The 57,671-nt window shown below is 53.8% G+C and carries 45 protein-coding genes (2 of these 45 running past the window's edge); 29 read left to right on the forward strand and 16 right to left on the reverse strand.

The features are described 5' to 3' along the window. Positions 1-501, forward strand: the 3' portion of a protein-coding gene (locus IMCC3135_RS12185; RefSeq protein ID WP_088917859.1) for a hypothetical protein. Its footprint begins 213 nt before the window's first position; 501 of the gene's 714 nt are visible here — the last part of the coding sequence; its start codon lies off the left edge, out of view; the stop codon is at positions 499-501. A 171-nt stretch (positions 502-672) separates the two neighbouring features. Beyond that, a complete protein-coding gene (locus IMCC3135_RS12190) occupies positions 673-1,656 on the forward strand; it encodes a hybrid sensor histidine kinase/response regulator (protein WP_088917860.1) in 984 nt (327 codons plus the stop codon). Positions 1,657-1,696: 40 nt separating this feature from the next. Here IMCC3135_RS12190 and mbfA read toward each other — a convergent pair whose 3' ends face one another. The 4 genes from mbfA to modA are packed head-to-tail and all read right to left on the reverse strand — an operon-like array spanning position 1,697 to position 5,245. Beyond that, entirely contained in the window at positions 1,697-2,680 is a 984-nt protein-coding gene (gene mbfA / locus IMCC3135_RS12195) for an iron exporter MbfA (protein ID WP_088917861.1), read from the reverse strand. A gap of 31 nt (positions 2,681-2,711) precedes the next feature. Next, complete coding sequence (locus tag IMCC3135_RS12200; protein ID WP_088917862.1) at positions 2,712-3,812, reverse strand: ABC transporter ATP-binding protein; 1,101 nt, start codon at positions 3,810-3,812, stop codon at positions 2,712-2,714. Continuing rightward, on the reverse strand, positions 3,809-4,456 hold the full coding sequence (modB, locus tag IMCC3135_RS12205) for a molybdate ABC transporter permease subunit (protein WP_088917863.1): 648 nt from the start codon (positions 4,454-4,456) through the stop codon (positions 3,809-3,811). The genes IMCC3135_RS12200 and modB overlap by 4 nt, the downstream gene beginning before the upstream one ends. A 21-nt stretch (positions 4,457-4,477) precedes the next feature. Further along, positions 4,478-5,245, reverse strand: coding sequence for a molybdate ABC transporter substrate-binding protein (gene modA, locus IMCC3135_RS12210; RefSeq protein WP_157735940.1), 768 nt, complete (start codon positions 5,243-5,245; stop codon positions 4,478-4,480). Positions 5,246-5,347: 102 nt separating this feature from the next. Here modA and IMCC3135_RS12215 point away from each other — a divergent pair, with 102 nt between their 5' ends. The 5 genes from IMCC3135_RS12215 (at position 5,348) to IMCC3135_RS12235 (ending at position 8,936) form a co-directional block, all read left to right on the forward strand. Further along, entirely contained in the window at positions 5,348-5,719 is a 372-nt protein-coding gene (locus IMCC3135_RS12215) for a diacylglycerol kinase (protein WP_088917865.1), read from the forward strand. A gap of 18 nt (positions 5,720-5,737) precedes the next feature. After that, positions 5,738-6,454 carry an ABC transporter permease gene (locus IMCC3135_RS12220; RefSeq protein ID WP_088917866.1) on the forward strand — a complete coding sequence of 239 codons (717 nt, stop codon included), beginning with the start codon at positions 5,738-5,740 and terminating at the stop codon, positions 6,452-6,454. Continuing rightward, positions 6,447-7,214 carry an energy-coupling factor ABC transporter ATP-binding protein gene (locus tag IMCC3135_RS12225; RefSeq protein WP_157735941.1) on the forward strand — a complete coding sequence of 256 codons (768 nt, stop codon included), beginning with the start codon at positions 6,447-6,449 and terminating at the stop codon, positions 7,212-7,214. The genes IMCC3135_RS12220 and IMCC3135_RS12225 overlap by 8 nt, the downstream gene beginning before the upstream one ends. Positions 7,215-7,226: 12 nt before the next feature. Further along, positions 7,227-8,222, forward strand: coding sequence for a branched-chain amino acid aminotransferase (locus IMCC3135_RS12230; protein ID WP_088917868.1), 996 nt, complete (start codon positions 7,227-7,229; stop codon positions 8,220-8,222). A gap of 159 nt (positions 8,223-8,381) precedes the next feature. Beyond that, positions 8,382-8,936, forward strand: coding sequence for a queuosine precursor transporter (locus tag IMCC3135_RS12235; RefSeq protein WP_205738014.1), 555 nt, complete (start codon positions 8,382-8,384; stop codon positions 8,934-8,936). Positions 8,937-8,979: 43 nt separating this feature from the next. Here IMCC3135_RS12235 and IMCC3135_RS12240 read toward each other — a convergent pair whose 3' ends face one another. The 3 genes from IMCC3135_RS12240 to IMCC3135_RS12250 are packed head-to-tail and all read right to left on the reverse strand — an operon-like array spanning position 8,980 to position 11,932. After that, positions 8,980-9,666, reverse strand: coding sequence for a response regulator transcription factor (locus IMCC3135_RS12240; RefSeq protein ID WP_088917870.1), 687 nt, complete (start codon positions 9,664-9,666; stop codon positions 8,980-8,982). Beyond that, positions 9,663-11,465: an ATP-binding response regulator gene (locus IMCC3135_RS12245; protein WP_169727452.1), complete on the reverse strand. Its 1,803-nt coding sequence runs from the start codon at positions 11,463-11,465 to the stop codon at positions 9,663-9,665. Before IMCC3135_RS12245 ends, IMCC3135_RS12240 begins: the two co-directional genes overlap by 4 nt. Then, the gene (locus IMCC3135_RS12250) at positions 11,462-11,932 is read right to left on the reverse strand and encodes a putative pterin-binding protein (protein ID WP_157735942.1); all 471 of its coding nucleotides are present in this window, start codon (positions 11,930-11,932) and stop codon (positions 11,462-11,464) included. The genes IMCC3135_RS12245 and IMCC3135_RS12250 overlap by 4 nt, the downstream gene beginning before the upstream one ends. 171 nt (positions 11,933-12,103) lie before the next feature. On the opposite strand from IMCC3135_RS12250, the gene IMCC3135_RS12255 reads away from it, so the two are divergent. Beyond that, on the forward strand, positions 12,104-12,586 hold the full coding sequence (locus IMCC3135_RS12255; protein ID WP_088917873.1) for an ureidoglycolate lyase: 483 nt from the start codon (positions 12,104-12,106) through the stop codon (positions 12,584-12,586). Between the two features lie 13 nt (positions 12,587-12,599). Here IMCC3135_RS12255 and IMCC3135_RS12260 read toward each other — a convergent pair whose 3' ends face one another. Next, positions 12,600-13,295, reverse strand: coding sequence for a lysophospholipid acyltransferase family protein (locus IMCC3135_RS12260; RefSeq protein WP_088917874.1), 696 nt, complete (start codon positions 13,293-13,295; stop codon positions 12,600-12,602). Between the two features lie 102 nt (positions 13,296-13,397). On the opposite strand from IMCC3135_RS12260, the gene IMCC3135_RS12265 reads away from it, so the two are divergent. Then, positions 13,398-14,714 (forward strand): cytochrome P450, encoded by a 1,317-nt coding sequence (locus tag IMCC3135_RS12265; RefSeq protein WP_088917875.1) that lies wholly within the window; start codon positions 13,398-13,400, stop codon positions 14,712-14,714. 44 nt (positions 14,715-14,758) lie between these two features. Continuing rightward, positions 14,759-16,771: a non-ribosomal peptide synthetase gene (locus IMCC3135_RS12270; RefSeq protein ID WP_088917876.1), complete on the forward strand. Its 2,013-nt coding sequence runs from the start codon at positions 14,759-14,761 to the stop codon at positions 16,769-16,771. On the opposite strand, the gene IMCC3135_RS12275 is transcribed toward IMCC3135_RS12270, so the two are convergent. Next, the gene (locus tag IMCC3135_RS12275) at positions 16,701-17,642 is read right to left on the reverse strand and encodes an alpha/beta hydrolase (protein ID WP_088917877.1); all 942 of its coding nucleotides are present in this window, start codon (positions 17,640-17,642) and stop codon (positions 16,701-16,703) included. The genes IMCC3135_RS12270 and IMCC3135_RS12275 overlap by 71 nt on opposite strands. Positions 17,643-17,739: 97 nt before the next feature. Here IMCC3135_RS12275 and IMCC3135_RS12280 point away from each other — a divergent pair, with 97 nt between their 5' ends. From IMCC3135_RS12280 to IMCC3135_RS12290, 3 genes are all read left to right on the forward strand, one after another. Next, a complete protein-coding gene (locus tag IMCC3135_RS12280) occupies positions 17,740-18,771 on the forward strand; it encodes a GlxA family transcriptional regulator (protein ID WP_088917878.1) in 1,032 nt (343 codons plus the stop codon). 135 nt (positions 18,772-18,906) lie between these two features. Continuing rightward, a complete protein-coding gene (locus IMCC3135_RS12285; protein WP_205738015.1) occupies positions 18,907-21,348 on the forward strand; it encodes a GcvT family protein in 2,442 nt (813 codons plus the stop codon). A gap of 6 nt (positions 21,349-21,354) precedes the next feature. Next, a complete protein-coding gene (locus tag IMCC3135_RS12290; RefSeq protein ID WP_088917880.1) occupies positions 21,355-22,350 on the forward strand; it encodes an aldo/keto reductase in 996 nt (331 codons plus the stop codon). An 8-nt stretch (positions 22,351-22,358) separates the two neighbouring features. On the opposite strand, the gene IMCC3135_RS12295 is transcribed toward IMCC3135_RS12290, so the two are convergent. From IMCC3135_RS12295 to IMCC3135_RS12305, 3 genes are all read right to left on the reverse strand, one after another. Then, on the reverse strand, positions 22,359-24,359 hold the full coding sequence (locus tag IMCC3135_RS12295) for an Lnb N-terminal periplasmic domain-containing protein (protein WP_088917881.1): 2,001 nt from the start codon (positions 24,357-24,359) through the stop codon (positions 22,359-22,361). Positions 24,360-24,549: 190 nt separating this feature from the next. Next, positions 24,550-25,056 carry a DUF3015 family protein gene (locus tag IMCC3135_RS12300; protein WP_088917882.1) on the reverse strand — a complete coding sequence of 169 codons (507 nt, stop codon included), beginning with the start codon at positions 25,054-25,056 and terminating at the stop codon, positions 24,550-24,552. 12 nt (positions 25,057-25,068) lie between these two features. Continuing rightward, positions 25,069-25,566: a DUF3015 family protein gene (locus IMCC3135_RS12305; RefSeq protein ID WP_088917883.1), complete on the reverse strand. Its 498-nt coding sequence runs from the start codon at positions 25,564-25,566 to the stop codon at positions 25,069-25,071. 426 nt (positions 25,567-25,992) lie between these two features. Between IMCC3135_RS12305 and IMCC3135_RS12315 the strand changes: the two genes are divergently transcribed. Next, the gene (locus IMCC3135_RS12315; RefSeq protein WP_088917885.1) at positions 25,993-26,895 is read left to right on the forward strand and encodes a DMT family transporter; all 903 of its coding nucleotides are present in this window, start codon (positions 25,993-25,995) and stop codon (positions 26,893-26,895) included. A gap of 73 nt (positions 26,896-26,968) precedes the next feature. Here the strand turns inward: IMCC3135_RS12315 and IMCC3135_RS12320 are convergent, their stop codons facing one another. Continuing rightward, on the reverse strand, positions 26,969-28,642 hold the full coding sequence (locus tag IMCC3135_RS12320) for a thiamine pyrophosphate-binding protein (protein ID WP_088917886.1): 1,674 nt from the start codon (positions 28,640-28,642) through the stop codon (positions 26,969-26,971). Positions 28,643-28,834: 192 nt separating this feature from the next. On the opposite strand from IMCC3135_RS12320, the gene IMCC3135_RS12330 reads away from it, so the two are divergent. Together IMCC3135_RS12330 and IMCC3135_RS12335 are read left to right on the forward strand one after the other, a co-directional pair. Then, on the forward strand, positions 28,835-29,788 hold the full coding sequence (locus IMCC3135_RS12330) for a TAXI family TRAP transporter solute-binding subunit (protein WP_088917888.1): 954 nt from the start codon (positions 28,835-28,837) through the stop codon (positions 29,786-29,788). Between the two features lie 54 nt (positions 29,789-29,842). Then, positions 29,843-31,639 (forward strand): TRAP transporter permease, encoded by a 1,797-nt coding sequence (locus IMCC3135_RS12335; RefSeq protein WP_088917889.1) that lies wholly within the window; start codon positions 29,843-29,845, stop codon positions 31,637-31,639. Positions 31,640-31,669: 30 nt separating this feature from the next. Here IMCC3135_RS12335 and IMCC3135_RS12340 read toward each other — a convergent pair whose 3' ends face one another. Continuing rightward, positions 31,670-32,437, reverse strand: coding sequence for a FadR/GntR family transcriptional regulator (locus tag IMCC3135_RS12340; protein ID WP_088917890.1), 768 nt, complete (start codon positions 32,435-32,437; stop codon positions 31,670-31,672). Between the two features lie 469 nt (positions 32,438-32,906). Here IMCC3135_RS12340 and dld point away from each other — a divergent pair, with 469 nt between their 5' ends. From dld to IMCC3135_RS12380, 8 genes are all read left to right on the forward strand, one after another. Continuing rightward, positions 32,907-34,589: a D-lactate dehydrogenase gene (gene dld, locus IMCC3135_RS12345; RefSeq protein ID WP_088917891.1), complete on the forward strand. Its 1,683-nt coding sequence runs from the start codon at positions 32,907-32,909 to the stop codon at positions 34,587-34,589. Positions 34,590-34,657: 68 nt separating this feature from the next. Beyond that, complete coding sequence (locus IMCC3135_RS12350; protein WP_335589293.1) at positions 34,658-35,434, forward strand: (Fe-S)-binding protein; 777 nt, start codon at positions 34,658-34,660, stop codon at positions 35,432-35,434. Next, positions 35,431-36,855, forward strand: coding sequence for a LutB/LldF family L-lactate oxidation iron-sulfur protein (locus IMCC3135_RS12355; RefSeq protein WP_088917893.1), 1,425 nt, complete (start codon positions 35,431-35,433; stop codon positions 36,853-36,855). Before IMCC3135_RS12350 ends, IMCC3135_RS12355 begins: the two co-directional genes overlap by 4 nt. After that, a complete protein-coding gene (locus IMCC3135_RS12360; protein ID WP_088917894.1) occupies positions 36,852-37,505 on the forward strand; it encodes a LutC/YkgG family protein in 654 nt (217 codons plus the stop codon). The genes IMCC3135_RS12355 and IMCC3135_RS12360 overlap by 4 nt, the downstream gene beginning before the upstream one ends. Positions 37,506-37,637: 132 nt before the next feature. Then, positions 37,638-38,990 carry a DUF945 family protein gene (locus IMCC3135_RS12365; RefSeq protein ID WP_088917895.1) on the forward strand — a complete coding sequence of 451 codons (1,353 nt, stop codon included), beginning with the start codon at positions 37,638-37,640 and terminating at the stop codon, positions 38,988-38,990. A gap of 793 nt (positions 38,991-39,783) precedes the next feature. Further along, positions 39,784-41,160 (forward strand): DEAD/DEAH box helicase, encoded by a 1,377-nt coding sequence (locus tag IMCC3135_RS12370; protein WP_088917896.1) that lies wholly within the window; start codon positions 39,784-39,786, stop codon positions 41,158-41,160. Next, positions 41,157-41,495 (forward strand): zinc ribbon domain-containing protein YjdM, encoded by a 339-nt coding sequence (locus IMCC3135_RS12375; protein WP_088917897.1) that lies wholly within the window; start codon positions 41,157-41,159, stop codon positions 41,493-41,495. Before IMCC3135_RS12370 ends, IMCC3135_RS12375 begins: the two co-directional genes overlap by 4 nt. A 2-nt stretch (positions 41,496-41,497) precedes the next feature. Further along, positions 41,498-42,343 carry a PA4780 family RIO1-like protein kinase gene (locus IMCC3135_RS12380; RefSeq protein ID WP_088917898.1) on the forward strand — a complete coding sequence of 282 codons (846 nt, stop codon included), beginning with the start codon at positions 41,498-41,500 and terminating at the stop codon, positions 42,341-42,343. A gap of 73 nt (positions 42,344-42,416) precedes the next feature. Here the strand turns inward: IMCC3135_RS12380 and IMCC3135_RS12385 are convergent, their stop codons facing one another. Beyond that, positions 42,417-43,127 (reverse strand): GntR family transcriptional regulator, encoded by a 711-nt coding sequence (locus tag IMCC3135_RS12385; RefSeq protein WP_205738016.1) that lies wholly within the window; start codon positions 43,125-43,127, stop codon positions 42,417-42,419. A 96-nt stretch (positions 43,128-43,223) separates the two neighbouring features. Here IMCC3135_RS12385 and IMCC3135_RS12390 point away from each other — a divergent pair, with 96 nt between their 5' ends. The 4 genes from IMCC3135_RS12390 to IMCC3135_RS12405 all read left to right on the forward strand — a co-directional run bounded on the left by IMCC3135_RS12390 (position 43,224) and on the right by IMCC3135_RS12405 (position 46,389). Further along, positions 43,224-44,381, forward strand: coding sequence for an LLM class flavin-dependent oxidoreductase (locus IMCC3135_RS12390; protein ID WP_088917900.1), 1,158 nt, complete (start codon positions 43,224-43,226; stop codon positions 44,379-44,381). Further along, entirely contained in the window at positions 44,381-44,935 is a 555-nt protein-coding gene (locus IMCC3135_RS12395; RefSeq protein WP_157735944.1) for a flavin reductase family protein, read from the forward strand. Before IMCC3135_RS12390 ends, IMCC3135_RS12395 begins: the two co-directional genes overlap by 1 nt. Before the next feature lie 102 nt (positions 44,936-45,037). Beyond that, entirely contained in the window at positions 45,038-45,892 is an 855-nt protein-coding gene (locus IMCC3135_RS12400; RefSeq protein WP_088917902.1) for a crotonase/enoyl-CoA hydratase family protein, read from the forward strand. Continuing rightward, positions 45,892-46,389 (forward strand): GNAT family N-acetyltransferase, encoded by a 498-nt coding sequence (locus IMCC3135_RS12405; protein WP_088917903.1) that lies wholly within the window; start codon positions 45,892-45,894, stop codon positions 46,387-46,389. Before IMCC3135_RS12400 ends, IMCC3135_RS12405 begins: the two co-directional genes overlap by 1 nt. Before the next feature lie 136 nt (positions 46,390-46,525). On the opposite strand, the gene IMCC3135_RS12410 is transcribed toward IMCC3135_RS12405, so the two are convergent. Then, positions 46,526-47,890 carry an alpha/beta hydrolase family protein gene (locus IMCC3135_RS12410; protein WP_088917904.1) on the reverse strand — a complete coding sequence of 455 codons (1,365 nt, stop codon included), beginning with the start codon at positions 47,888-47,890 and terminating at the stop codon, positions 46,526-46,528. A gap of 186 nt (positions 47,891-48,076) precedes the next feature. Here IMCC3135_RS12410 and IMCC3135_RS12415 point away from each other — a divergent pair, with 186 nt between their 5' ends. Continuing rightward, positions 48,077-57,671, forward strand: partial view of a cadherin-like domain-containing protein gene (locus IMCC3135_RS12415; protein WP_088917905.1) — the 5' portion only. 443 nt of this gene lie beyond the right edge of the window; only the first 9,595 of its 10,038 coding nucleotides appear in the window; its start codon is at positions 48,077-48,079; its stop codon lies off the right edge, out of view.

Raw genomic sequence — 57,671 nt, forward strand, 5'->3', positions numbered from 1 at the left:
GGAAAAGCTGATGATTTTGACGCTCAGTCAGATCCTTCAGTACGAGTGTTGGCGCTCCGACTCAGAAAATCGCTGGAAGCCGCTTACGCGAATGAGCCAGAATGCCACGCTCGTATCGTCATGAACGTGGGATCCTATGTTCCGAAATTCTACAAGCCGACTGACTTTCTATCGGGTGGCGATGAGGAACAAGGATCTGCAGTGAGTGCAACGAATAGTGTCAGTGGACTGGAAGCCAACAGATTGCCAATGCAATCGAATGCGGCTAACAGACGTCTTGTCGACATTCATGAGCGTACTGTTGATTCGCGCTATACAAGTGAGTCGCGACCTGCTGCAACGAAAATCAACTCATCAAACCTGAATGTTGCAAGGATGGAATCCAGCTCCATACTCGATTCCGTCGCTGCGCCGGAAAAATGGCTTGTGATTACTATTGTCAGTCTGGCCGCTGTGGCCTGGCAAGCGTCAATCAGTGCGGTTGGTGTACTGCCCTGGTAACAGGTCCTGATTTTCCAGAATTCATTGATCCCTGGTTGTGCAGGACTGCAGAACACCTGATGGGAGTTGATGGATGTTGTCAGACTGGCTAGAGTTATTGGTCAGACAAGTCAGTAATGGGCATCCGAAAGCTTGACTGACAATTACACTGCCTTGATATACATTTAAATCATGCAAGCAAAAATAGCGTCTTTATCCAAACAGGCAGTAGCCGCTTCGCGAACCAATTTGACGTTGGTTCTGGCACTGTTCATGGGGCTCTGTGCTTTGGGGCTGCACTTGTGGGTGCCGAACTACAGTTTGTTGAATATTCCTGTGGAGAATGTTCTCCACGGCCTGTCACTCGTTGCGGTTGGCCTGGTGATAACAGGAAAGTATCAGGGAGCTGAGAAAGTCAGTCGCGAGGAAGCTGCCAGAGCACGACAACTGCAAGCCATGCTTTCCATGTTCATGGTGGTGAAGCACGAGCTCCACAATGATATGCAGGTCGTCATGGGCAATGCTGAGCTGGCAGCCATGATGGTCGAAACCGGCACAGGTGAGGCTGTGGAAAAGCCGGTTCGTAATATCAACGAGGCCGCAGCGCTGGCCATTGAGCGCATTGAGCAGCTGTCCGTCTTTTCAGCATCCATGAAAACGAGTCCCGCCGCCATTGATATCAATGCGCTCATGCGCGAGACAGCTGCAAGGCTGACCTCGGAGGTACCCGCCATTGTGATGTTGCGTCTTGAGCTGGAGCCGCTCTCATCTCGAATCCTGGTTGATCGAAACCTGCTGAGCCTGAGTTTGTCCTATCTGATTCGCCTGGCCGTAAAAACCTTGTCGCACGGTGGCGAAATTGTTGTCAGGACACGCAGTGCCAGTATCTGGACCGGTCAGGAGCACATTTCAGCGACGACCGAAATTTTTCTGGTCCGTGGTCTGGGGCGATCTGGTAATGGCAGTAATGCTGCCACGCTTGACAGGCAGCAGGCCAAATACGTCCGTATTCTGGAAGAGGCCCGCAGCACGACTCAGGCCTTGGTAGAGCGCAGTGGGGCCTCTGTCCTGGTAAGACCTATCGAGACCAACAGTGAATCATTGATCAAGATAGGATTCGTTAGTGCGGTGGTGAAGGGCAATCTCAAAGAGCCAGTCATCATTGACGAGTTCTGAATTGATGAGTTCTGACTTGCTTTGCGAATAAACAGATTATTCAGGCAACCCCAATCAGAATGCCGGCTGCCAGTACCAGCGAACCGCCAAGAATGACTTGAAACATGGCTCGTCCCCAAGGCGTTTCCATGAACTTGTGCTGGATCCAGGTGATTGCCCACAGCTCGACAAATACAACTCCGATGGCCACCGTGGTGGCTGTTTTGAAGTCCGGTATCAAATAGGGCAACGCGTGTCCAAGACCGCCAACGGTTGTCATGATGCCAGAGGCCAGACCACGTTTCAGCGGTGAACCACGCCCGGTCAGCACACCATCGTCATGGGCCGCCTCTGTAAAGCCCATGGAGATTCCGGCACCGATGGATGCCGAGAGTCCAATCAGAAAGGTATTCCAGGTGTTGCCAGTTGCAAAGGCGGCAGCGAAGATGGGCGCCAGTGTCGAAATGGAGCCGTCCATCAAACCGGCGAGCCCGGGCTGCACATAAGTCAGCAGAAATTGCCTTTTCTCGGTTTCTTCTTCAGTTTGACGAACGTCCTCAGGCACATTTTTTCTACCCAGATTGATCGCCAGATCCATATGGCGTGACTCTGCATTGGCCAGATCTCCCAGTAAGCGACGGGTATCGGCATCCTGAGTTTGTGAGGCTGCGACGCGATAGAAGCGTGCCGACTGATCTTCCATCTGTTCGGCCATCGCACGGGTCTTGTCCAGTGGCAGAGGTCGGACCAGCCAGTCGGGTTTGCGCTCGTAATAGCCTTTGACATGCTCACGTCGTATCAGTGGAATGACATCGCCAAAACGCCGCTTATGCAGCTCGATGAGTCCGGCCCGGTGTCTGCTTTCCTCATCGGCCATGCCGTCGAAAATGGCTGCCGAATCCGGATAGGATTCACGCAATCCATCGGCGTAGGAGCGATAGATACGCATATCATCTTCTTCCGAGGAAATGGCCAGCGCCAGAACTTCCTGCTCGTTCAGAGTATTGAATGAACGGCGGCTACTCGGTAAAAAGCGTGTCAGCATGATAATTCCACCATAGAAGTTTTATCTGAAATCAGGACTGAGCGGTATCAGCAGCAATGGCATGAATACCAATCTCTCTGATGGTAACGCTCAACGGCATGCCCGGTTTGACGCCATATTCGCTGGCGTTGTGGAAGGGTATGCGGAATCGCAAGGCTTTGGCAATCGTATCCAGGTGCAAGCGGATCGATAACTCATCTCCCAGTCCCACCGCATCGCTGACCTGGCCATGCAGGTGATTGGGGCTGTTCTCAGTGCTACCGGGATGCCTGATGGAAACCGAGCTTGGTGCAATAAGCAGTGTTACCTGAGTGCCAACAGGAAAACCATTGGCTTGACCGATCAGCTGTTGTTTCGATTGCAGGTCGTAGACAGTGTGTGTGGCGGTCTGCTTGATGACTCGGGCACTGAGCAGATTCTGATGGCCCAGCAACTTGGCGATTTCCTTGCTTCGTGGGGCGCTGATAACCTCCTGAACTTTCCCCTGTTGCAACGTGCGTCCGCGATGGATGAGGCACAGGCTATCAGCCAGCTGCTGCACTTCACTGATGTCGTGAGTTACCAGCAGAATGGGCACATGCAGGTCTGTGCGTAGTTGTGCCAGTTCCCGATAGAGCTTGCGACGCGTTTGCTGGTCGACGGCTGAAAAGGGTTCATCCAGTAGCAGGGCTGCCGGCTCACGGGCCAGTGCTCTGGCCAGGGCCACACGTTGGCGCTGACCACCCGAGAGCTCGTGCGGTTTGCGATCCTCAAGCCCTGACATATTGGTGCGGGCAAGCCATTCCATCGCCTGTTGTCGACGTTGGGCGGCAGGCCGATTCTGTACAGCGAGCATGACGTTGTCGAGCGTACTCTTGTGCGGGAACAGCGCGTAGTGCTGAAATACCATACCCACCTTGCGTTTCTGCGGTGACAGATGGATATTGCTTGAGGTATCCAGCCAGGTCTGTTGGTTGCAACTGACGCGTGCAGTGTCAACTGACTGAAGGCCGGCGATCGTCCTCAGTACGGTGCTTTTACCGCTGCCCGACGGGCCGACCAGCGCCAGCATCTCGCCCGGTTGGCATACCAGATTGACATCCAGAGCGATGGGCGAGGTTTGTGACAGGCGGACTTCAAGTGCATGATTCATGGAGTCGGACTGCTTTTACGGACCACCAGCAAGGCGAGTAGGGAAAACGCCACCAATATCAGACTGTACCAGCCAGCGGTCTGCATATCGAAGGCCTGCACGCTGTCATAGATGGCAATGGATACGGTGCGTGTTACGCCGTCGATATTGCCGCCAACCAGCAAAACGACCCCGAATTCTCCCAGTGTGTGGGCAAAGACGAGTGTGCCACTGGCCAGCATGCCTTGCCAGGTGAGTGGCAATTCTATATGCCACCAGGTTCTGGACGGAGACAGGCCACTGACCCAGGCGGCTTCGCGTACCTCCAGCGGCAATGTACTGTAAGCCAATTGTATGGGTTGTACGGCAAAGGGCAGGTTGACCACAATGGAGGCCACTACCAGGCCCGGGAAGGTAAAGACCAGGGGCGCTCCGAACAATTTGACGGCTGCCGCACCGCTTATCGTCTCCGGACTGAACAGGACCAGCAGGTAGTAGCCAATGACGGTTGGTGGCAGTACCAGTGGCAAAAACAGAATGGCTTCTATCCAGGGTTTCGAACGCACTCGGGTAAATGCCAGCCAGCGGCCCAGCAGAAGCCCGATGGGCAGCAGCAGCAGCATGGTCCACAGAGCCAGTTTGAAGGAAACAAGGAACGGTGACATGGGGAAGTGTGAGTGCCCTGTTTAACTTATCGGAGTCAGGCCGTAACGGCTGAGTATGCTTGCCGCTGATTCACCCTGCAGCCATTCGTACAAGGTCTGTGCGCCAGTTCTTGCCGGATTCAACAGAACCATCTGGTGGATAACCGGTTCATAGCTGCCAGGCTCAAGCGGCATTTTCTGCAACTCAGGTGGCAACTGCATGACGAGCGTATCGGGAACCAGGGCGTAATCGACGGCACCTGTCAGTGCGAATTGCAGGGTCTGTGCTGCATTTTCTGCACTTAGCAGATAACCTGCTGGCAAGGGCCAGAGGCCTGCGCTGTCGAGCGCCTGTTTAGCTGCGATACCGTAGGGAGCATGGCGTGGATTGGGAATGGTGAGTTTGAAGGGCTCGGATTTCTCCAGTTTGCCGATCATCACTTGCAGACCGGACTGGGGGAGCGCTTTGCCAACGTTGGCTTGTGCCGGTGTTTGCGTGGCGGTGCGCCAGACTAACGAGATTGCGCCTGTGGCCAGCGTTACTCCGGCATCATGCGTCTTGCCCAGGGTTGCAAGCTGCTGGACCGTTGATTGATCGGCCGACAGGTAGAGCTCGAACGGCGCTCCGTGACGAATCTGTGTGGTGAGCAGGCCGGATGAGGCAAAGCTGGTGCGTGGCTCAATTTCACCTGTTTCTGACCGATAAGCCTGCATGAGCTCTGGCCAGAGCGTACGAAAACTTGAGGCCAGCGCTACCAGGGGCGGCTCGGAATGGCTCTCTGCCGTGGCCGGTACGCTAATTGTGCACAACAGCAATGCGAAACAGAGGCAGCCTAGCATGCCCTGTAACCGTCTTTGCGCGTTATGCTTTGCAGGTGGAGTTGCCTGAGCGTGGAGCAGGATAGTCATTGCATGCAAAAGAACACTGGTCTGAAGAGAATACGGCTTGCTGGAGTTTACGCCTTTAACGGTATTACGGCTGCCTTGCGTCATGAAGCGGCGTTCAGGCAGGAAGCCTTGCTGGCACTGTTTGTACTGCCCGTTGTGTTCTGGCTTGATATCAGTTCGGTTGAACGCGTCCTGTTAGTCGCTGTAACCATCCTGGTGCTGATCGTGGAGCTTCTCAACAGCGCTCTGGAGGCCGTTGTCGATCGAGTCGGCTCCGAACATCATGTGTTGTCCGGAAGAGCCAAGGATATGGGCTCGGGTGCCGTAATGGTTGCCTTGATTCTGTGGATATATGTCTGGGTGGAGATTGTAGTTCTGGGCGTCTGGCTGGCCTGAGAAAACGCAGACACTCCGATGCAAAGTTTCATGGATGCGCTGATGGAAGCGTTGGCGCTTGTTATCGCCTTTGATGGTGATCTGCAGGAAATCATCCTGCTGTCCATACAGGTCAGTTTCACAGCCGTCGTGCTCAGCGCCCTGGTCGGTTTGCCCGTCGGTGCCTGGCTGGCCATAACCGACTCGCGTCTGCGTCCGGTGTTGGTGATGCTGACCACAGCCATGATGGGCTTGCCGCCGGTTGTCGTCGGACTGGTGGTCTATCTGTTGTTGTCCAATGCCGGCGTACTGGGTCCCTTGCAGCTGTTGTATACACCGACCGCAATGATCATCGCTCAGTCCATTCTGGTAACGCCCATTGTTACCGCCTTGACGCGGGAGACCATCGCGAATCTGCATGATCAGTATGCAGACCAGCTCAATTTACTGGGAGTAAGCGGCATGCGACGCATGCGCACCCTGTTATGGGAGGGCCGTCATGGTTTACTGACGGCATTGCTCGCAGGGTTCGGACGGGCGATTGCCGAAGTAGGGGCTGTGATCATGGTGGGCGGCAACATCAATCATGTCACCCGAGTCATGACCACCACCATTGCGCTGGAGACCTCCAAGGGCAATCTGTCCCTGGCACTGGGTCTGGGTATCGTGCTGGTGGTGCTGGCCATGGTCGTCAATGCAGCCGTACTGGGTCTGGGCTCTTATATGCGCCGACAGGAAGGAGGCTTTCATGGATAAGGAGGCATTTTTCATGGATGAAGGCAGTCATAGCCAGGCGTTGCTGGGCGTGCACTCAGTCAGCGCGGAGGCATTGCGCATAGAGCGAGCCGGGCGTGTGCTGTTGTCGATTGATTCGATCGAATTTGGCGCAACTGGCTGCTGTGGCATCGTAGGCCCCAACGGTGCTGGCAAGTCATTACTGGTGCGCACTTTGTGCGGCCTGATGAGGCCGGATGAGGGGCGCGTCTATTGGGCAGGTTCAGCGCCGGATGCTGCCAGGCGTCATCAGGTTGGACTGTTGTTGCAACGTCCGGTATTGTTGCGGCGCAATGCGGTGCAGAATATTGTATATGCGTTGCGGGCGGCGGGTCTGTCCCGCAAAGCGTCTGTGGAGCAGGCTCAGCGAGCTTTGGAAGAATCAGGTCTGGCTGCCGTGCGCGAAGTTCCTTCGCATCGCTTGTCAGGCGGTGAGCAGCAACGCGTTGCACTGGCGCGTGCTCTGGCTCTCAAGCCTGATATGCTCTTTCTGGACGAGGCGACGGCGAATGTTGACCCTGCCTCGACGCTGGTCATCGAGCAGCAGCTACTGGGTGCCATGCGCGCTGGATTGAAAGTTGTCATGGTCAGTCACGACGTCGGGCAAGTCAGGCGCCTTGCCAATGAGGTTGTGTTGATGCACAAAGGCCAGATCGTTGAGCAGAGTTCCCGAACAACATTTTTTGAACAAACCAATAATCCGGTATCGCGTCGCTGGTTGGCCGGCGAGCTGCTGGTGTGATAAGGAGTAGTTATGGCAGGTGAATTTGGCACTCGTTTCATGGATCAGATGGCCGTTAGCCATTTTTCGGACGGGTGGAGCCAGGAAGAGATGGTCCCCGGGGACTCGATTACATTGCACCCCGGAGCACACGTTTTGCATTACGCCAGTACCTGTTTTGAAGGGTTGAAGGCGTTTCGTCAGGCTGATGGTGGTGTCGCCATTTTCCGCATGGACAAGAATGTTGCACGTTTTGCCCAAAGTAGCAGCCTGTTATACCTGCCCGAGATTGATACCGAGCAGACAAGCCGGATGATCAGCGACATCGTCGCGCACTACCGTGACGCCATTCCAGCGCCACCGGCATCGATGTATATCCGCCCGACCCATATAGGCACCGAGGCGGCTATCGGCAAAGCGGCTGCGCCGTCTGCCACATCCACGCAAATGATTTTGCTGTCGCCGGTTGGAGACTATTTTGCTGGCGGCGAGGCTTGTCTGAGACTATTGCTTGATGACAAGGGCGTTCGCTGCGGGCCGGACCATGGCATGGTCAAGGGTGGAGGCAACTATGCCAGTGCGCTCAAGCACATCATGCGTGCACGAGCCAGTGTCAAAGCCGATCAGGTGCTTTTTTGTCCCGGTGGTGATGTGCAGGAAACAGGGGCTGCCAATTTCATCCTGGTTGACGGTGACAGGATCATTACCAAATCCCTGGACGAGTCATTTTTGCACGGCGTTACCCGCGACTCCTTACTGACTCTGGCGCGCGACAAGGGGCTGGATGTGCAGGAGCGTGAGCTCACCATTGAGGAGCTGATCGAATGTGCCGCTCATCCAGAGTGTGAAGCGGGTCTGACCGGTACTGCCGCTGTTGTGGCCGCTGTGGGCACACTCATTCATGATGGTCAGGAATACAAGGTGGGCAGTGGTACGCCCGGACCTCGCATTCGTGCCATGCGCGATGAGCTGAACGCCATTCAATGGGGGCAGAGTGAAGACCGTCATAATTGGCTGACGCGGGTCTAGGTGGATTTCAGGGCTCTGATTTGAACAGGGGCGTCGTGATTATGTTCACGGCGACCCAGAATCGGGTTCCGATCCGGGCCCGGAACCGCTGAGATGCTTGCCTGGCACGATCTGGGCATCTCTATTGTGTTGTAAACTTTCGGTTTTGGGAGTATTCAATTGGCTTCACGTTTTCCCTGGTGGGCAGTAGTTGCCATGGCGATGGTAGTGGGAGCATCCAACTATCTGGTTGCCATACCCATCAACGACTGGCTGGTCTGGGGGGCTCTGACGTATCCATTGGCGTTTCTGGTCAATGATCTGGTCAACCGTTTCTACGGTGCAGCCCAGGCTCGCAAGGTTGTGTATGTCGGCTTTGCGGTCGGTGTTGCACTCTCTCTGTCGGTCGAATCCATCGATCAACGCATCGCCATTGCATCCGGCACGGCCTTTCTGGTTGCTCAATTATTGGATGTTGCGATTTTTAACAGATTCCGTGTAGCTCGCTGGTGGATTGCGCCCAGCGTCTCCTCTGGCATCAGCGCTATTGTGGACACGAGTCTGTTTTTCGGCATTGCGTTCGCAGGTACCGGTCTGCCATGGCAGCAGTGGGCCATTGGCGACCTGGGTGTCAAGTGGTCCATGGCCGCACTCTCGGTCCTGATCTATGGCTGGCTGGCCTCAAGGCTTGCTGCACCATCGGGTGAAGCTGCAGCGAGTGCTGCAAAACCCTGAGCTTGTTTTGAAGAAGGTGTCAGAGCCTTGATACTTCGATGTGTCAGAGCTTTGATTCTTCTTCGTTTGTCGCGTCCTCAAAACTGTTGATCAGACCACGTTGCTGGGCTTCACGTACACAGCTCGTACGATTCTTGACGCCCAGTAGCTTGAAAAGCTGGGAGGTGTGGTATTTGACCGTGGCTTCGGATATACCGACGATCTGAGAAATCTGTTTGTTGGAATTTCCATCGGCCATCAGCTGCAGCACTTGTAGTTGCTTGAGACCGGGCCGTAATGCACTGGCATTCTGGTTGCCCGAGCTGGGCATATCCCCGCGCCGCAGCTGATTGTCCAATGCCTCAAAACGTTCGGGAAAAAAGCTGCCACCATCAAGCACTTTGCGGATGCCACCGATCATCTCAGCCGCTGGCAGTGTCTTGGGAATGAATCCGGACGCGCCGTTTTCCATGGCTGTACGAATATACTTGTCATCATCCGATCCGCTGATAACGACAACTGGCACTCGCTTGTCACGGTTGCGTAAACCGACCAGAAGACCAATGCCGTCGATGCCTGGCATGAACAAGTCGGTCAGCACCAGTTCGAAGCGCTTGCCTGAATCAATAACGGACAAGGCATGTTGCGTCGAGTAGCAGGCCGTTATTCGAATGGTTGAATCAATCTCTGTCAGCATGACCTGCATGGCATCCGCCACCAGGCGATGATCCTCTACCATCAGTATGTTCATTTACATTCTCCAACCAGTGTGGTGATTGCGGCAATCAGCTCTTCCGCAATCACTGGTTTGTGTAACAGCGGAAATCCGCTCGCCGTTGCTTCGCGCAACCGCACCGGTGATGTATCCCCGGTAATGATCATTGCTGGCACGTCCATATTGACTTCTTCCCTGACTTGCTCGATTGCCTTGTCACCAGTCTTGTCATCGCGTAGTCGATAGTCGGCGATGATCAATTGTGGTACCCAATCATTACAAATGATGTACTCGCAGGCTTGCTCCGACGAGTCTGCCACGGTGACAATGCAGCCGTGTTGTACCAGTAATGTCCGCATACCATCCCGTACATCGTGCTCGTCGTCAATAACCAGAATGGATAGTCCCTGTAAAATAGTGCAATCTGTGATTGCTGTCATTTTCAAGGGATTTGGGGATTCGCTGACAAGCTCGGTGTTGGCCCGGGGCAGCCGGATTTCAAAGGTAGTGCCTTGCCCGACGGCTGAAATCAGACGCAGGTCAATGTCCAGTAACCGGGTTAGTCGTTTGACAATGGATAGGCCCAGGCCAAGACCTTTGCTACGGTCTCGCTCCGGATTCTTCAATTGATAGTATTCGTTGAATATGGCTTCCTGCTCATTCTGGGGAATGCCGGGCCCGGTGTCGCTGACACTGATGCAGATCTGATCACCTTCCTGGATTGCTCGTATGGAGACCATGCCTTCGTGGGTGTAGTTCAGGGCGTTTCCCACCAGGTTTGCCAGAATGCGCTCCAGCAATACCCGGTCGGAATGGACGTGCAAACTGCTGTATTGAATATCCAGTCCCAGTTCTCGCTGGTTGGCTTCGGGTAGAAAGCCCTGATGCAGGTAGTCGAAGACTGCATTCAGATTCAGATCGGACCAGCTGACATCAACAACCCCGGCATCCAGTTTTGACAGGTCCAGCATGCTATTCAACAGCTGATTAAGTGCTTCGGTAGAGCGATTGATATTGGCAAGAATGATCTGGCCCTGATCGGTGGGTACGTGTTTTTTCAGGGCATTCAAATACAGGCCGAGTGCATGTAGAGGTTGTCGAAGATCATGGCTTGCAGCGGCCATGAAGCGGTTCTGGGCACGTCGTTCGATATCACCGGTAGTCAGTTCATCCAGGGCGGTACTGAGTTGCGTCTGTGTCTGAAGGGCGCTGGCACGCAGGGAATCGGTGCGGCGCATGGTCGACAGAAAAAGCATGATAGCCATGGCAAGAGCAAGGATAAAGGAGATGCCGAATATCCAGAGCGCATCGTAGAGATCATCCATGCGCTGGGCGATGCTCTCCCGAACCAGAGACTTGCGCTCGAACATCTTGAGTCCGATGTCATAAACCTGATTCGACAGGGCGATAGCCTCCTGCTGGACATTCATGATCTGTGCTTTCTGTAGCTGATAGCTCGCCGACATGGTGCTTTCATGCGCTGTCAGGAAATCATTGGCATTACTCAGCAGCTCTATGGTTTTCTGACGACTAACCAGATTACCCATCCAGCTGGTACCGACATGACGGATGGAGCCGTACAGCACATCGAAGCGCTGGATATAAAGCTTGTGAAGTTCTGCTTGTTGTTCGGGGCTGGCCAGTTGGTAGTCGGTCAGGGAGTGTGCGAATGCAGAAAAATTGTGATCAAGCTGCTGGATGAAATTGAATTCCAGCACACCATCGTTCTGTAGTTGCTTGCGAGTCTGGTCAATCTGGATAATCAGGAAAAACATGATGGCTGCACAGGCCAGGGCGGCAATTCCCGGGATCCATGTGAGCCAGCGTCTGTTCACAGCAATTCCATTTTCACCAGTTGCCATACCGAGCGAGATTCGTTGATTTGCGTTCGCAACTCGGGAAATTCGCTGTAGGGCATGATGATGCGCAAAGGCCCGAGGTTTCTGACTGAAATGGGCTCGCCGTTATGGCGATAAGCAATAATGACCGGGTATTCATTGAAATCCAGATCCGCAACCGTGAATTTGTAATCGTCCAGTCCGACGGCCACAAATTGGTTCGAGGTGGAATCGATGCTTTTCAGCAGTGTGCTCAGACGTACACCGGTAAATTGCTGGGGCTCATCGTGCCAGGGGGTGAGGGTGGTGAACCGGGTTGCGGGCAGGCTCTCCAGTGTGTCCATATCCAATTGCAGTTCGTCGCCCACATTGGGGTGTTCGAGTGGGCCGGTAATGGTCAGTACAACGGCGCTGCTTGGGGCGGGTAGCTCTCCGGCCTGGGCCATCGGTAAAAATGCAATCATCTGAATGCATAGTATTCCAATGCCTGTTTTCGACATATAGCCCATATAATCCCCTTGACTGTACCCTTGCAGTTACACGGTAACGGATCAACAGCCAATTGGGCAGTGGCATAACGGCATTGGATGCCTGCCTAAATGGGTTATTGACAACTGAAAATCAGAGGAAGAGTCATGACTATGCTTGCAATATCACCGTTGACAGCGGCGGCATTCGCACCCTTTGGGGATGTCCTGCAGGTGCAGGCCGCGCCCTCAGTGATGATCAATCGAGGTAATTGCGCCCGTTACAGTGATCTGGCGGGTCTGGATTTCAGCGATGGCAGGGCGGGAATCAGCGTTTTTCATGCCAAGCCCTACCGCTCACCCCTGTTGCTCGACATGATGGAACGGCATCCGCAAGGCAGCCAGGCCTTCATACCCATGAGCGATGATCCTTTCCTGGTCATTGTGGCGCCGGACAACGATGGCAAGCCAGGCTTGCCTCAGGTTTTTGAGACTGACGGGCTACAGGGCGTCAACTATCATCGTAATGTCTGGCATGGCGTTCTGACACCGATTCGGGGTAATGGGCTGTTTACGGTGGTCGATCGCATCGGCTCCGGCAGCAATCTGGAAGAGCATTGGCTGGACTCGGCTTACCAGATCCTGTTTTGATTCTGGCTGCCGTTCAGCGGCTGGCCAGATAGTTCTCACAGTTTTGCGAGGCTCTCTCCAGAGCATCATCAAGGCGCACACAGGCCTTGCCGAATTCGTCGGCTGAGTCCTCACGTGTCACGTGCACTGGTGCCTCCAGGGCAAGGACAATGCGTGAAAAAGGTACCGGTAGCATGAAACGGTCCCAGGAGCGTAACTGCCAGACGCGGGAGGCGCGATAAGCCATTGGCAGCATGGGGGCCTTGCTGAGCTGAGAGAGCATGGGGACGCCGGGTTTGGTCTTGTAGATAGGGCCGGTGGGGCCGTCGGGCGTCACGATGGGTGAAATGCCATCCTTGCGAATGCGCTGGTAGATTTCTCGCAAAGCCTGAGCTCCGCCACGGGTGGCTGAACCGCGAATGATGTGCACACCCTGGTCACCGAACATCTGTGTGGCCATGTCGCCATCGGCAGAGGGGCTGATCAGGTAGCCCAGTTTCAGGTCCGGGTTGGCAGCGGCCTGATCCAGCAGGTAGCGCACGCAGAAGATCTGTTGCTGATGCCAGTAACAGGGAATGAAGGTTACTTTGTCTGCCTGCAGCGCTTGTATGTGCTCGCCGCCAATCACTTTTTCGACCCGGCAGGTTTTCCAGATCAACTGAATAAGCCCCCAGATCAGGGGTGGCAGTACTTTTGCGGCCAGTTGGCGTCGTCTTTTCTTGAAGCTCATGGTGATGGCTCGGGTCTCTGGCACGGATCAAAGATGCCAATGATATACTGTGAAGTCAGGTAATCCGTTCCTTTCCCACCCCACGCGCAGGGTCGTCACTTCTTGTCCCACACAAACAGACCACCCAGACTCGCACCGGGACCGGATGAGCCCTTCGATGTCAATGTCGATGATGCCTCGTTCGAAAAACTGGCGCAATGGCGAGAACTATACGGAGACATCGTCAACGTTACGCCTCGAGTGCGAAAGTCGCAGGCTCTGGTGTTGAATAACCCGGAGCATGTCAAGCATGTGCTCATCGGTAATCATCGCAACTACGCAAAAGGCGTCGGCTTCGAACGGGTCAAGATGCTGCTGGGCAATGGCATCATTGTCAGTGATGGCGATTTCTGGCGCTCTCAGCGACGCATGATCCAGCCGGTCTTTCACCGCAAGATCATCGCCTCACAGGCCGCCATGATGCAGGCCTGTAATGAGGTCAAGCTGCACGACTGGCAGGCCAAGGCGGCCAGTGGCACCGTTATCGATATCACGACAGAAATGAGTTCTCTGGCCCTGGAAGTGATTCTGCGATCGCTGTTCAGTGACGATCTGGACGAGCTGATCGAGCGTGAAGGAGCCAACCCGTTCTCCATGCTGGTGGAAGATGTCACCCGCGATCTGAAAATGGCCATGCGCTTTCGGGCTCTGACCCGACATGTCGCCGATGTGATGGCCAGACGCCGTGCCGAGAAGCGTATCGAGCATGATTTTCTGTCGCTACTGATGGAAACGCGGGACAAGGACACTTTGCAGCCCATGTCAGACAAGGCCCTGATTGACGAGGTCATGACCATTATCGTGGCGGGTCATGAGACCACGGCGGGGACCTTGAATTGGGCCTGGTACTTGTTGTCGCAGGATGAACGGGTCGAGCAGCTGGTGCACGCCGAGGTGGATAGTCTGGGCAGATCGTCGCAGTTTGACGATCTTGGGGCGCTGAGCTACACGCGCCAGGTCATCGACGAGACACTGCGCCTTTATCCGCCTGTCTGGTTGTTTTCACGCAAAGCCATCGCTGAGGACGAACTGCCACACGAATCGGGTGCGATACGGGTGCCGGCAGGGGCAGACATCTTTCTCTGTCCCTATCTGCTGCACCGGGATGCCCGGTATTGGCAAGATCCCGAGGCGTTTCTGCCCGAGCGCTTTGATGAACAAAACAGCAAGCAGAGAAACCGCCACGCCTATTACCCCTTCTCGCTGGGTTCCAGACGCTGCATTGGCGAATTCTTCTCCATGGTGGACATGCAGTTGCACCTGGGCTTGCTGGCGCAACACATTCGGTTGAAGCATGTTCCTGGCGAACCTGTGATGATCGAACCCCATATCAATCTGCGTTCACGGCACAGCATCATGATGCTGCCAGTTGCACGTTAATCCTGGTTTGCGGACGTGACCGCCGTCGGAAGGATCTTCTTTACATGACATACAGCACACTCACAGAAGTTCTACTGGATCGAGCCAAGAGCGACAGTTACGTCAATCTTGTCAACGGCCAGGAGCAACGCCAGCGCTTGCCCTATAGCGAGTTGCTGCAGCGGGCGAAAGCCCGTCTGGGACAGTTTCAGGCAGCCGGTTTGCAAGTTGGTAGTCAGTTGATTATTCAGACCGGCGACAATGCAGCTTTTCTGGAAGGATTCTGGGCCTGTCTTCTGGGTGGCATCACAGCGGTCCCGGTTTCAGGTGGCAACAGTGCCGAGCATCGATCAAAGTTATTCCGTATCGCGCAGAAGTTGAATGAACCGGGTCTGTTCACCGACAAGCAGACATTGGTACGTCTGGCTGATTTTGCGGCAGCCAATGACTTTCAGGATACCTTCGATAAGCTGAGCAAGCTCGGTTTCGCATCCGATCAATCGGCACCGGTCGAACTGGCAGTGACGGTACATCAGCCTCAGGAAAGCGATACGGCTTTTATCCAGTTTTCATCCGGATCCACCAGTACGCCCAAAGGGGTGGTGCTGAGTCATAAAAACTTGCTGACCAATCTTCGCTCCATTGTCCATAATGCTCAGTTGAGTGCATCGGAACATCAATTCAGCTGGATGCCTTTGACACATGACATGGGCCTGATCGGATTCCACCTGACTCCGGTGTTCATGGATAACAACCACTCATTGATGCCGACCGATGTGTTTGTCCGTCGCCCCGGGGCCTGGTTGAGCGAGGTGCAGGAAGCCGGAGCAACGATTCTGTGTTCGCCCAATTTCGGCTTTCAACATCTACTCAAATCCTTCAAGGCCGATAAGCATGAGACGCTCGACCTGTCTTGCGTGCGACTCATTTTCAACGGTGCCGAGCCGATTTCAGTGTCATTGTGTCATCGATTCATGCAGACACTGGCACCCTTTGGTCTGGACCCGGATGCCATGTTTCCCGTGTACGGGTTGGCTGAGGCGAGCCTGGCGGTCACGTTTCCGTCACTGGATGCGACTTTTTCGACCCTGGTTATCGATCGTACGAAACTGGGCATCGGACAGAGCGTCACGATCCTTGAATCCCGCAGGGCGCAACCGGCGGATGCCGTGTTTGCCCAGACGGTTCGGGATGATCGAGGCGTCGAATTCGTATCAGAGGGCAAGCCCGTTGCGAACACCCATATACTCATAACGGGTGCGGATGGTGCACCGTTGGCCGATGATGTAACGGGTCATATCTGCATTCGTGGCGACAATGTGACTAAAGGCTATTACGCAGAACCTGAGTTGAATCAGGCTGTAATAACCGCGGATGGCTGGCTGGATACCGGCGATCTGGGCTTCATTCATGATGCTCAGTTGTATATCACCGGGCGCTCCAAAGACATCATTTTTGTCAATGGTCAGAATGTTTACCCTCATGATCTGGAAGAGATCATCCTGCAGGCAGGCCTTGTCGAACGAGGCAAACTGGCCATATCCAGCCAACAGGTCGCAGAGACGGGTCAGGAAAAGTTGCTGGTATTCGTGCTGCATCGAACGGATCCTGCCGATCTGGCCGAGCAGGCGCGTGCCATGACACGACTGCTCAGTGAGGCTGCGGGGGTATCGGTGCATGCGGTAGTGCCAGTGTCGCGCATTCCCAAAACCACCAGTGGCAAGGTGCAGCGTTACTTGCTGGTGCAATCACTGGAGCAGGGCGAATTCGATATTCTGGAACAACAGGCGAGTCCTGACCCTGATGAGGGCTCAGAGGCAATATCTGCCGATGACACCGCTGGCGAGTCGCAGGATACCGCTTCGCGTCTGCTGACCATCTGCAATGAGCAGGTAGAGGACATGACGGTCAAGCTGGATGACAACCTGTTTGACCTGGGCATCAGCTCTCTGACCCTGGCTCAGATTCATGCCGCCATCGAGGATACCTGGCCGGAGCAGGTGGATATCACGGATCTGTTTGATTATCCGACAGTAGCTGAACTGGCGATATTTCTGGACGAGCGTAACGCCGCATAAAGGCCAGCATGGCAGATCGCACTGCCGGGTCTGCAGCAGCATTGATATGCGGGCCGGTGGTTGTGAGCATTTGCCTGGGCTCACTGGCAGCTTTGAATAAGGCTTGCCCGAAGCGATAGGGGATGATTGTATCCTCGCTGCTATGGATCAGAAGTTTGGGCGTGCCTGGCAGCTGTGCAATGGCATCCAGTGGATCGTAGTGTCGACCAATCAGCCATCGGACCGGGTATTGCGCGCCCCAGGTAAACCAGTTGCGGGCGGCTATATCCTGCGCAATGGTGTCGTAGCGGGCAAAGGCCGCCTCGGTAATCAAGCCATTGAATTGTTCATTGAAGGTGGCTTCTCGCTGGGCGAACGTAATGGCAAGACTGGCACCCAGACTCTGACCGTAGAGAAACAGTGGCCTGTGAGCCTGCCCTGCAGCGGATACATGCTGAGTGATCCAGCGGGCACCGGCAGCGATATCATCAAAGACTTCCGGTACGTCGGGTGTGCCTTGTGATAGTCCATAGCCGCGATAGTCCAGTGCAAATACCTCGTAGCCCTTGTCCACCAGCCATAGGGTTGCACGAAAATGAGTGCTGATATTTTCCGCATTTCCATGTAGAAAATAGATGGTGCCTCGTGGTGGACCTATCGGTTCGATCAACCAGGCGTGCAGGCGGGTTTCATCGCTTGCTCTGAGAAAGATATCCTGATAGTTGTATCCCAGGGTGGCTGGTACCATGATGTGTTGCTGCATGGGGTAGAAAAACAGCCGAGTACAGCCCGATAGCAGAAGTAGTAAAAGCACAGGCAGCAGTTTTGTAAACAGGCGTTGCGGCAATCGCCCTACCAACTTGCTGGTGGCTCTGTTCCATTGAACGTTCATCTTTAAGCCTGCATGAATTCAAGTGCCCAGTGGTTCACTGTGAAACCCTTCCGATGTGATGATAGCAAGATGAGCAGTTCAGCAAAGCGGTCGTTCGATGTCTGAACGAAGCGGTGAAAGCAATAGTGGCCTTGATTGCACACGCTTTGGTGTGGTTGCCGGGCAGGCCGAGCAGTGCATTGCCTTTTTTCTGCCCGATACGTTTGGCATGCTGCCGTTCATATCAGCCGTGGAGCCATTACGTGCTGCAAACCGTTTCAGTGGCCGTGCCTTGTATCAATGGCGCCTGCTGGGTTCAGGGCAGGCGAATGCCGTGGCCAATAATGGTATGGCCTTGTCTGTTGACCAGGGGATCGATGATGGCGGACGCTTTGATCGTCTGATTGTTTGTGGACCACACGAGCCACTGCACTACAGTGATAAACGGGCCTTGCGCGCGCTGCGTCAGTTCGCAGCCCGTGGGACTCTGATCGGGGCGCTCGATACCGGTAGTTATCTGTTGGCACAGGCGGAACTGATCAAGCATCGACGTTGCACCATTCACTGGGAAAATCTACCCGGTTTTCGAGAAGCCTTTCCACACATCGTCGTGTCGTCCGAGTTGTTTGAAGACGATGAGGGTTTATTCACTTGCGCGGGAGGGACTGCCTCGCTGGACATGATGCTGGCCATCATCGGTCAGGATCACGGGCCGGCACTGGCACTGCAGGTGGCGGAGCTCTTCATCGCGACCGGTTCCCGGACGGCAGCCGATCCACAGAGGCGCAGTATTGTCGAGCGCGCGGGTATTCATCATGCGGGCTTGGCCAGCTGTATCGAATTGATGGAGGCTAATCTGGATCAACCTATTGGCACCGCTGAGCTGGCGGCGATGATCAATCTTTCAGTGCGGCAGCTGGAACGTCTTTTTCGTACACATTTGCAAACGACTCCTACACTCTATTATCAGAAGACGCGTTTGCGTGCCGGTCATGAGCTGTTACGGCAGACCACAATGAGTGTGCTGGATGTAGCAACGGCTGTCGGATTTACGTCAACCGATTATTTTTCCAGACGTTTCCGGATTCTGTACGGTTACTCTCCAACGGAGGCTCGCAAACGGCAAAGTGCGTTCCAAGTATCTTCCTGATGGCGCTCGAATCCGGCTATCTGTCGCTGGGGTCTGTTTGATGCCTTGATGACAGGGAGATACTTGAGATGTCGCGGTACATCGAATGGCCGCACCGGGGCGTCGAGCCTTGAACCTGAAGCCAGAGGAAGCATTGTGAAGTCTCAAGCCCGTGTTGTCATTATTGGTGGCGGTGTTGCCGGTACCAGTGCCCTCTATCATCTGGCCGAGCGCGGCTGGACAGATTGCATGCTGCTGGAAATGGATGAGCTGACCTCCGGCTCTACCTGGCATGCGGCCGGAAATATTCCGACGTTCTCCAGCTCACGTAACATGATCAAGCTGCAGCATTATGGTACGCAGCTGTATTCGAAGCTTTGCGATAATCCGGATTACCCGATCAATTACCACAAGACAGGCTCCATACGGTTGGCGCAGACGCGCCAGCGTATGGAAGAATTTCAGCATGTCTCAGCCATGGCCAATGCGATGGGTCTGGACTACGAAATTCTTGATGATCAGGCCATGAAACAACGCCACCCCTTCCTTGAAGGTCATGATCTGCTGGGGGCTTTGTGGGATCCGCACGATGGCGATATCGATCCGAGCCAGCTGACTCAGGCCTATGCCAGTCATGCGCGTAAAGCGGGTGCCACTATCCATCGATTTACCAAAGTAACCGGCATCTCCCGCACCAGTAGTGGTGAATGGTCCGTGCAGACGGATAAAGGCGATGTGCTGGCCGAGTACGTGATCAACGCCGGTGGTTATCGCGGCGCAGAGGTCTCTCAGCTAAGCGAAAAATTCCTGCCCATGGTCACCATGGAACATCAGTACCTCATTACAGAATCCATTCCGGAACTTGCGGCGATCGACCAGCGCTTGCCATTGGTACGGGATCCGGACGACTCCTACTATTTGCGGCAGGAGAAGTCGGGTCTGATTCTGGGGCCTTATGAAATGAAGGCAACGGCGCGTTGGAAGGATGGAAAAATCCCTGACAAGTTTGCCTATGAGCTCTTTGCGAATGATCTGGACAGGCTGGAGTGGTATATCGAAAAGGCCTGTGAACGCATGCCTATTCTTGGCAGTGTCGGTGTGCAGCGAGTCATCAATGGCCCCATTCCGTATTCACCCGACGGCGCACCGTATATCGGACCTACGTTCGGACTGCCCAATTTCTTCCAGATGAACGGTTTCAGTTTCGGCATCTGCCAAAGTGGCGGTGCTGGTAAATGCATCGCAGAATGGATTATCGACGGCAAACCCGAGTGGGATCTCTGGAGTCTGGATCCACGTCGCTATACCGATTATGCCGACCAGAAATATGTCGTGGATCGGGCCATCGAGCTTTATCAGCATGAGTATGCGATCAACTTTCCGGTGGAAGAGCGGCCCGCGGGTCGACCGCGCAAAGTCTCGCCCAGTTATGACAGGCTGGCGGCCAAGGGTGCGCGCTTTGGTGCACGTGGCGGCTGGGAACGTGCAGTCTGGTTTGCACGCAAGCCCAATGTGGGCGACGAGTCACCCTCCTATCAACGAGGCGTCTGGTTTGAAGCCGTCGCGGAAGAATGTCTTAATGTTCGCGATAATGTGGGTCTGCTGGATTTAGGTGGGTTCAGCAAGTTCGAGGTACAGGGTGAGGGGACCAGTGCCTGGCTTGATACGCTGATAGCCGGCAAACTGCCTACCGTTGGTCGCGTGTCACTGTCCTACTTTTGCGCGGACAATGGTGGAGTCTGGTCCGAGATGACGCTGACCCGCCTGGCGGACGAGCACTACATGCTGATCTGCGGTGCGGCTGCCAAATGGCATGACTATCAGTGGCTGGATGAGCACTTGCCGACAGATTCAGCTATCGAACTGGTGGATGTCAGTGATGACTACGGCACCCTGGTGGTTGCCGGACCGCGCGCACGCGAGGTATTGCAACCCATGACCCAGACGGATATGTCGCATGCATCGTTTCGCTGGTTAAGCTGCCAGACGATTCAGCTGGCAGGTATTGAGGTGCGTGCCCTGCGGGTCAACTACGTTGGCGAGCTGGGCTGGGAGCTGCACGTCAAGATGGAAAATCAACTGGCTTTGTATGATGCCCTGATGGAGGCTGGCAGCGCGTTTGATTTGCAGGATTTTGGCATGTATGCAATGGAATCCATGCGTCTTGAGAAGAGTTATCGGGCCTGGAAAGTCGATCTTGATCATGAGTACTCTCCGCTGCGATCCGGACTTGATCGTTTTGTCGATCTGAACAAGCCCGCCTTCAAAGGCCGTGATGCACTGTTGGCAGAGGTGAGTAGTGATTTGCCGGATATCTTCGTGACTCTGTTACTGGATGCGGGTGAGGAATCTTCAATTATTGAAAATACTGATGCTTTGTATGGTTGCCCGATACTCGTTGATGCAGATATTGTTGGATACACTACGTCGGGTGGTTACGGGCATCGCATTTCCAGCAGTATTGCGCTGGGTTATGTGAAGCCGGAATTCGCACTGGATGGCACACAGGTGGAGATCAATGTGTTGGGCCATCTGCGCAAAGGCCGTGTTGTTGCTGAATCACCTTATGATCCGGAAAACAAAGCACTGAGGAGTTAAACATCGATGTCCAGGAAGATTGGTTCACTGAGCGTTTCTGCAATCGGTCTGGGTTGCATGAATATATCTGCAGGCTACGGCCCGGCGGATGAATCAGAGTCAGAAGCGTTGTTGCATGAGGCGCTGGATATCGGGATCAACTTCCTGGACACCGCCTTTGTCTACGGAGCCGGTCATAGCGAAACGCTGATTGGCAAGAGTTTGTCCGCTAAGCGTGATCGCTACGTTCTGGCGAGCAAATGTGGTCTGTCGCCGCAGGGTATCGATGGCCGTCCGGAAACTATCCGGCAGCAGTGCGAGACCAGCCTGCAACGATTGCAGACGGATGTCATCGACTTGTACTATCTGCATCGTGTGGATCCGAATGTGCCGATCGAAGAGAGTGTCGGCGCCATGTCAGAACTGGTCCGTGCAGGCAAGGTTCGTGAGATAGGTCTGTCTGAAGTCAGTAGCGATACCTTGTTTCGTGCGCAGACTGTGCATCCTGTTGCAGCTGTACAGTCGGAATATTCTCTGTGGTCACGTACGCCGGAATACGGCATGCTGGAAGCATGTCAGAGTAGCGGGGTGGCCTTCGTCCCGTTTTCACCCTTGGGGCGAGGATTTCTGGCAGATACAGCCAGCGATGTCACGCAACTGGATAGCAAGGATCTTCGCGCAACTATTGCCAGGCCACGGTTTGAGCCTGAAGCCTTTGCAGCCAATGAAAAACTGCTAGTGCGCTTCAGGCAGATTGCCATGGACTACAGTTGCACTACTGCACAACTGGCGCTGGCCTGGTTGGTGAACATTCAGGATCGCAGGCTTGTTCCCATTCCAGGAACGCGGGACAGTCAGCATATGCGGGACAATGCTGAAGCTGCCTTTATCAAACTGGATGATTCAACAATCCAGACTCTGGATGCACTGATCAATGACTCAGTCGTAACCGGTTCACGCTACACGGCAGAGCGTATGGCTGAGGCGGATAGTGAAGAGGATGTGACCTCTAACCAGAAGTAGGGCATCAATCAGAAGTAGGCACGGATTCCCAGTGTTGCCCGGGTATCCGTGTTCAGTTCAGCGGTCTTGACCAGTTCGGTATCCAGGTTGAGTGATAGCTGGGGGGTGATTGCGAATCCCGCCCAGAGCTCAGCTATTGACTCGTAATACCCGCCTCCGACTTCCTGACGGTAGTTCCATTCAGCGCCGAATCGAAGGCCGTTGACAGGCTCCCAATGGGTGCCGATGCTGGCACCCAGGCGTAATTGCTGTCGGTTGTCCCGAGCCGGTGCATCGACCAGATCACCTTCGCCAAAGAAAAAGACGACGGGCCTGTTATTGCCACTCTGAAAGGCCGCGCCGCCACCGACATTGAAGGTGAACTCATGGTGTGCCTTGTATTCGGGGCGTAGCCATTCGACGTTGGTGTGCCAGGAGACGGGTTTGAAAAACTCACCACGTGGTTCTATGGACTGGATGCTGAGCAGCGTAAAGCGACGCAGAAAGAACTTGTCCTGTTCCAGATCCCGGGCTAGCCCGATGAGACCCATTTGAATGGCAGCCTTGCCGTCAAAGGCGGCGCTGGGGTCTCTGAAGTCATGGTAGGCCGGGCGCAACTGCAGTTCTGCGATATCGGAACCCTTCTTTGAGGTGCTGTATTGAAGACTGACACGCGAGGTGCCATGCCCCGTATCCGGGGCGAATTCAGGCGTTGTTATCGCAGCTGCTTCAGTTTGTATACCCAGCTTGCTGCGACGCGAGAGAATGGCGCGTTCGCGTGTATTGCTGCCTTGTGCGCTGGGATCAGATTTGAGCCGTTCGTACCGTTCGTAGTCTGATAACAGATCCAATACGCCAACCTGCCGCTCGTCGCTGAGCTGGCTCAGCGCTGCATCGATGCTGGGCAGGTCATTTTCCAGGGCCTGCAAAGCCAAGCCCCGGTCCTCATCATTCATGGCATCACGTTTTGCCCGCAGCAGGCGAATGGAGGAGGGGGTGAATCGTCCCTCGTCGGCCAAGCCTCTTTCGCGTAGTAAACGAATGGTGTCTACAGGGATTGTCCACAAGCCGAAGTCGTCTGTCAGTGGCTCTGATGGCGTGGCAACTTCCAATAGCGAAAGCAGATGGTAGGAACAGTTTTCACTGAAGAAATAGTAGTCAAAATGGCTGATCAGTAGTTCATAGGCATGACGCAGCACCAGGTCCACAGAGGGTTTGTCGAGAGTCAATGGGTACTCCCAGGTATCGCGGTTTTCTATCTGCCCATACTCGCGCAATTTCATATGGTAGGGCAGCATCTTGAATTTACCCGGAAATCCACCGTTCAAGCCGTTGATGGCATAGGCAGCACTGGAGACATCCTGGGGTATTTCAGCTGCAAAATTGATACTCATGTTCAGCAGTCGGGATTCCGGGCGCTGGTTCTCCTTGTCTATTCTGAGCAAGGTATGTCCGAACGCTGACGAAGGGCTGTTTGGGTGGGCGGTGGGAAAAATCAGTGTCAGTGATGCCGCATCAAGATAATTGGCATAGGTTTCAAATTCCGGGCACGAGCGCTGTGGTAGCAGCTCTGCAAGCTCACCCAGTTGTTCTTCAAGCCAGTAACGACGTGCAACAAAACGACAGTAGGGCGTAAGTCTGAGAGGCGGTTTGGCCGTATTTGAGAAAAAAGCTGCCAGGGTGGCATCCAGCTCGGCTTGCGGATCCTGCTTGCCTTTGTCGGACATGAAGAAATACTGCGCATCAATCTGACTGCTGATGCCGCCCAGCCGGCCGGTTTTGTAATGCAGCAAGCGCAACCACTGTGGGTCACTAGCCAGCTTGGCGGTACGCGCCGCTTGCAGCAGAGTGGACAGAGCCGTATTGCCTGCATCGTCACCGCTTAACTGAACGGCAAGGACATAATCACCCAGTTCGGTTGCCGCTGGCCAGTCAGTCGCCGAAGTAGGAGGTATCGCTGCAGATAATGCGCCAGCGGCGGATAGTGCCAGGCAGGTAGCAAGCAGCACCCTCGGCAAGGATTTGAGCATACGATTCAGGTAGGGGTGAAGCAGAGGTCTCAGTCAGTTCTGAGAGGCTGTCGCATGGCAGGTGGTTTGAAAACGTGCAGGGCACTGACAGGGAGCAGGGCGCTGCACAAAATCAGTCGAGCGGGTCGGTAAGCCCCGAACTCGCCCGCAGTTGTAGCGCGAGCGAGTTCGAGGCTGGGTCAAGCTTGTATTAATTGACAGCGTATTTAGACAGATTGCTGTCGTTCAACATGGCGACTTCCATGGTCTGGATAATGCCTTTTGCATCACCTTCACTGACAAACAGTTGGTCGTAGTGCTGTTGAGCCAGCTGCTGGAAGCTTGCGCGATCCTCATCGGCTATGCCCATCAGGTTTGCCAATACATTGAGATGCTCGCCGCCACCCTGGGCAACGTCAGTTGACAGCTGGTCCATGTTGCTTGCAACAAAGATTTCAGTCGCCTGTTCGTTCTGGACGGTCTGGGTAGGGTCGCATCCCATGGTGCCACCACCGGTGGTCATGAAGAATGTATTGGGGACGACTCCGTTGAGCAAGGAGGCAAGTATATTCGCACCCTTGCCGGATTTGCCGTCCATCACCTTGGCGCCGAGACCGCAGCCAGCGCCAGTATTGTCCTGAGCGTGAGTGGCAGGAGCTACGCCTATAAGCAGTGCAGTAGTCAATGCGCCCGCTTGAATCAATGTCAGTTTTTTCATGTCAGCAATCTCCTAGGATGCGCTGGTATTCAGGCTGTATTTGGCCAACGTCGGATCAGCTGATAGTGTGCTGTCCAGTTTTGTCAGCCATTGCGCATGGTCCGCGTTGGCGTCGCCGAACAATGAGTCATAGTTGATCTGTGCCACTTCATAGAAGTGTTCAGCATCCTGGTCTTGCATCTGCATCAGCTGAGCCAGGGATTGCAGATGTTCGCCGCCACCTTGTGCGGCATCACGAGCGATGTTGTCGTAGTTGTTGGCTACGAATACATTGCGTTGGAATTCAGCTGTAATTACTGTTTCGCTATCACAGCCTATGCTGTCGAAAGACAGACCAAACAGCTGAGTGTATGCGCTGTTGGTACTTGCTGCCATGACATGGGCAGCCAGTCCGGTTTGACCGGCGAAGATTTGCTGGCCAAGTCCGCAGCCAGGACCGCTACTAGCAAATGAAGCTCCACTTGATGCCATCATCAGTGGCAGCAGAAGCAAGGGTAGTTTTCTGATCATCACGTACACATCCCATGTAGTTGCTTAGATAAGAACTGCAATGATTGATCGCACATGCAAAGCGCGTCAACACAGAGATAGTGAAGCATATGTGTGCTGACTTACAAGGGGGTGTGGGCCCGGATAGCAGGCTGCTGGCGTTAAATGGAATGACATTGTTTCGTGTACAAGGAAATATGACTGAAAATGCTGCCATGAAAGTCAATGCAATGACGAAAAAACCCCCGTGCGTCGTTTCAGTGCAAGCTGATGTCTGATGCTATTGGTCTGTGATTAAATGACTATCCCTTGACACAGCGCAGGTCGATTGCGATTCTCTGCAGGATATAGCCACATTTTTGAGAGTCCCTCCAAGCATATGTATGAATCGATCAACAGGCCAATCGTGATTTCCAGAAGCTGTGAAAACAAATGTGACAGCAGGTCATGACAGTGGCAAGTACAGCGCTGCTGATTGATCGGCGCAAGCTTTGGGTCGGCACATCGGCTGCCTGTGCGGTATCGCTGATCTGGGCAACCTGGCTGGTTGCCAGTCGCTCGGGCGCACAGTCTTCGCTGACCGTTTATGATCTGGCCGCTTTTCGTTATGGCATATCAGCTGTTTTTGCGTTGCCATTCGTGCTGTATTTCAAGCCATGGCGCACGATGAGTATCAGGCGGATGGGGATTGTTACCTTCTTGCTGAGCCCGGTCTACATACTATTTGTATTCAGTGGTTTTCTGTATGCACCGGCCGCTCACGGGGGGATTTTCATGAACGGTGCCTTGCCTGCCATCACTTTGCTCATTGGCTGGCTTTGGTTGTCCGAAAGGGCCAGTGGCTGGCAGCTTTTGGGTGTGGCCTTGATCATGATCGGTGCTGTACTGGCGGTTGTGGATACCACACAACTGGATATAGCCGACAGCTGGATAGGCGATCTGATGTTTCTTACGGGCGGGATCTTCTTCTCAGGCTATCTGGTCGTGGGACGTTTGTGGCAGGTGACAACCAGTCAGGTGCTGCTTTGCAGTTCGGTACTGAACGCCTTGTTGTATATGCCCATCTGGTACTGGTTACTGCCCAGTGGTATCGAACAAGCCACGGAAGGGCAACTGGTATTGCAGGTACTTTATCAAGGCCTGATACCCGGACTCATCGGTTTGCTGCTGGTGGCGACGGCTGCGCGAAATATCGGCTCGGCAACGACAGCAGCCTTCATGGCATCAGTACCAGCTCTGGGGACTGTATTGAGCATTGTCTATCTGGGGGAGATGCCAGGCTTTCTTGGCTGGCTGAGTCTGCTGATACTGACGCCGGGCATATTGATTGTGGCGTTGGTCAAACGCTGAAAGTGACTGACTCATTCTCGATGAGTCTGAAATAGAAAAGCCCGTACTTGCCAGAGGTACGGGCTTTTGTCATTCAGCCTTTTGCCGCTTCTGCCTGTTGTCGAATTTGCGTCAGTGTCATTGTCGGTGTGATGGCTTCGGGGCTGATATGAATATGTATCAATGCAGGTTTGCCTGCCTCTATTGCTTGCTGCAGTGCGGGGGCAAACTGTTCAGTGCGGGTTACCGTGGTGCTGAAGGCGCCATAAGCGGCAGCCACAGCCGCAAAGTCCGGGTTTTTCAGTGTCGTTGCTGAGACACGGCCCGGAAAGGTTTTCTCCTGATGCATGCGAATGGTGCCGTAAATGCCATTGTCAATGAGCATCACGATGATGTTGGCTTCGGCCTGCACTGCGGTACCAAACTCCTGCATTGTCATCTGGAAACAGCCATCACCTGCAAAGGCTACGACGGTTCGCTCCGGTTGGCATAATTTGGCAGCAATGGCCGCAGGCAAACCATAGCCCATTGAACCGGAGGTGGGCGCAAGCTGTGAGCCGAAATGCCGGAACTTCCAGAAGCGGTGGATCCAGCTGGCGTAGTTGCCGGCGCCGTTGGTGAGGATGGCATCGTCAGGCAAGGTCTGGGCAAGAGTCTGCATGACTGAGGACATCTGTACATCACCGGGCGTGGTTGGTGTAGCTTCTGACCAGTTGCGGTAGGCTTTGTGTGCAGTTTCCACTTCTGTCTGCCGTTGTGCACTCTGGAGCGTCGGTTGAAGCTTGCCAAGTGCCGCTGTAAATGCTGATGGGCTGGCATGGATGGCAAGCTCAGGCCGATAGACACGGCCCAGCTCCTCGGCACCCGGATGCACATGTACCAGTGTCTGGCGTGGCGATGGAATGTCCAGAAGCGTGTAGTTCTGCGAAGGCATTTCCGAAAATCGGCCACCGACCATGAGAATCAGATCGGCCTCTTCAACCCGTTTACGCAGTTCCGGATTCATGCCGATGCCGACATCACCGGCATAGTGGCTGTTGGTATGATCGAACAGCATCTGTCGACGGAACGAGCAGGCAACCGGTAGTTGCCAGGTTTGTGCTATCTGACGGAAGGTGTTCACGGCCTGTTCGTTCCAGCGTGTGCCACCCAGAATCGCCAGAGGTTTAGTCGACGATTCAAGCAGCGAGGCAAGCGATGACATCTCTTCAGGCCCTGGGTATGTCTCGATCTGTTTCCAGGGCGCTACCGGTTTGACTGATGCCAGCTGGGAGAGGGCATCTTCGGGCAGGGCCAGGGCAACCGGTCCGGGTCTGCCTGATGTGGCGACATGGAAGGCTCTGGAAATCATCTCGTCCATGCGTTCTGCATCATCGATTTCTGCGACCCATTTAACCGAGGTGCCCAGAAAGCGCCGGTAGTCGACTTCCTGAAAAGCTTCGCGCTCGCGAATACCGCTGCCTATCTGTCCGATAAACAGAATCATGGGCGTGGAGTCCTGCAAAGCCACGTGCAGGCCGGCCGTGGCATTGGTGGCTCCAGGCCCGCGAGTCACCAGGCAGATACCCGGCACACCGGTCAGCTTGCCCCAGGCTTCAGCCATCATGGCAGCACCGCCCTCGTGGCGGCACAGCGTATTGTCGATACCGCTGTCATGTAGCGCATCCAGTACCGGAAGATAGCTCTCCCCAGGGACGCAGAAGACGCGTTGCACACCGTGCGTTTTCAATGCCTTGACCAGCAACTGGCCACCTGAAAATCTGTTCATGTCTTTTCCGCTCTGCCGTACGCGACGCCAGGCACTGGTTGGTGATTTGAATGAGTGCAGAACCTGCTGCGGACGTTAACATGCGATATTACGAATTCCAACCCGTTCAAGCGCCGCAGCATGATTAATTCATGCATGTCGCATTCTTGGTCATGTACGGATTCAGCGTCATCCATTTTTGGGAGAATGAACATGAGATTGCTTACTTCACTGCTTGCCGCGAGCATGCTGCTTGGCACCGCCACTTCAGTGCTTTCTGAGACCCGGGTGACCTATAAATCCGCAAAGACGGGTTCATCCTATTATCAGATGGCAGTCGAACTGGCTGAAGCCATGAAAACCGGTACTGAGGGGGATATCAGCGTGACGGTGGAAGAGAGTCAGGGCTCGGTGCAGAATGTCATGGAGGCGGGTGTTCGTCCCGGTAATTATGTGTTTACATCGCCGCCGGCTCTGGTCGAGCTGTCGCAATCGGGCAAGGCCATGTTTGAAGGCAAGAGTAATCCTGCTTTTGCCAATATTCGGGCCTTGTTCCCCATTCCGTCATTGACCATGCATTTTGTTGTGTCAGAGGAAAGTGGTATCCAGGCGTTCGCCGATATGGAAGGCAAGACCATCCTGTTGGGCAAAGGCTCATTTGGCGCAACCGAAGGTGAAAAATATCTGACGCTGTTCGATCTTGAAGGCAAGGTCAAACTGGCTGAAGTAGAACTGTCCAATGCAGTGGCTGCTCTCAAGAACGGCCAGATTGACGGTTTCGTGACAGCAGGTTCCTATCCGGCACCTAATGTCATCGAGGCGGCAGCCAGTACATCTGTTCGTTTGTTGTCGCTGGATGACAAGCAGGTTGCGGCCACCAAACGTACGCCCATGCTCATTCCGGCAGGCACCTACTCGGGGCAGGACGAGGATGTTGCGACAACCTCTCTGGCAGTGGTCGCCTATGCGACAACGGCGATGAGTGATGATATTGCGTATGCCATGACGCGAACCTACTGGGAGCAGAAGAAGGCAATGGCCGGCACCTCTGCCTGGTGGGATGGTGTGGATGCCAGTCTGATGGAGAGTCTGGGTCAGTTGCACCCCGGTGCCATTCGTTACTATGATGAAATCGGCATGCAACTGAGTGATGCCCAGCGTCAGTGAGCAGGGTCTCACTGATACTCACTGCAACGATAACAACCACAGCAAACGCAATCATTGAACAAGCCATTTAGCTCTCCTGCGGCAGACAGGCCCTGGGTTCTTCTGGGAGCGATCTCCATTGCCTTCCACTTGTGGCTGGTTTTCAGTGGCCTGGTACCCAACCTGGTCAGTCGCCCGTTGCACATGGCGCTGGCTTTGCCCTGGATTTTACTGGCAGCCTATCGTCCCGGATCAGTCGCGACTTCCGTCTCTGTTGCCGGGCGCATCACGGGTGTTGTGTTGTTCCTGACGGGTCTCACAGCTTGTCTGTGGGTGGCCTGGCAGCATGCCATGCTGGGTGATCAGTATGGTTATCTGGCTGATAATACGCAGCGCTTGGTGGCCGTCGTCCTGTTGCTGGCCGTCCTGGAGATGGCTCGTAGAGCCATAGGCTGGCCCTTGCCACTGGTTGCATTATTGTCATTGCTTTATGGCTTGCTGGGCCAGTACATACCCGGCGAGTTCGGGCATCCGGGTACGCCGTTGAACAGTTTTCTGGGCACCCTGACTATTGCAGAAGGCGGCTTGTGGGGAAGCCTGACCGGCGTGTCGGTCAGCATTGTGGCTATATTCGTGATTTTTGGTTCCGTGTTGAATGCCGGTGAGGCCGGGCAGGGGTTCATGAATCTTGCCAGCAGTGCAGCGGGTCGTCTGAAAGGGGGAGCGGCCAAGGTATCCGTCGTCTCATCAGCCTTGTTCGGCTCGATCAGTGGCTCTGCCTCGGCTAATGTCGCTTCAACGGGAACGGTCACACTGCCCGCCATGATCAAACTGGGTTACCCCAGAGCGTTGGCCGGTGCGGTTGAAGCTGTTGCCTCATCGGGTGGTCAGATCATGCCGCCGTTGATGGGGGCGGGTGCTTTTGTCATGGTTGAGCTTACCGGCATCAGCTACACACAGATCATGGCCGCAGCGAGCCTGCCAGCGGCTCTCTACTTTTTTGCTGTGTGGACAGGCATCAACGGGTTTGCCACACGCTTTGACCTGCAACCACTGGACAAGGACCAGCTGCCCGAGTTGCAGCGAGTGCTGCTGACGACAGGTTTTTTTCTGGTGCCGTTCACCACATTGCTTGTCAGTATGTTTGTTTTTGGACGTACGCCTCAGTATGCGGCTTCGTGGGCCATCGCATCCGGGTTTGTATTGTTGCTGTTCAATGATCGCTTGCAGCCGGGTATTGGCCAGTTTCTTCACAGAGTCAAACAGGCTTGTCTGCAGTCAGGTGAACAGATAGCAACCATTGCCGGCATCATCCTGTGCGCATCGATCGTGGTTGGCGTTCTGGGAATTACCGGTCTGGGGGTCAAGCTGACGTCAGCTATTTTATCCCTGTCGGGTGGTCAGCTTGTGCCTGCACTGCTACTGACCGCGCTGGCCTGTCTGGTATTGGGTATGGAGGTGCCAACAACGGCAGCTTATGTCATCTGTGTCTCTGTTGCCGGGCCTGCATTGACAGAGTTGGGACTACCCTTGCTGACTACACATCTGTTCGTCTTCTGGTTTGCACTACTGAGTACCATTACGCCGCCGGTCTGTGGCGCCGTTTTTATTGCAGCGGGTATGGTGGGGGAGAACTGGCTGAAAGTGGCAGGCTTCGCAATGGCCCTGGGCCTGGGGCTATATCTGATTCCGTTGACCATGATCAGCCATCCGGCATTGCTGAACGTTGCCCAGACCCCGTTGGCATCGACAGCCATTGCTCTGGTGATCGCGGTTGGCCTGGCTGCCATCTCGTTTGCCGTGACGAGTAAGAAGGCCTGGACCTTGAGAATCGCCGCTTTCGTATTGGGTTGTCTGTTGCTGTTCTTCTAGAGTCTGATGTGCGCGAGCCATAGGCCAGATTCACATGAGTGCGAGGCGGCGGCTTGATACCTGGTCGCGCTGTGCTCGGGATTCTTCTTCCAGGTAGGAGCGTTGGACGAAAGCAATATGATCGCGGGCCGCCTTCGTCGAACGTTCTGGATTGCCTTCAAGGATGGCATCGAATATCTGTTGATGCTGGGCTAACAGTTGCTCACCGGAACCGTCCATCGCGCGCAGAAACGAGCGGTTATAGAACAGGTTCTGACGGGTGAGCGAATAGATAGACGACATCGTATGTACCAGCAGTGAGTTGTGGCTGGCGTCGATGATGGCTGCGTGAAACTCGATGTCAGCATCCTGGGAGGCGTCTGTGTCATCAGTTGCGTGAGCGGTCTCCAGTTTGACAATGATGGAGGCCAGAATTTCTTTGTCAGCGTGGGTGGCGCGAGCCGCCGCCAGGCCGGCCGCGAAGCCTTCCTGTTCTGCCCGGAACTCAAGGTAATCGAGAAACGCGTTCTGATGGCGTGAATACAATGCAATGAGGGCAGGTGACATGGCCGAACCGATCAACGGTGCGACAAAGGTGCCTTCACCGTGGCGTACGGTGATCAATTCATTGTTTTCAAGAATCTTGAAGGCCTCGCGCACCTTGGGCCTCGAGACGCCTAACTGTAACGCCAGATCGCGTTCGGCAGGCAGGCGTGCACCATCACGAAGTATTCCGTTCAGTATCAGCATTTCGATCTGCTCGATGACGGATTCGACAACTGAGGTGTGTTCGATCGGTTCAAAGACGGTGTGCGGCATCGGTAATATTGTTCAGTTTGGTGCTCTCTCAGATGTTCTTCAGAGCGTTCCGTACGACGAATGATGTGCTTGTTTCAAGTCTGTAATTAGGCAGAGGTAAAAAGAAAGATCCACTGCAGGGGGCTTGTGAGTAATTGAAAATACGCGGTATTAGAACGAAATAGAAGTAACAAGTTAATGATATTAATGATAAATTTTGTAAAAACTATCTGAAATGTCAATCGTACCGTCTTTGTGAAGAGCGCCTGAGAAGGTCGCAAGTGATTGATTTCAAGAGTAGTGGTTTAGAAATTCGTTGACGCAAATTAGTGGTAAAGATAATATACCTCTTCATGAGCAAGGCTTGAGCTTGCACTTCAAGTTTGCGTGAAATAACCCGATTGCGTGCTGATCAACTACTGGCCCGGATCGGCTGAGGGGCCTCATTTGTTACCTCTGCCGTTCTTGAATATAAGAGAATTTCCACTTGATGAACGATAAGGAACTGCTTAACTCTCTGCGTGAAATTGTCGGTCCCCAGCACTTGCTGACGGGGGCCAGAAAAACCGAACGCTTTCGCAAGGGGTTTCGCTCAGGCCAGGGAGAGGCGTTGTGTGTGGTGCAGCCTGGCACCTTGCTGGAACAGTGGGATGTCTTGAAGGCCTGCGTGGCGGCGGACAAGATTGTCATCATGCAGGCCGCCAATACGGGGCTGACTGAAGGCAGTACACCCAGTGGCAGTTATGAGCGTGATGTGGTTCTGATCAATACGCGCCGCATGGACGCATTGCATCTGCTCAAGGATGGGGCACAGGTTCTGGCATTGCCCGGATCAACGCTGTTTGCATTGGAGAAGTTGCTGACACCGCTGGGCCGCCAGCCGCATTCGGTGATCGGATCATCCTGCATTGGAGCCTCGATTGTGGGTGGAGTCTGCAACAACTCGGGTGGTTCTTTAATCGAGCGAGGGCCGTCATATACCGAACTGACCCTTTACGCACAGCTTGGCGCTGATGGCCAGCTACGCCTCATCAATCATCTGGGACTGTCGTTAGGCGACACGCCTGAAGAGATTCTGACCCGTGTTCAGAAAGGTGAATTCAGTGATGCTGATTTGGAACAGAGTGACAAGAAAGCTTCAGATACTGAGTACGCGAAGCTTGTGCGTGAGGTCGAGGCTGATACGCCGGCCCGATTCAACGCCGACAAGCGCTGCCTGCATGAAAGCGCCGGCTGTGCTGGCAAGCTGGCGGTATTTGCCGTGCGGCTGGATACCTACCCCGGTAACGAGCAGGAGCAGGTTTTCTATGTCGGCACTAATGACCCTGCGGATCTGACTGATCTGCGCCGCGATATTCTCGCAGGCTTCGACAGCTTGCCGGTCAGCGCCGAATACATGCATCGCGAGGTGTTCGACATCACGACGCGGTTCGGTAAGGATACGATGGTGATGATTGACAAGCTGGGCACCGACAAGCTGCCCACCTTCTTTGCGATCAAGGGTGCTGTGGATGCCCGGTTGAACAGAATTCCTTTTCTGAATGGTTTCTCGGATCGCTGCATGCAGGGGCTCAGTGCACTATGGCCCCGTATTCTGCCCAAGCGCATGACAGAATTCCGTGATCGCTTCGAGCACCACTTGATCCTCAAGATGCACGACGGCGGTATCGCCGAGGCACAGGCCTATCTTGAGCGCAATTTTGCCGACAAGGACGCTGATTTTTTTGTCTGCACGCCACGTGAGGGCAAGATTGCAGGTCTGCACCGGTTCGCCGCCGCTGGTGCTGCCATCCGCTATCAGAATGTTCACACCAACGAGGTGGAGGACATCATTGCTCTGGATATTGCGCTGAAACGTAACGAACGCACATGGCGTGAGGAATTACCGCCTGAAATCAGTGACCAGCTGGTCCATAAACTCTATTATGGTCATTTCATGTGCCACGTCATGCATCAGGACTATATCGTCCGCAAAGGTGCAGACGTTGCTGCCTTGAAGGCTAAAATGCTTGAAATACTAGATCAACGTGGTGCAGAGTATCCTGCCGAACACAACGTCGGACATCTGTATAAGGCTAAGCCGGATCTGGCCGCATTCTACAAGTCCGTCGATCCGACCAATTCCATGAATCCGGGAATCGGCAAGATGTCCAGGCTCAAGCATTACGCCTGAAACCCGTACCTGCGGAGAGCTCAGCCCATGAATTGCACCGCCACAACCAACAGGATTGCAGCCGGCCGATGACTATGGATCACTCAGACAAGCCTCGCGTCGGGCTGTTCGTTACCTGCCTTGTCGATGCCATGCGCCCTAATATCGGGTTTGCAAGCCTGAAGCTGCTGGAGCAGGCGGGATGCATCGTCGAGGTGCCGCAGGCTCAGACCTGTTGCGGCCAGCCGGCTTATAACAGTGGGGATGACGCCACGACGAAGGCCATCGCTCAGCAACTTATCGAAGCGTTTGAATCTTATGACTATGTGGTGGTGCCATCAGGATCCTGCGCCAGCATGATCCGCACCCATTACGGCGCACTCTTTGTGGATGACCCGGTGTGGGCTGCGCGGCAGCAGGCGCTCTCTGCCAAGACTTGGGAGATTCTCAGTTTTCTGAGTGATGTCATGGCCATGCAAATTGAGCAGGTACGCTACCAGGGCACGGCCACCTATCATGACAGCTGTTCGGGTTTGCGCGATCTGGGCGTTCACGATCAACCCCGGCAGTTACTGGAAAATGTCGAGGGCTTGTCGATGAAACCATTGAAAGATGATGATGTCTGTTGCGGATTTGGCGGTACATTTTGTGTCAAATACCCAGATATTTCCAATGCGATTGTTTCTGAAAAAACCGATGCCATTGCCAATACCGGGGCAGATACACTGCTGGCAGGTGATCTGGGTTGTCTGATGAACATGGCTGGCAAGCTTTCACGAGAGGGTCGTGATATCAAGGCGTTTCACACGGTCGAAGTGCTGGCAGGCATGGCCGATGGGGCAGGAATCATCGGGAGCGACAAGTGATACAGACATCGGAAAAATTTCGCGAACATGTCGCCCATGCTCTGACGGACGCGGACCTCAAGATTGCCTTGACCCGGACCACGGGTCTCTTGCAATCACGTCGCAGGCAGGTCATAGACGAATACCCGGAATACGCCCAAGCCCGTATAAGGGCGCAGGCGATCAAGGATCACACGCTGAAGCATCTGGGGCACTACCTCGAGATGTTCGAGGCGAATGCGACTGCGAACGGGGCGAAGGTGCACTGGGCAGCAACGCCGGGTGAGGCGCGCAGGATTGTGTCGGATATTTGTGTCAAGGCGGGTGCCAAGACCGCGACCCGCGTCAAATCGATGCTGGGAGAGGAGATTGGTATTGCTGAGGCGCTTGCTGATGCGGGTGTCGAACGTATCGAAACCGATCTGGCAGAGCATATTATTCAGCTGGCAGGAGAGGCGCCCAGTCACATCGTGATGCCGGCCATGCACAAGACCCGCGAGCAGGTCGCCAGCCTCTTTGATGAGAAACACGGTGTTGCGCCGGACAGTCATGATGTGACCGATCTGGTGGCCTCGGCGCGGCGTGAGCTGCGCAAGAAATTTCTGAGCGCAGATGTCGGCATATCGGGTGCCAATTTTCTGATTGCCGATACCGGGGCGATTGTTACCGTCACCAACGAAGGTAATTCCGAGCTCACTTGCACGCCACCGAAAACGCATATCGTCACCGTCGGTATCGAAAAGATTGTGCCGGGCATGGATCACGCCACTGTCTTGCTCCGCTTGTTGGCTCGTGCGGCCATCGGTGCGGAAATCACGCAATACACCACGTTCTATAACGGACCCAAGCGCGAAGACGACGCTGATGGCCCCACGGATTACCATATCGTTCTGGTCGACAATCACCGATCCGAAATGCTGGGGACAGACTTGCAACCCATGTTGCGCTGTATCCGTTGTGGAGCTTGTATGAACCACTGTCCGGTGTATGCCGCTGTTGGTGGGCATGCATACGGTGCGGTCTATCCGGGGCCAATGGGCTCGGTGCTGACGCCGGCCATGTCCTCTCTGGAAGCGGCAAAGGACTTGCCCAATGCCTGTACTTTGAATGGGCGTTGCAAGGAGGTCTGTCCCGTCAACATACCGCTTCCCGATATGTTGCGCACCTTTCGTGCACGTCAGTGGGAGGCAGGATTGACTCCGCCGCTTGCCCAATGGGCACTGAAGGGCTGGGGGTTTGTTGCCCGCCGGCCCAGGATCTACCGCCTGGCTTCTGGCTTGAGTGTTTATGGCCTGCGCCTGTGGGCGTTTGGCAAGGGCCGAATCCGCAAGATGCCATTGGCGTCAAGCTGGTTGAAATATCGCGATCTTCCCCGCCCGGAGAAGGGTAGTTTCATGCAGCAGTACAATGCGTCAGAGCATGCCAAGAGGAGCCGCAAATGAGTGATCGATCCGCCATTCTGGGCGCTATCCGCGCAGCCACCAGAGCCTGCGAAGTCCCGGCATCCCAGATTGCCTCAGAGGCTGCCACGCTGGTTGCCGAAGCGACGGTTGTGCAACCCAAATTTGGTGGCGTATCGCTGGTTGAGCGCTTTGTCAGCAAAGCGAGCTCCGAGCGCGTAACCGCCACCGTTTCCCGCGTCGACACGATGGCAGAGGTGCCGGCCAGCGTGGCGGACTACCTCAACCAGCGAGATCAACGGATGCAGCTTGCGGTGCAACCAACCGTGAAGCTTGAACAGCTGGACTGGGCAGGTTTTGAGCGGCTGGACGATCTGGCAGATGATGGGGGTGTTGCGGTGACTCTTGCCGAGTATGGAATTGCCGAAACCGGATCGGTCGTTTTTCGATCAGCTGCAGATGCCCCGGTGCTGTTGACCTTCCTGCCACTGATTCATATTGTCGTGCTTCAAGCCAGCACGATACTGGCGTATCCCGAAGACCTCTGGTCACATCTTGGTGGTGCGGATGCGCCGCAGTCGCGTGCCCTGACTCTGGTTACCGGCACCAGCGGTACGGCAGATATCGAAGCCATCAATGTTCGTGGTGCACATGGACCCAGGAGTATGCATATCGTTCTGGTTACTGAATGAGTTGAATAAGGTCGCAGTTTCGCTCAGTAGTCGATCACAGTTTGTCCGCACTGATTTGATTTGAAGTAGCCCGTGCACGCTATGTCGTTGGACTGATTCGATCACTCCACGATAATCACAGGCATCATCGATATGAAAAAGCTGCTACTCGCCATTCCTCTGGTCGCAGGTGCGTCCTGGGCAGGAGCTTCAATCTATTCGGGAACACAGACTCAGAGCGCTTACGATCAACTGCTGGTACAGCTCAATGAGATGAAGCCGCTCACATTGGTGAATGAAAGTTATTCTGCCGGTTTTTTGAATAGCACCGCAGTCACAAAAGTCATGGATTCGGCGGCCCCTGATGCGAAGGTGCTTTTTCGCCTGCAACACGATATTGACCATGCACCGGTTGCCGTTGTGGATAGCAGTGTGCAGGTGGCAGAGGCGAGAATAAAAACGACGCTGCTCCAGGATGATTCCCTGTCTGAATCTGCTATTGAATTCATGCAAGGTTTTGTCGAGTCTGAACCGTTTGAAATCAACACACAGGTCGGTTATAACGGCGATACCCGCAACCATTTACTTGTGAGTGCTTACCATCATCAGGAGGATGACATAGAGGTGCGTTTTGGTGGACTTTACTATAACGCAGATGTGGTGGGCGACGCCGTCAAGGGCAGGGGGGAGCTCGGTGAAATAACAGTCGATGGTCAAGGCAATTTGCTGACTGTGTCGTCTGGGGTCATCACCACGGATCTGACGCGAATCAGTCAAGCGGTATATGCCGGATTATATGGTGTTGAATTCGACAAGCTGACAGTGTCATCAGATGAGGGAGCAACGTTCGACTTTGCGCTGGAATCCCTTGGCGTTAACTCAGACACCACGGTGGCAGATGATCAGCTGAGCACACGCGCCAATATTCATGTTGGCAAAATCGATAGCCAATTGCCTTTGGACAGCGCATCGTTGGAAGTGGGTATGTCCAATTTGTCCATTTCGGGTATCAAGCAGTATGTGGAGGCGGTCAGTCAGATGCCCATGTCCGATACCATGTTGTCTTCAGACCCAGAGATGATCATGGAAGTCATGTCTACCTTCTTGCCCGCAATCGGTCCGGGTTCAGCGCTGGACTACAAGTTCAAATTCAGCAATGCGGGTGGCGATGCAAGTCTTGATTACGGCATCAGCGTTATTGAGGATTCCTCGCCCTATTATCCCGTTGGCGGTCTTGCCAGCATCTCAACAGTTCGTGATCTGTTGAACATCACCCAGTTTGAGGCACATCTGAAAGCTGATGCCGATGCGATTGATCAGACCCCACTGGCCATGTTCATGATGGCTCCACAAGCACAGCAAGTGATCGTTGCGGATGGTTCAAGCTACACAGCTGATATCACCTTGAAGGAGCTGATCGTCTATATCAATGGCAACCCATTGTCATTGGAATTGATGATGGGAGAGATACTGGATACTCCAATAGCGCAAATCACCGAAATCTAGTTTGTCTATCACTCGAGCGGTGTCAAGGCACCGCTTGAGTCCGTCATCCTTTACGGGGCAGGGGCCGTTGAAGCCTGGTGTTGGTGGTGGGAATCTGTCACTTGCCAGTCATCATGGCGACGGGATTTTTGACATGCAGCGCCATAAAATTGACGGAATAACAAGGCAGGCCGTGCTGCTCGTCTTGCTTACAGCGTAAATCGGCTGCTTTCTGGTTGTGTGCATGAGTCTAAAGTCATGTGCCCTGTATAGGTGCAGTCAGGCCTCCAGAGTGTCAGTCAGGGGAACGCTGGCGTTGCTGGGTTTGCTACTGAGTTTTGTTCAATCTGCTCGTCAGTGAGGTAAGCCCTGTAGGTGTTCTACCCGTTCTATTGCCTTGTATTCAAGGGTTTTTCAGCATAATTGATCGTTCGTCCGGTGTTCTGGCGCGACCTGCGTGGAGCATGAATTACCTCGAATACATCCAGCCTGGCGTCGCTGCCATGCAGGCCGTTGCTGGCTGCTACCTTGTTGTCCGGTTTCCTGCGCTGGCTAACAGATGCAAGAGCCAAGTGGCATAAAGTGTGACAGTAAAGCCCCGTGGGCTATACAATGGGACTATTGCCGGCCTGTGTTCCATTCAGCCGGCAGCGCTTGTGGAGCTGTTTTTCGACAACTGGACTCCGTCAACTTCCTGAGCGCACACGCTCCGACTGCTTTGCCAGAAGTTAGCCTTTGCAGTCTCCTTTGCTCAACAACGTCAGTGCCACCCTTAAGGTAGCGCTATGTTGTTTATTTGTGAAACCAAGAATACATGTCATTTGAAGAACTGGGCCTCTCATCCGAGGTCCTTCGAGCCGTAGTAGAAGAAGGGTACGAAACACCGACACCCATCCAGCAGAAAGCCATTCCATTGGTACTGGCTGGTAAAGACGTCATGGCCAGTGCCCAGACGGGTACAGGCAAGACCGCAGGCTTTACCCTGCCTTTGTTGCAACGTCTGTCGCAGACTCCGATCGATACCAGTACCAAAGGTCGCAAGGGCATGCCGCCTGTTCGTGCTCTGGTGTTGACTCCCACCCGTGAATTGGCCGCCCAGATCGCTGAAAGCGTTGCTAATTACGGCAAATATCTGAACTTCCGATCCGCCGTTATTTTCGGTGGTGTGAGCATCAACCCGCAGATTAGTCAGCTGCGAAAAGGTGTGGACATCCTGATTGCCACGCCGGGCCGCCTGCTCGACCATGCCAACCAGGGAACAGTCGACCTTTCCCGCGTGGAAATACTGGTGCTTGATGAAGCCGATCGCATGCTCGACATGGGTTTCATTCATGATGTCAAGCGCGTATTGGCCCTGTTGCCAGAGACCGAATATCGACAGAATCTGTTGTTCTCCGCCACATTCTCGAAAGAGATCAAGCAATTGGCGACGCGCATGCTCAACGATCCTCAGCTGGTCGAAGTGGCGCCGCAGAATGCAACGGCTGATCGCATCGAACAACAAGTTCATATGGTGGACAAGGTTCGCAAGCGCGAGCTGCTTTCCAAGCTGATTCATGATGAGCAGTGGCAGCAGGTACTCGTGTTTACACGAACCAAGCACGGCGCTAACCGCCTGGCAGAACAACTGGAACGCGACGGACTGTCTGCTGCGGCAATCCATGGCAACAAGAGCCAGGGTGCCCGAACTCGTGCACTGGCAGGTTTCAAAGCCGGCGAAGTGCGTGTGCTGGTAGCAACCGATATAGCGGCTCGTGGTCTGGATATCGACATGCTGCCTAACGTCGTCAACTTCGAACTACCCAATGTTCCAGAAGACTATGTACACCGCATCGGACGTACGGCACGTGCCGGGATGTCAGGTAAGGCGGTATCGCTGGTCTGTATTGATGAAGTCAAGTTGTTGAAAGACATCGAACGATTGATAAACCGCGAATTGCCGCGCGTTGCTCTGGAAGGTTTTGAACCTGATCCAACCATCAAGGCAGAACCGATCAGACAGGGGCGTCAGCAAGGACCTCGTCAGGGCGGCGGTCGTGGTGCTGGTGGCGGCGGTGGCGGTCCACAGGGTCGATCTCAGGGTCGTTCTGGAAATCGTTCTTCCGCTGGAGGCAATAACGCAGCCAACGGTCAGGCAGCATCTCGCAATCGCCGGTCACGCTCGCGCGCGCCCAGTGGCAGGACTGCATGAGCGAACTGCCTCCCTGTCCTCAATGCCAGTCGGCATTTACCTACCCGGACGGTGCCATGCTCGTGTGCCCGGAGTGCGCACACGAGTGGTCTGCTGAAGGTGGTCGGACCGATGCCGATGAATCAGTTATTTCTGATGCCAATGGCAACGTGTTGTCAGATGGTGATACGGTGACGGTCATCAAGGACCTTAAGGTCAAGGGATCTTCATCGGTTGTCAAGGTGGGGACCAAGGTCAAGAACATTCGCCTGGTTGAAGGTGACCATGACATCGATTGCAAAATCGATGGCATTGGTGCCATGAAACTGAAATCTCAATTTGTCAAGAAAGTCTAGTCGTGAAAACGCCCAAACGCATATTGCCACTGATTGAAGACGGCCTGGTCGATGAAGTGCTTCGACCTCTGATGAGTGGCAAGGAGGCCACTGTTTATCTGGTGCGCTGTGGCGACGAAATTCGTTGCGCCAAAGTCTACAAGGATGTTGCCACTCGCAGCTTCAAGCAGGCTGTGCAGTATCAGGAAGGGCGCAAGGTGCGTAATAGTCGTCGGCAACGGGCGATGGAAAAAGGCACACGTTTCGGACGCGAGCAGCAGGAAAAAGAGTGGCATAACGCCGAAGTGGATGCGCTCTACAAACTGCGGGATGCTGGCGTACGAGTACCAGAGCCTTTCGGTTGTTTTGACGGCGTACTGTTGATGGAGCTCATCACCGATGGCGATGGTGAGGTAGCTCCGCGATTGAATGATGTTCAGATTCCGGTCGAGCGTGCCGCTCAGGATCATGCAACCATGATGCAGTATGTGCTGCGTATGTTGTGTGTCGGTCTGGTGCATGGCGATTTGTCTGAATTCAATGTGCTGATGACCGAAGATGGTCCTGTCATCATCGATCTGCCACAGGCGGTGGATGCTGCCGGCAATAATCACGCGCCCACTATGCTGGCTCGGGATGTGGCCAACATCACTCGCTACTACGCTCAGTATGTTCCTGAGCTTGCGCAAACCCGCTATGCGGAAGAGCTCTGGGCCTTGCATGAGGCTGGCGCTCTGCATCCGGATATGCAGCTGACCGGCAAATTCATCGTGGAAGAACACGATATCGATGTGGGTTCGGTGCTACAGCAAATTGACGAAGCCTATCGCGAAGAGATGGAACGTCGTGAGCGCATGGCCGAAGACTGAGGGCTCGCTGAACCCGCAATGATCAAGTGGAAGGGCTACGAGTGAGCCCTGACTCTGAGCTTTGAGGCCGGGTTTATCTGCTGACAAAGCGCACCTGTTCCGGCTGGAACCAGGTGCGTGAAAATTCTGCCGGCTGGCCATCCTGATCACGGGCGAGCCTTTCAATGAAGCCCCACGATACCGGGTTGTGTTCACGCCAGCTGTCGGGTGCCCAGTCAGGTAGTGGGGCGACGCTGACCCGATCCTCTACACGAGTGATACGAAACTTCAGATCGTCACGGTAAAAGCGATACAGAGAGTCTGGCACGGTGTGGGCCTCGATCTGATCCGCATACCGCCCATCTAACCAGATTTCCTCCAGTGCGGCCTCTGTTGTGTCCAGAATCCGGATGCGCCGGAAGCGGAATGCATGTGCCGTATCACCGATAGGCGGTAGCTGGGCAGGTTTTGCCAATCGCTCCACTGAGAGTAGCCGAGCGCTGGGTGCGGCAGGGCCGGTAGTCAGTTCAAGCCTGAACAAGGCATACACATTGGCCTCATCCAGCGAGTTGTTCACATAGTTGCCGGAACCCTGGACGCGCGTCAGTAATCCGCGATTTTCCAGCTCTGCCAGCGCTTTACGCAAGGTGCCCACTGATATGTTCAATCGTTCCGCCATGGAGCGCTCAGGTGGCAGGCGCTCACCATCGGGCAGTATCCCGGTCTTTATTTCGCGTACCAGCATTTCGGTGATCTGATCCGCCAGTGGAACGCGCCCCAGGGTCTCCGGATAGTTTTTTGACAAGGCGATTGATCCTCGGTGAACGCTAGCTTGAACTTTGTTTGACATATTGATACACGATTGATACATTCGCGCATAGTTCTCTACGCAGGATCTCCAATGAGCGTCGTTCCGATCAAGTCAGAATCTCTGACTGCAGCAGAAGTATCCTGGTTTGCCCCCCTGTGCTCGGATGATTACCGCTACCTGGGTGTTCCTGAAGGGGAGTTGCGCAGTAGCTGGGAGAATACATCGCGTATCGTACGGCGCGCTGACGAGCTTGGGTTTCGTAACATCCTGTGTCCATCATCCTATCAGGTTGGACAGGACACCTTGAGTTTCGTTGCCGGCAACGCCCCGCTGACAGAGACGATCAATATGCTGGCAGCCGTTCGCTGCGGTGAGATGCAACCGATCATGCTGGCACGCACCCTGGCGACGCTTGATCACATGTTGCAAGGGCGTCTGACAGTCAACATCATCTCTTCCGATTTTCCGGGGCAGAAGGAGGAGAGTAGTTATCGGTATCAGCGATCCAGAGAAGTGGTAGAGATCCTGAAGCAGGCCTGGACCCAGGATGAAATCAATTACAAGGGAGAGGTCTACGACTTTTCCAATCTGACGACCGATCCGGTCAAGCCCTATCAGATCAATGGTGGGCCATTGTTGTATTTTGGCGGCTATTCACCACCAGCACTGGATCTGTGTGGCGAGCACTGCGATGTGTACCTGATGTGGCCCGAGAAAAAAGAAGTGCTGGCCGAGCGTATGCAGGCCGTCAATGCCTGTGCTGAAAAGTACGGACGCGTGCTTGATTATGGCTTGCGTGTGCACATGATCGTACGTGAAACAGAAGAGGAGGCACGTGAGTTTGCACGCTCTCTGGTGTCGCAGCTGGATGACGAGCAGGGTCGAGCCATTCGCGAACGGGCGCTGGACTCAACGTCTCTGGGTGTTGCTCATCAGGCTAAAAACCGAGATAGTGCGGACGAGGAAGGTTATGTAGAGCCACGTCTCTGGACGGGTGTGGGGCGTGCTCGTTCAGGCTGCGGTGCTGCATTGGTCGGTAGTGCCGAGCAGATACTGGAAGCCATTGAGGAATACAAGGCCATGGGTATTCGTGCCTTCATTTTCTCCGGCTATCCGCATCTGGAAGAATGTGATTATTTTGGCAAGCTGGTATTGCCACATCTGGAGACCTGCTCATTGCCACAAGTGCATGGTCGAGTGCCAGACAGCACACCAGCCACACCGTTGGGTGTGGGAGAGCGACGCTAGTGGCTGCTTGCAAGAGTGCTGAGTTGAAGCTGGTTGAAGAGTCGGCTGACAACGGAGTTGTATGGTCGCCCGAGCAAGGTAGTTCCCGGGACTTACGGCATGTATTCGGACGCTTTGCCACAGGGGTTACCGTTATTACTGTGCAAAGCCCGACGGGACCGTTTGGCATGACAGTCAACAGCTTTGCTTCGGTGTCTCTGGATCCGGCTCTGATTCTATGGTCGGTCGAGAAGGCGTCCGCTCGTTGTGCACTGTTCCGGGATGCTTCGCATTTTGCGGTGAACGTCCTGAGTGAAGACCAGGCATCGACAGCATTGGATTTTGCAAAAAACCCGTACAGTTTTGAATCGATCGACTGGCATTGCAGCGAAGCCAACTTGCCAGTGCTTGATGGCTGCGTGGCCAATTTTCAATGCGAGACGCAAGCCATACACGAGGGTGGGGATCATCTGATTATCGTGGGCAAGCTGATCGAGGCAACTGCTTCATCCGAGGGTTCGCCACTGTTGTTTTATGGTGGTGAGTTCGACAAGCTTTCGACCAGTCTGACGTGAGGTTAGGCCCTGATTTGCCGGAAACAGGGCCATCATTCCCGCGTTGAACAATCAGTAGTATGGTGGAGGCTCTAAAAGTCACCATCCTTGGCGGAGTCTTGCATGAACCATGAAAGCTTCGAAGTTGAACTTCGGGATCGAGTAGCGCATGTCCGTCTGTCGCGCCCGGACAAGCGCAATAGCATGAACGCCCGTTTCTGGGCAGAGCTTCCCGCTCTGGTGAGCGAGCTTGAGCAGGATGGTGAGGCCAGAGCCATTGTCTTGTCCTCCACCGGGCCGCATTTCAGTACGGGTATGGATGTTTCCGTCTTCGCCAGCAAGGCGGCTGACGAGGGGCAGGCCAACGCCGGACAACGCGCGGCCAGGTTTCACGATACGGTGATTCGTCTACAACGCAGTTTCAGTTGTCTGGAGGCTGCCAGAATTCCTGTACTGGCTGCTATTCAAGGGGGTTGTGTGGGTGCCGGGGTTGATCTGGTCACCGCTTGCGATATGCGTTATGCCACCAAAGATGCCTATTTCACTATCTATGAAACGAATCTTGCCATGACGGCAGATGTGGGGACCTTTCCGCGGATCTGCAAATTGATGCCTGACGGTATTGTGCGAGAGCTGGCGTATACCGGTCGTCCCATGGGGGCTGACGAGGCTTTGCAGTACGGCCTGGTCAACAAGCTCTATGACAGTCAGGAGGAGATGGTCGAGTCGGTGCTGAAGATTGCGGCCAGCATCGCCAGCAAGGCCCCCATGGCAGTTTATGGTTGCAAACGGATGATCTTGCATGCCAGAGATCACACCGTGGCAGACACCCTGGATTATGTTGCGCTGTGGAATGCCAGCTACTTCCAGCACGCTGAAGTGGCAGAGGCGATGTCAGCGCAGGCTGAAAAGCGCCCTGGCAACTTTGTCGCTCTGCCGGCGGTACAAGCAGCGGACGATCCTCTGGAAATACCCTGATGAGCAGGCTCCATGTGTCATCCGAAACACTCACAGGGTCCCTGTCGGTGTCTCAAATCGTGTGGCCTGAAGACAAGGACGTTCTGCAGGGATTACACGCTTCTTGGATAGAGCAATACGCCGAGTACTTGGGGCCTGATACGGCTGAGTTACTCGTGGGGCGATTGCTGGACAGTGGCAAGCTTTATCCGGAAAAGGAGGTGCCTGTATTAGGAGCCTATAAGGGGGAGACGCTGGTAGGTGTTGCCAGTCTCAGGTCGTTACAAGGCTTGTCCCTGATTACCATGCTTGAGGTCATGCAGCCCTTTCGGCATCAGGGGGTCGGGCGAGCCCTGGTATCTGCGTTGGATAAACGTGCAGAACGTCTACTTGCGCATGTGTCGATTCATCGTCCTGCAGTCAGAATCTTCTATCAGCAACTTGGCTTCAAGCTGCTGGAACGCATGCAAGTCGATCATGATGGCCACTTGCTGGAATTTGACGTGCTGGCAAAGTAGGGGATTGCCGGGTTGTGAGTCAGACCTCGGAGCGTTCATGCATGCTGTTTTGAAAAGAGCATGATGAACACTCCGATTGTTCTGACGTTGTTATCTGACTTTAATCAGAACTGGCTTATATACAGCGGCCTGATAGTTACTCGGCAACTGATTCGCCTGCTTTCAACCATTCGAAGTCAAGACCTTTGGCAGAGCGGTCAGGAAAGCCTGCCCAGTAGGTATGCTCGTCAGTGAAGTTGCCTGTGTCATCGGTTGCGTAGACACCATCGTTGGAATGTTGAATCAGCTCCAGATAAACCTGCTTGTCAGCATCGTTTTTCATGTAACGATCCAGCCATGCTGTCGCGAAATGCTGTGCGATGTTGTTCATGCGCACGGTGTCCCAGGCTGCATCTGCATAGTGACCATAGGGTGCGTATCCGAGCAGTGGGCTGACAGCGTAGCTTTCAGCAGGAGCCGGATAAGGGGCCGCTGCATTGTGGTTGGCATTTTCGAAGGTCAGCAGGGCACGATCTATATTGACGGATTCTTCCCAGATAGCCCGGACGCCGTTTTCATACAAGGAAACGTCATCCTCGTCGCCTGCGACGAACAGCATGGGGATCTGTACACCTTCCAGTGATGCCGCATCGAAAAAGCCGGCGTTGCGTCCCCAGGGGGCGAATGCGATGGCAGTCTTGATACGAGGATCTGGCAAGTTGTTATGAGTGTCGCTACCGCTTTCATGGATGCCCAGCGTACCGAAGGGAGGACTGAACGGGAAGTCGACCGCGGCTGCAGTGACACCGCCACCGGCGGTGATGACAGCACCATATCCACCCATTGAATAGCCGATGAGTGCCGTGTTGTCAGTGTCCATCAAACCTTGCAGGAAGCTGCCAGTATCGGCGTTGAGTCTGGCCATTTCATCGAGTACGAACAACTGATCCAGTGAGCGGTTACGCAGTGTTGAACCAAATGCTGCCTGCGTGCGATAAGTGGAGTCGGTGTGATCGATGGATGCTACGACATAGCCTTTGGAGGCAATGTTTTCAGCAAGGTGTGACAGCAGGAAGCGGTTACCCGGATAGCCGTGCGAGATGATGACCAGAGGGAATGGGCCGTCGTTGATGATCGGTGCAGCCCAGAGTGTTGCCTGGCCCTGAAGCTCGACTTCAATGTTGGGGTCCCTGATGAATGCCTTGAGTGTTTTGCTGCCTTGAGCACCCGCATAGGCGGGATACCACATCTGTATCGTGAGATCACGATCGTAGGTGGGCAGGGGTTCGGGAGCTGCTGCGGATGCATCCAGTGCCAGCACATCGAGTTGGTCCGGGTTGCTCAGGTAGAGGGGGCGAGTGCCAACTTCATAATTCCCATAGGCTGCCAGCTCTGGCGCATCCGGTAGTTGTACATCGATCCTGTTTTCTGCAAGTGCAGACAGGGTGGCAAAGGGTGATACAAACAGTGATGCCATTAGTGCAATTTTTGCAAATGGGCTGCTACTTCCAACAGCTAGCATGGGAGGTATCTCGTGTGATTGACTTATCACTATTACACGCATTTTCCGATGACACAAGTGTGACCTGAACAAGTTTTCAGCATTCGTTCAATGCTCACCGCGGCTAGGGGTAACTCAGGTTTCCCGAGTCTGACCGTGTTCTCATTTTGATGATTAAAGTGAGTGATCACTTGCAAGTCAGGGTAGATGGTGCTGGCTTTGGAGCGCATCCTGCAGAGTCGTTTCTGCGCCATTCTCAAGTGTCGGATGCAGGTGATATTCAAATCCAGAAAATCTCGTCACGACAAGATGATGGTTCACAGGGCACTCATAGACCCGTTGGAACCACGACTGCTCTACTCCGCGGATCATCCGTTGGGTCTGGCTGTGGCGTTTGATGATAGCAGCGCTCTGCAGGACGAATTGCAGTCGGATCATGCCTCTGCTATCGATCTTGCGGCAGGTATGGAGGTGGCAGAGTCCGAGGAACTTCGCAGCGTTGCGTTCGTCGACAGGCTTGTCGTGGACTTCGACGGACTGAGCAGTCGTCTGGAGTCTCAGGGTATTGTTGTTCACGCCATCGACTCTTCGAGTAACGGCGTTGAGCAGGTCACCAGCTACTTGTCAGCCTATTCGGAACTGGATGCGGTGATGATCTATTCTCACGGTGCGGACTCTGGGTTCACGCTTGGTAGTAGTGTTGTCAATAGTGAGACACTAAGCCTGTATGAGAGCGAAATGCAAGCATGGGGAGACTCACTATCTGCCAATGCTGACCTGCTTTTGTTCGGCTGTGATGTCGCAGATGATCTTGCCGGGCAGACATTTCTGAGTGAGTTGGCCGAACTGACACAGGCCGATGTGGCAGCCAGTGATGACATTACCGGACACGCTGACAGAGGTGGTAACTGGGAACTGGAGTGGCGCTCTGGCGTAATCAATACCGCGCTCCTGGATAGCGTTGTGCTTGACGACTGGCAAGGTACTCTTGAAAGTATCATTGTGACAACGACTGTGGATCTGGTTGATGCGGGGGATCTCAGTTCATACGCAGCCTTGCAGAGCGATAAAGGCGCAGATAACAAGATATCGCTCCGCGAAGCGGTGTTGGTCGCCAACAATGATGCGTCGGTCAGTCTGATTTCATTAAGTGGTGGTACGCCCTATAGCCTGGTAAACGGTCATCTGGAAATGAGCGGCAATTATGTCATTGCGGGGATGGGGGCAGATAACACGATCATTGACCAACTGGATACAGAGCGGGTCATCACAGTACAGCACGACTCGAATACTGCGCTGCCCGATGCGGATATCACATTGACAGATCTGACAATCACCGGTGGTGATACGAATGATGATGGCGGCGGGATATTCATAGATTCTGAATCAACAGTGCGACTGGATTCGGTCATCATCCGCGATAATGTTACTGCTAATAGAGGCGGTGGTATTGCCAATGAAGGGACGCTGATCGCTGAAAACGTGAGGTTGAGTTCCAATGTTTCCCAAAGTCATGGCGGGGGTATTTATACGAACTCTTCCATGAGCCTGACCAGGGTGAGCATTGATAACAATACGGCAAATTTGGATGGTGGAGGCATCTATCAGAAGGGTGATAGCTCCAGCTCCACATTGGATTATGTGACGATATCCAAGAATGAGGCGAACAAGGGTGGAGCTATTGATGCAAAAGGTGACATAACCATTCAGAGCAGTACCATTGTCGATAATACTGCCAATAATGATGGTGGTGGCATTCGGGAGCATGGGTTTGGCACGATCAGTCTTTACAATACCGTGCTTGCAGATAACATCCAGACAAATGGTACCGCTGACAAGGAAGACGTTTTTGGTGATGTTGAATCACTCGGATTCAACTTCATCGAGAATGAAGGGGGTATCAATCTGAAGCCATCGGATTTACAAGGTGCCAGTCCGATGCTCGCTGAACTGACGCTGGATTCGGGTGGCATCATGAAGACACTGCAACCCCTGAGCGACAGTCCTTTGATCAATCGTGGTGGGTTGGTCAGTAGTCAGCTGGATGCAACCGGTCGTGAGATTGATGCCATTCCTGATATAGGTGCCCATGAATTTCAGGGTGTCAGAGGTGTCTTGTACTGGAGCGATGATGCAGGAATTATCTATCGTTCAAATGCTGATGGGACGCATGCGCAAACGGTTTTTACAGCTGACGATAGCATCCTGGATCTTGAGGTGGATGCGGAGAACGGACGGCTTTACTGGCTGGATAGTGATCATTACGTTTGGAGTGCGGCTCTGGACGGGAGTGATGCTACGTCTCATTTTCAGGCGGGATCATTTGCAAGAGGCATTGCACTGGATATAGCAGAAGGGGATATTATTGTTTCAGAGTCATTTATAGCCAGAATCAAGCGTTTCCAGCTTTCGGATGGTTCAAGTGAAACGCTGATCGAAGCCGCACTGCCGTCGGATGTGGAGTTTGATGTGGCGAGTAATACTGCTCACTGGTTGGAAAGGAATTGGAGTGGCGGCCTCTTTGGTTTTGGTAGCAGCAAGCAAAGTATCAATTCCTTGAACTTGACGACCGATGCTACCTCCGATGTTGATATATCGGCGATAACCGAGATAAGCACCGTCAGTTCGCTGGTTTTAAATGGTTCAGCAGAACGTCTGTATTGGGTCAATACTGACGAGGATTCAGACAAAGGGTATGTGGGTGTTCAGGAATTGTCTGGTGGAGGCGTTTCTGCGGTCGAATCGATAGCCACGGTGACGGGCACCGCCTACGATACATTGAACGACAGGCTTATCGTGACAACGGGGTCTGATGGCAAAATAATTTCATACGGTGACGTGCTGGCAGATGGATATGACGAGCTTCATGATTCTGGCATTCATGCAGGTTCAATTGCCTATCTGGCTATTACCAGCGCAGCCCCTGAGCTTGTTGTCAATGACGGTGCCCAGGTTGATGAAGGCTTGGAAGTTACAATTAACGAATCGGTATTGCTTTACGAAGGCAGTGGTACAGACCCTGAGGATCTGCAGTATTCGATAACCTCAGAGCCTACAGAGGGTGAGGTGCAAAAATCTGGAGTCAAGGTATCTACTTTTACTCAGGCGGATCTCAATGCCAACATCATTACTTACAAGAATAACGGTGAGCATGTCGGGTATGAAACCGAATGGACAGACACGTTCACCTTTGAATTGAGTGACGGGGTGTCTGAGTTCTCGAACCAGATATTCAGTATCACCGTGAATGATGTGGATGATGCGACAGAGGTGGGTCCTATCCAGCCCATTTCTGTGGATGAAAACATGTCTGTCGCCATCACCAATGATCAACTGCAGATCTTTGATAGAGATACTCCCGATGCGCAGATCACCATCACGGCAAGTAATCTGCAGTCTGGAGTGCTTGAGTTAAATGGCGTAGAGACGTCCGTTTTTACATTGGCTGATCTGAAAACAGGTGGGCTGCTTTTCAAGCAGGATGGTTCTGAACAGTCTGAGCCGGTGGGCTTCAATATGATGGTGACGAGCGAAGGCGTTACAACGTCGACCATTCCCGTAACAATCGATTTTGGTCAAAGTTCAGATGATGTCCCTGTTCCGATAACCAATATTGGTCTTGCCCTGCAGGAAGGCCAGCTCAAGCCTCTGACGTTCACCGAATTGAAATATCAGGATGACGATACGGTTGCTGCCAGTATCGTCTACACCTTTGCTGAGTTGACGGGTGATAATACGTTTGTGGTGGCAGGCACTGAGCAGAACTTCTTTACTCAGGAAGATCTTGATAATAATCGAGTGTACTACCGTGATGATGGCACTCACGTAGGTGTTGAGTCTACATGGATCGAGAATCTCCGGTTCTCGGTGAGCGATGGTAACTCTACCATCGACGATCAATTGTTCGAGTTGAGGTTCACGAACTTCCCGGATGCCCCGGTGGAAGGAAACAATATTGGTCTGGACTTGACGGAAGGTGAGCTGACGCAGCTGACGACTTCTCAGTTGGAGTATCGTGATGACGATACAGCCACGGCCGACATCAGCTATTCCATTTTTGGTCTGACGGGCGATAACACATTTGTTGTAAGTGGCACTGATCAGGATTTCTTCAGTCAGGAGGACATTGATGAGGGACGGGTGTTCTATCGCGATGAGGGAGATCATGTCGGGCTGGAATCGAATTGGACCGAGGATGTTCGATTCACGGTCGGTGATGGCACGACGATCATCAACGATCTGACGTTTGAATTGAGGTTTACGGCGGTATCAGATGCTCCGGTTCTGAGTACCAATATTGGTCTGGATCTGTTGGAAAATGAGCATAAACTGCTGACGAAAACCGAACTGGAATTTCGGGATAACGATACGGCCACGGCTGACATTCTTTATTCCGCTTTTGATCTGACGGACAATAGTACGTTTGTCGTAGGGGGGGTCGAGCAGAACTCCTTTTCCCAGGAGGATCTGGATAATGGGCAGGTGTACTATCGTGACGCGGGAAATCATGTCGGGGTAGAGTCTAGTTGGAGCGAGATTTTTCACTTTTCGGTCAGTGATGGCAACACGACCATCAACAATCAAACGTTCGAGCTGAGGTTCACGGATGTGCCTGATGCCCCCGTCGAGCTCTTCAATAACGGGCTTGCACTGCTGGAGGGTGAGAACAAGCTGCTGACAGCGCTAGATCTACAATATACGGACGATGATACGGCGCCGGCTGACATTCTTTATACCGCATCAGGATTACCCGGCACTGGCACATTGATCGTAGCCGGTATCGAGCAGAATATCTTCAGTCAGGATGATCTGGATAATGATCGGGTTTATTACCGCGATGAGGGAACCCATGAAGGGGTGGAGTCGAGCTGGACGGAGAGCTTTACCTTCTCGGTCGAGGATGGTGACAACACGATCAGTGGTCAGAGTTTCGAGCTGAGATTCACGGATGTGCCTGATGCACCGGTCAAACTCAACAATAACGGAGTCGCGCTGCTGGAAGGTGAGAACAAGCTGCTGACCCGCAATGAGCTGGAATACACGGATGTTGATACGGCAGCAGCCGATATTCTTTATACCGCATCCGGGTTGCCCAGTACTGGAGAACTGATTGTAGACGGCAGTGTGCAGAGTTTCTTCAGCCAGGACGATCTGGATAAGGAACTTGTTTACTACCGCGATGACGGTACGCAAACCGGGCCGGAGTCCAGCTGGACCGAAAGCTTTACCTTCTCGATCACTGATGGTGACAACACGATCAGTGATCAGAGCTTCGAGCTGAGACTCACGAATGTACCTGATGCGCCGGTCAAGCTCAACAATAACGGGCTTGCACTGCTGGAGGGGGCGAACAAACTGCTGACCCGCAATGAGCTGGAATACACGGATGATGATACGACACCAGCCAACATTCTTTATACCGCATCCGGGTTGCCCAGCACTGGCTCACTGATTGTAGACGGCAGTGTGCAGAGCTTCTTCAGTCAGGAAGATCTGGATAAGGAACTTGTCTACTACCGTGACGATGGCACACATGCCGGGGTGGAGTCGAGCTGGGCCGAAAGCTTTACCTTCTCGGTCAGCGATGGTGATAACACGATCACTGATCAAAGCTTCGAGCTGAGATTCACGGATGTGCCTGATGCGCCGGTCAAACTCAACAATAACGGAATTGCGCTGCTGGAGGGTGAGAACAAACTGCTGACCCGCAATGAGCTGGAATACACGGATGTCGATACGGCACCGGCTGATATTCTTTATATTGCATCAGGATTGCCCAGCACTGGCACATTGATAGTAGACGACATTGAGCAGAGCTTCTTCAGTCAGGAAGACTTGAATAACGAACTTGTTTACTACCGTGATGACGGCACGCATACAGGAGTGGAGTCGAGCTGGACGGAGAGCTTTACCTTTCTGGTCGACGATGGTGACAGCACGATCAGCGATCAGAGCTTTGAGCTGAGATTCACGAATGTGGCTGATGAGCCCGTCGAACTCAACAATAACGGGCTTGCACTGCTGGAAGGTGAGAACAAGCTGCTGAGTAGCAATGAGCTGCATTACACGGATGATGATACGGCCTCGGTCAACATTAGTTATATCGCCTCAGGATTACCGACAAGCGGTAGTTTGTGGGTCAACGGAAGTGAGCAGGATTTCTTCAGCCAGGATGACTTGGATAACGATCTTGTCTACTACCGCGATGACGGCACGCACGTCGGTGAGGAGTCAAGCTGGATCGAAAGCTTTACCTTCTCGGTCAGCGATGGTGACAGCACAATCAGCGATCAGAGCTTCGAGCTGAGATTCACGGATGTGCCTGATGCGCCTGTCGAACTCAACAATAACGGGCTTGCACTGCTGGAAGGTGAGAACAAGCTGCTGAGTAGCAATGAGCTGCATTACACGGATGATGATACGGCCTCGGTCAACATTAGTTATATCGCCTCAGGATTACCGACAAGCGGTAGTTTGTGGGTCAACGGAAGTGAGCAGGATTTCTTCAGCCAGGATGACTTGGATAACGATCTTGTCTACTACCGCGATGACGGCACGCACGTCGGTGAGGAGTCAAGCTGGATCGAAAGCTTTACCTTCTCGGTCAGCGATGGTGACAGCACAATCAGCGATCAGAGCTTCGAGCTGAGATTCACGAATGTGGCTGATGAGCCCGTCGAACTCAACAATAACGGGCTTGCGTTGCTGGAGGGTGAGAACAAGCTGCTAACCCGCAATGAGCTGGAATACACGGATGTCGATACGGCATCGGCCGACATTCTTTATACCGCATCAGGCTTGCCCGGCACTGGCAGACTGATCGTTGCTGGTATTGAGCAGAGCTTTTTCAGCCAGGAAGATCTGGATAACGAACTTGTCTACTACCGCGATGACGGCACGCACGCCGGTGAAGAGTCGAGCTGGACCGAAAGCTTTACCTTCTCGCTCAGTGATGGTGACAACACGATCAGTGATCAGAGCTTCGAGCTGAGATTCACGGATGTGCCTGATGCGCCTGTCGAACTCAACAATAACGGGCTTGCGCTGCTGGAGGGTGAGGATAAACTGCTGACCCGCAATGAGCTGGAATACACGGATGTGGATACGGCGGTAACTGATGTCGGCTATGTCGTGACAGGATTGCCACCGGGAGGTAGTTTGTGGGTCGATGGTAGCCAACAGAATACCTTCAGCCAAGATGAACTGGATAATAATCTTGTCTACTACCGCGATGATGGATCGCATATCGGCGAGGAGTCAGCCTGGACCGAAAGCTTTACCTTCTCGCTCAGTGATGGTGACAACACGATCAGTGATCAGAGCTTCGAACTGAGATTCACGAATGTGCCTGATGAGCCCGTCGAACTCAACAATAATGGGCTTGCACTGCTGGAGGGTGAGAACAAACTTCTGACAGCGCTTGATTTACTATACACAGACGACGATACGGCGGCGGCCAGTATCAGCTATGTGGTCACAGGATTACCGACAAGCGGTAGTTTGTGGGTCAATGGAAGTGAGCAGACATTCTTCAGCCAGGATGATCTGGATAACGATCTTGTCTACTACCGCGATGATGGAATGCATATCGGCGAGGAGTCAGCCTGGACCCAGAGCTTTACTTTCTCGGTCAGCGATGGTGACAGTACGATCAGTGATCAGAGTTTCGAGCTGAGATTCACGAATGTGCCTGATGAACTCGTCAAGATTAACAATAACGGGGCGACGCTGCTGGAAGGCGAGAACAAACTGCTGACCAGCAATGAGCTGAAATACACGGATGTCGATACGGCACCAGCCGACATTCTTTATACTGCCTCGGGGTTGCCCAGTACTGGCATGCTGATTGTAGGCGGCAATGATCAGAGCTTCTTCAGCCAGGACGACCTGGATAATGATCGAGTTTATTATCGGGATGCGGGGACCCATGAGGGAGTCGAGTCAAACTGGATCGAGAGTTTCCGGTTTTCGGTGAGCGATGGCAGTACGACGATAGACAACCAGACCTTTGAGTTGACGTTTACTGATGTGCCCGATGCCCCCATATTGACTCTGGCTGAGAATGTGTCTCTTGAAGAAGGCAGCCAGATCACGCTATCGACAGATCACATTCTGGTAAAGGATGTTGATACCAGCAATTCCGACATCAGGTTTACGATCGCAGCTGTAAACTCCGGACAATTACTTGTCGATGAGGTCATTGCTGAGACGTTCTTCTATGACGAACTTGTTGCTGGTCGCGTCTCCTTCAAGCACGATGGATCTGAACCCTCCATGGAGGCAAGTGTTGGCTTCAGCGTATCGGATGCTACGAGCCAGCTACCGACAGAGACGCTGGTTTTCTCGATAAGCCCCGTTCATGATCAGGCTCCGGTCGCTACTGATCATATGCTCTCAGGCAACCGGGGAGCACTCATGTCTCAGCTGGAGACAGGTTCAGTGACATTGCTGCAAGATGCATCTGATGGCGATGAGCCTGTCGGAACACTGGCGACACGTCTGGAAACAACGGCCTCGCATGGCACTGTCAGCATCGATACTAACGGCACGTTCAATTATCAGCATGATGGTAGTGAAACTTTTAGAGATAGTTTTACTTATTCGATCATCGATGAAGGGGGGAATGCATCGGCGCCGGCCGTAGTCAGTATATTTATTTCCGGTAATACTACTCCGGTAACAAATGGCAGCATCGACTCACAGGTAACGACGGAATTGCAGGCATTCACCTTATCGCTCGATAGTGATCTGTTCAGCGACACGCCAGATGATTCGCTCATCTGGCAGACATCAATGGTTGATGGGTCTCCCATTCCGCAATGGCTTTCCTTTGACAGTACAGATCGCACGTTTTCAGGGACTCCGGGAGACGCTGACACGGGGGAGGTCGAGTTGCGGGTGCAGGCAATAGACACTCATGGTGCTGTTTCTGCGCCCATTGACTTCGTGTTGACAGTTAACGATATTAATCAACCCTCAACTGTGAGTGTCGGTAAGGTGGCAACCGTTGTAGAAAATCAGAAGGGTGCTTTTCTGACAACGATCAATGCGAATGATCCTGACAGCGCTGACATTGTAACTGTGAGCCTTAATGATCCACGCTTTCAGATAGCAGACAGCAAGCTTAGTCTGAAGCCGGACATCAGTCTGGATTATGAGTCAGAGCCAGAATTCGTGCTGACGATTACAGCCAGTGACGGGTCAGGTGATTTGATCACCAGCGAATTGCCAGTTCAGGTGGAAGATGACAATGATAGCCCCGTGCTGGACACTGAGATCAGAGATTTAACTCTGGAAGGCGAATCGCTTAATCTGATTCCAGCTGACTGGTTTTCAGATCAGGATGGTGATGTTCTGCAATATACCTGGAAGTTGGCGTCCGGCGAGGACTTGCCGGACTGGATTGTATTTAACGAGCAGGGCTCAACATTGTCACTGGGTGAGATTCCAGAGAATGTGTCCACCCAGGCAGTTGTATTGACAGCCACTGATGGGCGCGGCGGAGTGGCACAGCTGTTCCTTGATCTGCATTTGCCACTGCCTGTTGTCGCGCCCGCTAACCCGACGGTCGAACCAACCCCGGAGGAGCCTGAACGGTCGTTGGTGAGTGCTCCGCTCGACCTGGATGAACTGGCCTCCAATGTGAGCGTGGAAAGTTCAAAGAGTATTCGGTCAACCGATAGTCCGGCCAGGGATGATGCCAGCAACCTGATTGCAGCTGTGGGAGTATCTGCTACCCGGCTCATCCCCTTGATAGTAGATGTGGATCCTGTCTCTGTGGAAGGCTTGTCAGATCGTATTC

It is taken from the genome of Granulosicoccus antarcticus IMCC3135, assembly GCF_002215215.1.
Lineage (GTDB): Bacteria > Pseudomonadota > Gammaproteobacteria > Granulosicoccales > Granulosicoccaceae > Granulosicoccus > Granulosicoccus antarcticus.

Coding starts and splice junctions, on each gene's coding strand:
- IMCC3135_RS12190 (WP_088917860.1), top strand. CDS start 673: ATGCAAGCAAAAATAGCGTCTTTATCCAAACAGGCAGTAGCCGCTTCG.
- mbfA (WP_088917861.1), bottom strand. CDS start 2,680: ATGCTGACACGCTTTTTACCGAGTAGCCGCCGTTCATTCAATACTCTG.
- IMCC3135_RS12200 (WP_088917862.1), bottom strand. CDS start 3,812: ATGAATCATGCACTTGAAGTCCGCCTGTCACAAACCTCGCCCATCGCT.
- modB (WP_088917863.1), bottom strand. CDS start 4,456: ATGTCACCGTTCCTTGTTTCCTTCAAACTGGCTCTGTGGACCATGCTG.
- IMCC3135_RS12215 (WP_088917865.1), top strand. CDS start 5,348: ATGCAAAAGAACACTGGTCTGAAGAGAATACGGCTTGCTGGAGTTTAC.
- IMCC3135_RS12220 (WP_088917866.1), top strand. CDS start 5,738: ATGCAAAGTTTCATGGATGCGCTGATGGAAGCGTTGGCGCTTGTTATC.
- IMCC3135_RS12225 (WP_157735941.1), top strand. CDS start 6,447: ATGGATAAGGAGGCATTTTTCATGGATGAAGGCAGTCATAGCCAGGCG.
- IMCC3135_RS12230 (WP_088917868.1), top strand. CDS start 7,227: ATGGCAGGTGAATTTGGCACTCGTTTCATGGATCAGATGGCCGTTAGC.
- IMCC3135_RS12240 (WP_088917870.1), bottom strand. CDS start 9,666: ATGAACATACTGATGGTAGAGGATCATCGCCTGGTGGCGGATGCCATG.
- IMCC3135_RS12250 (WP_157735942.1), bottom strand. CDS start 11,932: ATGATTGCATTTTTACCGATGGCCCAGGCCGGAGAGCTACCCGCCCCA.
- IMCC3135_RS12255 (WP_088917873.1), top strand. CDS start 12,104: ATGACTATGCTTGCAATATCACCGTTGACAGCGGCGGCATTCGCACCC.
- IMCC3135_RS12260 (WP_088917874.1), bottom strand. CDS start 13,295: ATGAGCTTCAAGAAAAGACGACGCCAACTGGCCGCAAAAGTACTGCCA.
- IMCC3135_RS12270 (WP_088917876.1), top strand. CDS start 14,759: ATGACATACAGCACACTCACAGAAGTTCTACTGGATCGAGCCAAGAGC.
- IMCC3135_RS12275 (WP_088917877.1), bottom strand. CDS start 17,642: ATGAACGTTCAATGGAACAGAGCCACCAGCAAGTTGGTAGGGCGATTG.
- IMCC3135_RS12280 (WP_088917878.1), top strand. CDS start 17,740: ATGTCTGAACGAAGCGGTGAAAGCAATAGTGGCCTTGATTGCACACGC.
- IMCC3135_RS12290 (WP_088917880.1), top strand. CDS start 21,355: ATGTCCAGGAAGATTGGTTCACTGAGCGTTTCTGCAATCGGTCTGGGT.
- IMCC3135_RS12295 (WP_088917881.1), bottom strand. CDS start 24,359: ATGCTCAAATCCTTGCCGAGGGTGCTGCTTGCTACCTGCCTGGCACTA.
- IMCC3135_RS12300 (WP_088917882.1), bottom strand. CDS start 25,056: ATGAAAAAACTGACATTGATTCAAGCGGGCGCATTGACTACTGCACTG.
- IMCC3135_RS12305 (WP_088917883.1), bottom strand. CDS start 25,566: ATGATCAGAAAACTACCCTTGCTTCTGCTGCCACTGATGATGGCATCA.
- IMCC3135_RS12315 (WP_088917885.1), top strand. CDS start 25,993: ATGACAGTGGCAAGTACAGCGCTGCTGATTGATCGGCGCAAGCTTTGG.
- IMCC3135_RS12320 (WP_088917886.1), bottom strand. CDS start 28,642: ATGAACAGATTTTCAGGTGGCCAGTTGCTGGTCAAGGCATTGAAAACG.
- IMCC3135_RS12330 (WP_088917888.1), top strand. CDS start 28,835: ATGAGATTGCTTACTTCACTGCTTGCCGCGAGCATGCTGCTTGGCACC.
- IMCC3135_RS12340 (WP_088917890.1), bottom strand. CDS start 32,437: ATGCCGCACACCGTCTTTGAACCGATCGAACACACCTCAGTTGTCGAA.
- dld (WP_088917891.1), top strand. CDS start 32,907: ATGAACGATAAGGAACTGCTTAACTCTCTGCGTGAAATTGTCGGTCCC.
- IMCC3135_RS12350 (WP_335589293.1), top strand. CDS start 34,658: ATGACTATGGATCACTCAGACAAGCCTCGCGTCGGGCTGTTCGTTACC.
- IMCC3135_RS12360 (WP_088917894.1), top strand. CDS start 36,852: ATGAGTGATCGATCCGCCATTCTGGGCGCTATCCGCGCAGCCACCAGA.
- IMCC3135_RS12365 (WP_088917895.1), top strand. CDS start 37,638: ATGAAAAAGCTGCTACTCGCCATTCCTCTGGTCGCAGGTGCGTCCTGG.
- IMCC3135_RS12370 (WP_088917896.1), top strand. CDS start 39,784: ATGTCATTTGAAGAACTGGGCCTCTCATCCGAGGTCCTTCGAGCCGTA.
- IMCC3135_RS12375 (WP_088917897.1), top strand. CDS start 41,157: ATGAGCGAACTGCCTCCCTGTCCTCAATGCCAGTCGGCATTTACCTAC.
- IMCC3135_RS12390 (WP_088917900.1), top strand. CDS start 43,224: ATGAGCGTCGTTCCGATCAAGTCAGAATCTCTGACTGCAGCAGAAGTA.
- IMCC3135_RS12400 (WP_088917902.1), top strand. CDS start 45,038: ATGAACCATGAAAGCTTCGAAGTTGAACTTCGGGATCGAGTAGCGCAT.
- IMCC3135_RS12405 (WP_088917903.1), top strand. CDS start 45,892: ATGAGCAGGCTCCATGTGTCATCCGAAACACTCACAGGGTCCCTGTCG.
- IMCC3135_RS12410 (WP_088917904.1), bottom strand. CDS start 47,890: ATGCTAGCTGTTGGAAGTAGCAGCCCATTTGCAAAAATTGCACTAATG.